At 62.7% G+C, this 56,558-nt stretch carries 52 protein-coding genes and 6 tRNA genes (1 of these 58 only partly in view); 34 read left to right on the top strand and 24 right to left on the bottom strand.

All coding sequences use genetic code 11. The features are described 5' to 3' along the window. Positions 1-318 carry the 3' end of an exopolysaccharide production regulator ExoR gene (gene exoR / locus WA950_RS13380; RefSeq protein ID WP_424552400.1) on the top strand. The gene continues 486 nt to the left of window position 1, outside the view, so 318 of the gene's 804 nt are visible here — the last part of the coding sequence; the start codon falls outside the window, past its left edge; the stop codon is at positions 316-318. A 54-nt stretch (positions 319-372) separates the two neighbouring features. Here exoR and xth read toward each other — a convergent pair whose 3' ends face one another. Both xth and erpA read right to left on the bottom strand, forming a co-directional pair. Beyond that, on the bottom strand, positions 373-1,164 hold the full coding sequence (xth, locus tag WA950_RS13375; RefSeq protein ID WP_424552399.1) for an exodeoxyribonuclease III: 792 nt from the start codon (positions 1,162-1,164) through the stop codon (positions 373-375). 84 nt (positions 1,165-1,248) lie between these two features. Continuing rightward, positions 1,249-1,581: an iron-sulfur cluster insertion protein ErpA gene (gene erpA, locus WA950_RS13370; RefSeq protein ID WP_424552190.1), complete on the bottom strand. Its 333-nt coding sequence runs from the start codon at positions 1,579-1,581 to the stop codon at positions 1,249-1,251. Between the two features lie 218 nt (positions 1,582-1,799). Between erpA and WA950_RS13365 the strand changes: the two genes are divergently transcribed. The 15 genes from WA950_RS13365 (at position 1,800) to WA950_RS13295 (ending at position 19,026) form a co-directional block, all read left to right on the top strand. Next, complete coding sequence (locus tag WA950_RS13365; protein WP_424552189.1) at positions 1,800-3,020, top strand: deoxyguanosinetriphosphate triphosphohydrolase; 1,221 nt, start codon at positions 1,800-1,802, stop codon at positions 3,018-3,020. A 76-nt stretch (positions 3,021-3,096) separates the two neighbouring features. Next, a complete protein-coding gene (argS, locus tag WA950_RS13360) occupies positions 3,097-4,857 on the top strand; it encodes an arginine--tRNA ligase (RefSeq protein WP_424552188.1) in 1,761 nt (586 codons plus the stop codon). A gap of 112 nt (positions 4,858-4,969) precedes the next feature. Next, positions 4,970-7,969 (top strand): SPOR domain-containing protein, encoded by a 3,000-nt coding sequence (locus WA950_RS13355; protein WP_424552187.1) that lies wholly within the window; start codon positions 4,970-4,972, stop codon positions 7,967-7,969. A gap of 125 nt (positions 7,970-8,094) precedes the next feature. Next, positions 8,095-9,114 carry a beta-N-acetylhexosaminidase gene (gene nagZ, locus WA950_RS13350; RefSeq protein ID WP_424552186.1) on the top strand — a complete coding sequence of 340 codons (1,020 nt, stop codon included), beginning with the start codon at positions 8,095-8,097 and terminating at the stop codon, positions 9,112-9,114. Between the two features lie 92 nt (positions 9,115-9,206). After that, on the top strand, positions 9,207-10,019 hold the full coding sequence (locus WA950_RS13345; protein ID WP_424552185.1) for a segregation and condensation protein A: 813 nt from the start codon (positions 9,207-9,209) through the stop codon (positions 10,017-10,019). Positions 10,020-10,074: 55 nt separating this feature from the next. Then, positions 10,075-10,722, top strand: coding sequence for an SMC-Scp complex subunit ScpB (gene scpB / locus WA950_RS13340; RefSeq protein ID WP_424552398.1), 648 nt, complete (start codon positions 10,075-10,077; stop codon positions 10,720-10,722). A 66-nt stretch (positions 10,723-10,788) separates the two neighbouring features. Beyond that, positions 10,789-11,892 (top strand): ABC transporter ATP-binding protein, encoded by a 1,104-nt coding sequence (locus tag WA950_RS13335; RefSeq protein WP_424552184.1) that lies wholly within the window; start codon positions 10,789-10,791, stop codon positions 11,890-11,892. Positions 11,893-11,934: 42 nt separating this feature from the next. Beyond that, positions 11,935-12,132 (top strand): twin-arginine translocase TatA/TatE family subunit, encoded by a 198-nt coding sequence (locus tag WA950_RS13330; RefSeq protein WP_424552183.1) that lies wholly within the window; start codon positions 11,935-11,937, stop codon positions 12,130-12,132. Positions 12,133-12,183: 51 nt separating this feature from the next. Further along, on the top strand, positions 12,184-12,795 hold the full coding sequence (tatB, locus tag WA950_RS13325; RefSeq protein ID WP_424552182.1) for a Sec-independent protein translocase protein TatB: 612 nt from the start codon (positions 12,184-12,186) through the stop codon (positions 12,793-12,795). Further along, complete coding sequence (tatC, locus tag WA950_RS13320; RefSeq protein ID WP_424552181.1) at positions 12,792-13,622, top strand: twin-arginine translocase subunit TatC; 831 nt, start codon at positions 12,792-12,794, stop codon at positions 13,620-13,622. The genes tatB and tatC overlap by 4 nt, the downstream gene beginning before the upstream one ends. 75 nt (positions 13,623-13,697) lie before the next feature. Further along, entirely contained in the window at positions 13,698-14,981 is a 1,284-nt protein-coding gene (gene serS, locus WA950_RS13315) for a serine--tRNA ligase (protein WP_424552180.1), read from the top strand. A 13-nt stretch (positions 14,982-14,994) separates the two neighbouring features. Then, the gene (surE, locus tag WA950_RS13310) at positions 14,995-15,765 is read left to right on the top strand and encodes a 5'/3'-nucleotidase SurE (RefSeq protein WP_424552179.1); all 771 of its coding nucleotides are present in this window, start codon (positions 14,995-14,997) and stop codon (positions 15,763-15,765) included. After that, on the top strand, positions 15,762-16,418 hold the full coding sequence (locus WA950_RS13305) for a protein-L-isoaspartate(D-aspartate) O-methyltransferase (RefSeq protein WP_424552178.1): 657 nt from the start codon (positions 15,762-15,764) through the stop codon (positions 16,416-16,418). The genes surE and WA950_RS13305 overlap by 4 nt, the downstream gene beginning before the upstream one ends. Positions 16,419-16,677: 259 nt before the next feature. Continuing rightward, positions 16,678-17,304, top strand: coding sequence for a hypothetical protein (locus tag WA950_RS13300; protein ID WP_424552177.1), 627 nt, complete (start codon positions 16,678-16,680; stop codon positions 17,302-17,304). 150 nt (positions 17,305-17,454) lie between these two features. Then, positions 17,455-19,026, top strand: coding sequence for a peptidoglycan DD-metalloendopeptidase family protein (locus WA950_RS13295; protein ID WP_424552176.1), 1,572 nt, complete (start codon positions 17,455-17,457; stop codon positions 19,024-19,026). Between the two features lie 103 nt (positions 19,027-19,129). Here WA950_RS13295 and WA950_RS13290 read toward each other — a convergent pair whose 3' ends face one another. Continuing rightward, a complete protein-coding gene (locus WA950_RS13290) occupies positions 19,130-19,999 on the bottom strand; it encodes an ATP-binding protein (protein WP_424552175.1) in 870 nt (289 codons plus the stop codon). A gap of 182 nt (positions 20,000-20,181) precedes the next feature. On the opposite strand from WA950_RS13290, the gene yajC reads away from it, so the two are divergent. The 5 genes from yajC (at position 20,182) to WA950_RS13265 (ending at position 24,967) form a co-directional block, all read left to right on the top strand. Further along, entirely contained in the window at positions 20,182-20,520 is a 339-nt protein-coding gene (gene yajC / locus WA950_RS13285; protein ID WP_424552174.1) for a preprotein translocase subunit YajC, read from the top strand. 92 nt (positions 20,521-20,612) lie between these two features. Beyond that, on the top strand, positions 20,613-23,120 hold the full coding sequence (gene secD, locus WA950_RS13280) for a protein translocase subunit SecD (protein WP_424552173.1): 2,508 nt from the start codon (positions 20,613-20,615) through the stop codon (positions 23,118-23,120). Then, entirely contained in the window at positions 23,113-23,499 is a 387-nt protein-coding gene (locus tag WA950_RS13275) for an Mth938-like domain-containing protein (RefSeq protein WP_424552172.1), read from the top strand. Before secD ends, WA950_RS13275 begins: the two co-directional genes overlap by 8 nt. A gap of 34 nt (positions 23,500-23,533) precedes the next feature. Continuing rightward, entirely contained in the window at positions 23,534-24,376 is an 843-nt protein-coding gene (locus WA950_RS13270) for a phytoene/squalene synthase family protein (RefSeq protein WP_424552397.1), read from the top strand. Positions 24,377-24,511: 135 nt separating this feature from the next. Beyond that, entirely contained in the window at positions 24,512-24,967 is a 456-nt protein-coding gene (locus WA950_RS13265) for a hypothetical protein (RefSeq protein ID WP_424552171.1), read from the top strand. Between the two features lie 52 nt (positions 24,968-25,019). On the opposite strand, the gene trmFO is transcribed toward WA950_RS13265, so the two are convergent. The 3 genes from trmFO to WA950_RS13250 form a co-directional block, all read right to left on the bottom strand. Further along, positions 25,020-26,429, bottom strand: coding sequence for a methylenetetrahydrofolate--tRNA-(uracil(54)-C(5))-methyltransferase (FADH(2)-oxidizing) TrmFO (gene trmFO / locus WA950_RS13260; RefSeq protein ID WP_424552170.1), 1,410 nt, complete (start codon positions 26,427-26,429; stop codon positions 25,020-25,022). 154 nt (positions 26,430-26,583) lie between these two features. Further along, positions 26,584-26,727: a DUF1127 domain-containing protein gene (locus WA950_RS13255; RefSeq protein ID WP_023511883.1), complete on the bottom strand. Its 144-nt coding sequence runs from the start codon at positions 26,725-26,727 to the stop codon at positions 26,584-26,586. 346 nt (positions 26,728-27,073) lie between these two features. After that, positions 27,074-27,217 (bottom strand): DUF1127 domain-containing protein, encoded by a 144-nt coding sequence (locus tag WA950_RS13250; RefSeq protein ID WP_424552396.1) that lies wholly within the window; start codon positions 27,215-27,217, stop codon positions 27,074-27,076. Between the two features lie 1,098 nt (positions 27,218-28,315). Between WA950_RS13250 and WA950_RS13245 the strand changes: the two genes are divergently transcribed. The 4 genes from WA950_RS13245 (at position 28,316) to tig (ending at position 31,986) form a co-directional block, all read left to right on the top strand. Then, positions 28,316-29,419: a DUF2157 domain-containing protein gene (locus tag WA950_RS13245; RefSeq protein WP_424552169.1), complete on the top strand. Its 1,104-nt coding sequence runs from the start codon at positions 28,316-28,318 to the stop codon at positions 29,417-29,419. Between the two features lie 3 nt (positions 29,420-29,422). Then, positions 29,423-30,013, top strand: coding sequence for a GDYXXLXY domain-containing protein (locus WA950_RS13240; protein ID WP_424552168.1), 591 nt, complete (start codon positions 29,423-29,425; stop codon positions 30,011-30,013). Between the two features lie 137 nt (positions 30,014-30,150). Continuing rightward, positions 30,151-30,235 (top strand) — tRNA-Leu (locus WA950_RS13235). A 275-nt stretch (positions 30,236-30,510) separates the two neighbouring features. Next, on the top strand, positions 30,511-31,986 hold the full coding sequence (tig, locus tag WA950_RS13230; RefSeq protein WP_424552167.1) for a trigger factor: 1,476 nt from the start codon (positions 30,511-30,513) through the stop codon (positions 31,984-31,986). Positions 31,987-32,074: 88 nt separating this feature from the next. Here tig and WA950_RS13225 read toward each other — a convergent pair whose 3' ends face one another. The 6 genes from WA950_RS13225 to WA950_RS13200 form a co-directional block, all read right to left on the bottom strand. Further along, on the bottom strand, positions 32,075-32,878 hold the full coding sequence (locus WA950_RS13225) for an endonuclease/exonuclease/phosphatase family protein (RefSeq protein ID WP_424552166.1): 804 nt from the start codon (positions 32,876-32,878) through the stop codon (positions 32,075-32,077). A gap of 21 nt (positions 32,879-32,899) precedes the next feature. Then, positions 32,900-34,306, bottom strand: a complete 1,407-nt coding sequence (gene sthA, locus WA950_RS13220; RefSeq protein ID WP_424552165.1) for a Si-specific NAD(P)(+) transhydrogenase — start codon at positions 34,304-34,306, stop codon at positions 32,900-32,902. Positions 34,307-34,499: 193 nt separating this feature from the next. After that, positions 34,500-35,330, bottom strand: a complete 831-nt coding sequence (gene radC / locus WA950_RS13215; protein WP_424552164.1) for a RadC family protein — start codon at positions 35,328-35,330, stop codon at positions 34,500-34,502. A 7-nt stretch (positions 35,331-35,337) separates the two neighbouring features. Continuing rightward, positions 35,338-36,165, bottom strand: a complete 828-nt coding sequence (gene map, locus WA950_RS13210; RefSeq protein WP_424552163.1) for a type I methionyl aminopeptidase — start codon at positions 36,163-36,165, stop codon at positions 35,338-35,340. A 30-nt stretch (positions 36,166-36,195) separates the two neighbouring features. After that, positions 36,196-36,915: a DNA/RNA nuclease SfsA gene (gene sfsA / locus WA950_RS13205; RefSeq protein WP_424552162.1), complete on the bottom strand. Its 720-nt coding sequence runs from the start codon at positions 36,913-36,915 to the stop codon at positions 36,196-36,198. 15 nt (positions 36,916-36,930) lie between these two features. After that, positions 36,931-38,787: a PHA/PHB synthase family protein gene (locus WA950_RS13200; protein ID WP_424552161.1), complete on the bottom strand. Its 1,857-nt coding sequence runs from the start codon at positions 38,785-38,787 to the stop codon at positions 36,931-36,933. A 125-nt stretch (positions 38,788-38,912) separates the two neighbouring features. On the opposite strand from WA950_RS13200, the gene WA950_RS13195 reads away from it, so the two are divergent. The 4 genes from WA950_RS13195 to recJ all read left to right on the top strand — a co-directional run bounded on the left by WA950_RS13195 (position 38,913) and on the right by recJ (position 43,925). Beyond that, on the top strand, positions 38,913-39,251 hold the full coding sequence (locus WA950_RS13195) for an SHOCT domain-containing protein (RefSeq protein ID WP_424552160.1): 339 nt from the start codon (positions 38,913-38,915) through the stop codon (positions 39,249-39,251). Between the two features lie 176 nt (positions 39,252-39,427). Further along, positions 39,428-40,648, top strand: coding sequence for an LL-diaminopimelate aminotransferase (locus tag WA950_RS13190; RefSeq protein WP_424552159.1), 1,221 nt, complete (start codon positions 39,428-39,430; stop codon positions 40,646-40,648). A gap of 54 nt (positions 40,649-40,702) precedes the next feature. Beyond that, on the top strand, positions 40,703-42,025 hold the full coding sequence (locus WA950_RS13185) for a homoserine dehydrogenase (protein WP_424552158.1): 1,323 nt from the start codon (positions 40,703-40,705) through the stop codon (positions 42,023-42,025). A 97-nt stretch (positions 42,026-42,122) separates the two neighbouring features. Continuing rightward, entirely contained in the window at positions 42,123-43,925 is a 1,803-nt protein-coding gene (gene recJ / locus WA950_RS13180) for a single-stranded-DNA-specific exonuclease RecJ (RefSeq protein WP_424552395.1), read from the top strand. A 35-nt stretch (positions 43,926-43,960) separates the two neighbouring features. On the opposite strand, the gene WA950_RS13175 is transcribed toward recJ, so the two are convergent. The 6 genes from WA950_RS13175 to WA950_RS13150 all read right to left on the bottom strand — a co-directional run bounded on the left by WA950_RS13175 (position 43,961) and on the right by WA950_RS13150 (position 47,460). After that, positions 43,961-44,035, bottom strand: a tRNA-Glu gene (locus tag WA950_RS13175). Positions 44,036-44,173: 138 nt separating this feature from the next. Then, positions 44,174-44,248 (bottom strand) — tRNA-Glu (locus tag WA950_RS13170). Between the two features lie 123 nt (positions 44,249-44,371). Then, on the bottom strand, positions 44,372-44,962 hold the full coding sequence (locus WA950_RS13165) for a methyltransferase domain-containing protein (RefSeq protein ID WP_424552157.1): 591 nt from the start codon (positions 44,960-44,962) through the stop codon (positions 44,372-44,374). Between the two features lie 214 nt (positions 44,963-45,176). After that, positions 45,177-45,251: transfer RNA gene (locus WA950_RS13160), tRNA-Glu, on the bottom strand. Positions 45,252-45,390: 139 nt separating this feature from the next. Further along, positions 45,391-46,680 (bottom strand): YcbK family protein, encoded by a 1,290-nt coding sequence (locus tag WA950_RS13155; protein WP_424552156.1) that lies wholly within the window; start codon positions 46,678-46,680, stop codon positions 45,391-45,393. A 339-nt stretch (positions 46,681-47,019) separates the two neighbouring features. Further along, on the bottom strand, positions 47,020-47,460 hold the full coding sequence (locus WA950_RS13150) for a VOC family protein (RefSeq protein WP_424552155.1): 441 nt from the start codon (positions 47,458-47,460) through the stop codon (positions 47,020-47,022). A gap of 196 nt (positions 47,461-47,656) precedes the next feature. On the opposite strand from WA950_RS13150, the gene WA950_RS13145 reads away from it, so the two are divergent. The 5 genes from WA950_RS13145 to WA950_RS13125 all read left to right on the top strand — a co-directional run bounded on the left by WA950_RS13145 (position 47,657) and on the right by WA950_RS13125 (position 49,447). Continuing rightward, complete coding sequence (locus WA950_RS13145; RefSeq protein WP_424552154.1) at positions 47,657-48,235, top strand: cold-shock protein; 579 nt, start codon at positions 47,657-47,659, stop codon at positions 48,233-48,235. After that, entirely contained in the window at positions 48,235-48,732 is a 498-nt protein-coding gene (locus WA950_RS13140) for a DUF192 domain-containing protein (RefSeq protein WP_424552153.1), read from the top strand. Before WA950_RS13145 ends, WA950_RS13140 begins: the two co-directional genes overlap by 1 nt. A gap of 118 nt (positions 48,733-48,850) precedes the next feature. Next, a tRNA-Pro gene (locus WA950_RS13135) sits at positions 48,851-48,927 on the top strand. Between the two features lie 129 nt (positions 48,928-49,056). After that, on the top strand, positions 49,057-49,362 hold the full coding sequence (locus tag WA950_RS13130) for an ETC complex I subunit (protein ID WP_424552152.1): 306 nt from the start codon (positions 49,057-49,059) through the stop codon (positions 49,360-49,362). Between the two features lie 8 nt (positions 49,363-49,370). Continuing rightward, positions 49,371-49,447: transfer RNA gene (locus WA950_RS13125), tRNA-Arg, on the top strand. Positions 49,448-49,518: 71 nt separating this feature from the next. On the opposite strand, the gene WA950_RS13120 is transcribed toward WA950_RS13125, so the two are convergent. The 6 genes from WA950_RS13120 to WA950_RS13095 all read right to left on the bottom strand — a co-directional run bounded on the left by WA950_RS13120 (position 49,519) and on the right by WA950_RS13095 (position 56,552). Next, the gene (locus tag WA950_RS13120) at positions 49,519-51,276 is read right to left on the bottom strand and encodes a sensor domain-containing diguanylate cyclase (RefSeq protein WP_424552151.1); all 1,758 of its coding nucleotides are present in this window, start codon (positions 51,274-51,276) and stop codon (positions 49,519-49,521) included. 194 nt (positions 51,277-51,470) lie between these two features. Continuing rightward, a complete protein-coding gene (locus tag WA950_RS13115) occupies positions 51,471-52,157 on the bottom strand; it encodes a YoaK family protein (RefSeq protein WP_424552150.1) in 687 nt (228 codons plus the stop codon). Between the two features lie 284 nt (positions 52,158-52,441). Then, the gene (locus WA950_RS13110; protein WP_424552149.1) at positions 52,442-53,593 is read right to left on the bottom strand and encodes a ceramide glucosyltransferase; all 1,152 of its coding nucleotides are present in this window, start codon (positions 53,591-53,593) and stop codon (positions 52,442-52,444) included. 167 nt (positions 53,594-53,760) lie between these two features. Then, positions 53,761-54,306: a cysteine hydrolase family protein gene (locus WA950_RS13105; protein WP_424552148.1), complete on the bottom strand. Its 546-nt coding sequence runs from the start codon at positions 54,304-54,306 to the stop codon at positions 53,761-53,763. Positions 54,307-54,407: 101 nt separating this feature from the next. Next, positions 54,408-55,811, bottom strand: a complete 1,404-nt coding sequence (locus WA950_RS13100) for a protein kinase domain-containing protein (RefSeq protein WP_424552147.1) — start codon at positions 55,809-55,811, stop codon at positions 54,408-54,410. Further along, on the bottom strand, positions 55,812-56,552 hold the full coding sequence (locus WA950_RS13095; protein ID WP_424552146.1) for a metallophosphoesterase family protein: 741 nt from the start codon (positions 56,550-56,552) through the stop codon (positions 55,812-55,814). Positions 56,553-56,558: the final 6 nt, after the last annotated feature.

Below are 56,558 nucleotides of genomic sequence, written 5' to 3'. Positions count from 1 at the left end.
GCGCAGTTTCAGCTCGGCCGCATGATGCTGACGGGCGAGGGCGGCGGCGCCAGCGTGCACCAGGCCAAGAAGTGGCTGAACCGCGCCCGCAACAACGGCCATGCCGGCGCCATGGGCCTGTTCGGCAACATTCTCTTCCAAGAAGGAGATGCGGCCCGTGGTCTCGCCTTCATGACGGCGGCCCTAGATCATTGCCCGCCGAAGGACTGCGGCTGGCTTCAGGCCACGCAGGAAGAAGCTTTCTCGGTTGCAAGCGAGGAAGAGCGCCGCAGGGGTGTCGCCCTGGCGCAGAGCATCCGCTTCAATCCCAACGAATAAAGAACGAGCAAAACCGCTGACGACGTAGCGCCAGCCGGCTGTCGCGCGAGTGCTTCAGGCTGCGTAGTCGAGCACAGCGACCACCGGAACGTGATCGGACGGCTTTTCCCAGTTGCGCACATGCTTTTCGACGGCCGTCGAGATGAGTCGGTCCGACGCTTCGGCCGACAGCATGAGATGGTCGATGCGGATGCCGTTGTTCTTCGGCCAGCATCCTGCCTGATAGTCCCAGAACGTATAGAGCGGCACCGCGTCGCTCGTCGCGCGCACGGCATCGGTCAGCCCGAGATTTTCGAGCCGTCGGAAGGTCTGGCGGGTCGCCGGCAGGTAGAGCGCATCCTTTTCCCAGACTTTGACGTCCCAGCAGTCGTGCGGCTCGGGAATGACGTTGTAGTCGCCGGCGAGGATCAGCGGCTCCTCGAGCGCCAGCCGGTTCTCGGCAAAGGCGATGAGCCGTTCCATCCAGGACAGCTTGTAGGGATATTTGACCGGATCGTCGGCAGGATTGCCGTTCGGCAGGTAGAGGCAGCAGAAACGGATCACGCCGCCCTCGACGGAGAACACGCCCTCGATGAAGCGCGACTGCTCGTCGGCGTCGTCACCGGGAAGGCCGCGGTTTACTTCGTCGGGCCTGATTTTCGAGAGGAGGGCGACGCCGTTGAAGCCCTTCTGGCCATGCGTCTCGATATGGTAGCCGAGCGCCTCGATCTCGGCGCGCGGAAACCCCTCGTCGATCGTCTTGATTTCCTGCAGCCCGACGATATCGGGGTTGGATTCCTTCAGCCATGCGACCAGACTGTCGATGCGCGCCCGCACGCCGTTGATGTTCCAGGTGGCAATCTTGATCGGCATGCAGGTTTCCGTTTTGTCAGAGCAATTCCAGCAAAAGTGTGTAGCGGCTTTGCGTCCGGAATTGCGGAAAATATTGAATCAGATCGAGAAGCTGGTGCCGCAGCCGCAATTGGCGATGGCGTTCGGGTTGCGTATCTGGAAGGACTGGCCAAGCAGGTTGTCGACGAAGTCGATCTCCGAGCCTTCCATATAGACGAGGGAAAGCTGGTCGATCAGCACCCTGGCATGGTCCTTTTCAAGCACGAGATCGTCGTCCTGCTGGTCCTCGACGAGATCGAACTTGTAGGAAAAACCGGAACAGCCGCCGCCTTCCACGGAAACGCGCAGCGCCTGTTTTTCAGGCGAGGAGCCGAGGATCGAGGCGATGCGCCGTGCGGCTGCGTCGGAAATGGTAACGGACTTGTCAGTCATGTCTGCCTCCTGCCGGGGTCAAGTTCCGGAGAGAATCGCTTTTCTGTGCGGCCGGCGAATGGGCTGCCGAAGGTCCGGGCCGCTGCATGCCCCTTGAGACAAGGTTCTGAAAATGCTTGTCTTTCAGGCGCAGCTTGCGGTCGGACTTGCCGCTATGCACACTATAGGTATGAAGGCATTGAGGCCGCGTCAATGGGCGTGGCGAATGCAGGTGACGAATGACACTGGATAGACATGCGCTGGGTTTCGGCGCGGGACAACGAGCCATCTATGCTTCCGACCCCTGGGCGACGCGCGGGCGGCTCTTTGTGGAGGCGGAGAGCCCGACGCGCTCGGATTTTCAGCGCGACCGCGACCGTATCGTCCACACGACGGCCTTCCGTCGCCTGAAGCACAAGACGCAGGTCTTCATCGCCGCCGACGGCGACCATTATCGCACGCGCCTGACCCATACGATCGAGGTGGCGCAGATCGCCCGTGCACTCGCCCGCGCCCTGAAGCTCGACGAGGATCTCGCCGAGGGCGTCGCTCTGGTGCACGATTTCGGCCATACGCCCTTCGGCCATACGGGCGAGGATGCCTTGCAGGAGGCGCTGGAGCCCTTTGGCGGCTTCGACCACAATGCCCAGTCGCTGCGCATCGTCACCAAGCTGGAGCGGCGCTATGCCGAGTTCGACGGCCTGAACCTGACCTGGGAAAGCCTGGAAGGCCTCGTCAAGCACAACGGCCCCTTGATCGGCCCGACCGGCGAATGCACGCATGGAAGCGAAGTGCCCCGGCCGATCCTCGAATATTGCGCCGTGCATGACCTCGAAATCGGCAGCTTCGCGAGCCTGGAGGCGCAGGTGGCGGCGATTGCCGATGACATCGCCTACAATACTCATGACATCGATGACGGTCTGCGCTCCGGCTACCTGACCTTCGACATGCTGGAGGAGGTGCCGTTTCTTGCGCGGCTCATGCGCGAGGTGCGCGATCGCTATCCGGGCCTCGAGGACACGCGCTTCACCCACGAGATAATGCGCCGCCAGATCACGGCCATGGTCGAGGACGTGATCGGCTATGCCCAGCAGGCGATCCGCGATGAGCGGCCGGAAAGCGCCGACGACGTGCGCAAGGCCCACCGCTGCCTTGCGACCTTTTCCGAGCAGATGTCGGTGACGGACAAGGAGATCAAGAAACTGCTGTTCTCCCGCATCTACCGGCACCCGGAGGTCATGCGGGTGCGCACCAACGCCGCGTCCATCCTGACGGACCTCTATCACGCCTATATGGACGACCCGCAGCTGATGCGGGGGCACTATTGGGTCGACCGCATCGCGACCATGCCGGAATCGGCTCGCGCCCGCCATGTCGGCGACTATCTGGCGGGAATGACCGACAACTACGCGATCGACACGCATCGCCGGCTGTTTGACCATACCCCTGAATTGCGATAGTCAGCCGCCGACCCGAACTTCTTCGCAAGAATTGCGTATAACGTCTAGGACGGGCAGCCGCACGCGGATGGAACAGATGAACCTTTTTACAGATTTCGACAGCAGAATCAAAAACGTACTCGAAGGACTTGAGATTGTTCGTGAGAAGCGCGACGAACTCGATTTCGCCCGCGTCAGCGTCGAGCCGCCGCGTGATGCGAGCCATGGCGACGTTGCGACCAATGCGGCGATGGTTCTCGCCAAGCCGCTTGGCCTCAATCCGCGTGCGCTTGCCGATCTCATTGTCGCCGAGCTGAAGAACGACCCGGAAGTCGCGGATGTCAGCGTCGCCGGTCCCGGTTTCATCAATGTGCGCCTCTCCGTCGCCTACTGGCAGAAGCTGCTTGCCGCCGTCGTGACGGCAGGGACGGATTATGGCCGCGGCTCGCTCGGCGTCGGCCGCAAGGTCAACGTGGAGTATGTTTCCGCCAACCCGACAGGCCCGATGCATGTCGGGCATTGCCGTGGCGCGGTGGTGGGCGATGCGCTCGCAAACCTGCTCGCCTTCGCCGGCTATGCGGTGACCAAGGAATATTACATCAACGACGCCGGCTCGCAGATCGACGTCCTGGCCCGGTCCGCGTTCCTGCGCTACCGCGAGGCGCTGGGCGAGACGATCGGCGAAATCCCGTCGGGCCTCTATCCGGGCGACTATCTGGTCCCGGTCGGCGAGGCGCTGGCTGCCGAGCACGGCACGACGCTGCGCGCCATGCCGGAGCACCAGTGGATGCCGATCGTCAAGGAGACGACGATCGCCGCGATGATGGCGATGATCCGCGAGGATCTTGCCGCGCTCAACGTCAGGCACGACGTGTTCTTCTCCGAGCGCTCGCTGCATGCCAATAGCGGCGCGCCGATCCGCACCGCGATCAACGACCTGACCTTCAAGGGACATGTATACAAGGGCGTGCTGCCGCCGCCGAAGGGCCAGTTGCCGGAAGACTGGGAAGACCGCGAGCAGACGCTGTTCCGTTCGACGGAAGTCGGCGACGACATCGACCGCCCGCTGATCAAGTCGGATGGCTCCTATACCTATTTTGCGGCTGACGTTGCCTACTTCAAGGACAAGTTCGACCGCGGCTTCGAAGAAATGATCTATGTGCTCGGCGCCGACCATGGCGGTTACGTCAAGCGCCTGGAGGCCGTCGCCCGTGCCGTTTCGGAGGGTAAGGCGAAGCTGACCGTTCTGCTGTGCCAGATGGTCAAGCTGTACCGCCACGGCGAGCCCGTGAAGATGTCGAAGCGCTCCGGCGATTTCGTCACGCTGCGCGACGTCGTCGATGAGGTCGGCCGTGATCCGGTCCGCTTCATGATGCTCTACCGTAAGAATAGCGAGCCGCTCGATTTCGACTTCGCCAAGGTGACGGAGCAGTCCAAGGACAATCCGGTCTTCTACGTGCAATATGCCCATGCACGCTGCATGTCGGTGTTCCGTCAGGCCGGCGAGGCCTTCCCGGACCTCGACATCCAGGCGCAGGATTTTGCGGGCGCTATTGCCGGCAACATCACCGATCCGAGCGAGTTGCAGCTGCTGGCGAAGCTTGCAGAATATCCGCGCGTGATCGAAGGCGCCGCACTGGCGCAGGAGCCTCACCGGATCGCGTTTTACCTCTACGATCTTGCCAGCGCATTCCACGCTCACTGGAATAAAGGTAAAGAGCAGCCGGAATTACGATTTGTTAACGATAAAAATAGAGAATTGACCATCGCCAGACTTGGGCTGGTGCACGCTGTCGCTTCTGTTCTTAAGTCGGGCCTGTCCATTACAGGCACGGCTGCACCGGACGAAATGCGGTAAACGTCACCATTTGCCCACAATAAGCTGGCAAATGCGTTTTTGTAGCTTGTGAGTGGGAAGCAGTATGGCAGACAATAACTTCGCGCGAAGCGGAACCGCTAACACGGGCCCCTTGGCGGATGATGATCCGCTAAGCGAACTTGCTCATCTTGTCAGCTTCGAGCCACGCCCCGTTCAGGGCGTGGACAAGTCCTTTTCCGAGGCCGGCCAGTCGACGCCGCGACACGAAAATCCCGTTCTTGCCCTTGAAGACGAGCTGATGCGCGCCTTCGAGCAGTACGATGCGCCAAGCCGCGCCGCGCCGGTCGTCGCCGACCCGGTGCAGGTGCGCCACGTCGAGCCGGTTTTTGACGAGCCGGCGCCGGTCGTGGAGGACCGCACGTCGTTCATCGACGAGGTGCCGACGCGGAGTGTCTACGCCAGCGAGCCGAGCTACCGCGAGCCGTCTTTCCCGGAAGAGCTGCCCACCGACATTCAGCCCGCTGAAGTCGATCCGGCGTTGCTTCTTGCGGATGAGCTGGAAACGGCCGTCCATGACGTCCCCTCGATCGATGCCGAGCCGACGGTGCATGCAGGCCACCAGTTTGCTGACCGGTTCGAGCCCCGCTTCGAGGAGCCGGTGCGCCATGAACCGGTTGCCGAGCCCCGTTACGTAGAGCCTGTTCAGGCGCAATCCCATCAGCCGGCCTTCCTCGGTCTCCAGCCGCTCGCCGCGGATGACGGCGCGGTCGACGATATCGCTCTCGATCTTGAGCGCGAGCTGGAGCTTTCGATCGGCGATACCTTCGCCGATGATCTCGCCGTCAACGATCCTGCACCCGATGCCGCTTTTGCAGCGCCGCAGCAGGTTGCCGCCGAGCCGGTCTTCGATGGCTGGATGCCCGTTGATTCAGGCGTCGAGCATGCCGAGCCGTTCCGCGCCGAGCGTGCCTATGCCGGCGAAGAGCCGCATTTCGTTGCACAGATGCCGGCCGAGACGCGGGAAGACCGCGCCCGCGCCACGGCGGAAGCCGGAATGCAGTGGCAGGCAGAAGCGGCCGAACCCGTTTTTGAGGCGGAGCCGGTTTATCAGCTCCAGTCCGTCGAACAGGGCCATAGCGACAACGACTCGCTGCTTGCCGAAATCGAGCGTTTCCCCATGCCGGAAAGCCGCTCGCCACTATCCGGCGAGGCCGCAGCAGCGGCAGTGTCGCGCAGCAATACGCCGGCCAATATCGCATCGATTTTCGGTCGCGCGACGCCGACTGTCCATCGCGGACCGGTGGTCGAGAGAACTCTGTCTGCGCCGGTCGATCCGGTGCCCGTCTTCGAAGCCCGCCGCGAGCCGTCTGTCATGCCGACGCCGGTCGCAGCGGCGCCTGAACCCGATCTGGAGAGCCTGGAATTCGACCTGTCCGATATCGGGCTAGACCTTTCCGACTTCTCGCTGAACGAGGAGCCTGTGAAGCAGGAGGTCAGGCCGGCCGAGGTGAAGGTCGAGGCTGCAAGGCCGATCGTGGCGGAGATGCCCGTTCGACGCGAGCCGGCCGTTGCCGTTCCGGTTTCGACCTATACGACGCCGCAGGCCGCCGCCGAGACCAACGACGGCGCGCTGCCCTTCGATCCGTCGCTGATCGCCGAGACCGATGTCGGCGTTTCTGCGGTCACCGAACTCGATGTGCCGCAGCTTCCCGTTATCGAAAAGGAGAAGCCTCCGGTCTACCAGCCCGACTACGATTTCGACCTCGATGCGGAAATGGCGCAGCTCTTCGAGCCGGCTGCCAAGCCACGCGCCGAGGAAGTGCCGGCGAGTGTGGTTGCTGTTGCGGCAGCCGCTGCCGTCGCCCAGCCTGTCGCGCAGATCCACGACGTCGACGACTTCGAGCGGGCGCTTGAAGAAGACTTCCGCCGCTCGCTGAGCCAGCCGGAGCGCACGGCGATCCCGGTCGATCCGGGCCAGGCGAATGCGCTCTATTCCGGCGACGGTTATGACGACGAGACGTCCCGTCCGCGCCGCGGCATGCTGATCGCCGCCTCCATCGCCGGCCTGCTTCTGATCGGCGGCGGCGGTGTCTACGCCTGGTCGTCCTTCACCGGCGGCTCTGCGGGTTCTGATGAGCCGCGCGTCATTCTCGCCGACAAGGAACCGGTCAAGATCGTGCCCGAGGAAAAGGGCGGCAAGACCGTGCCGAACCAGGACAAGGCGGTCTATGACCGCGTGGCTGGTGACACCGGCAACAGGCCGCAGCAAGAACAGCTCGTCACCTCGACGGAAGAGCCGGTCGACGTCGTGCAGCGCACGCTGACGCCGGAAACCCTGCCGTTCGACGGTCCGGAAGACGATACCGCGAGTGCGGCCGATGATGAAAATCGCCTGCTGCCGGGCGTCGACGATCCGCAGGTCGCCGAAGCCGATGGCGGCGGCAAGCCGCTTGTCTCGCCGCGCAAGGTCAAGACCATGATCGTGAAGCCGGACGGCACGCTCGTCGCTCGCGAAGAAACGGTCGTCGAGCCCGCGACGCAAACCGCCGAACTCGACGCCAAGGCGACGGCGACGACGGGGCGCGCCTCCGGCGAAGCGACCGCGAACGCGGCGCTCGACGCGAATGCCTCGCTGCGCGCCGAACAGGCCGCGGCGGAAGGCCAGCCGCGCTCGGCGCTTGCCGAAGTGGCCGATACCCAGGTCGATGATACCGCGCCGGTGCGCACCGTGAAGACGACGACGTTCGGCGCCACGGGCACGGCTTCCGGCGGCGACAATGCGCCGGTTCCGGGTGCTCGCCCGGTAGACCAGCCGGTCAACGTCGTGGGAACCGTCACCGAGAACGGCAATGTCTCGGGTACGCAAACCGCAGCCGCCACCCAGACGGAGGTTGCCGCCGTCGCACCGGGCAGCTACGTCATCCAGATCGCTTCCCTGCCGTCCGAGGCCGAGGCGCAGAAGAGCTACAATTCGCTGTCCTCGAAGTTTTCGAGCGTCATCGGTGGCCGTGGCGTGGATATCAAGAAGGCGGAAATCCCGAACAAGGGTACCTATTTCCGCGTTCGTATCCCGGCCGGCTCGCGCGAAGAGGCGAACTCGCTGTGCACGCGCTACAAGAGCGCCGGCGGCAGCTGCCTCGTCACCCGCTAGGCCGGAGCTGATTTTCCGAAGAGGCGCGGATAGCATCCGCGCCTCTTCGATTCCCGCGGGCGCGCGGCGTAGCACCGGCAACGCGCCCCTTCGTCTTTCCCCACCAAACCACTAAGATTGCGGATATGAGCGAATCGAAATCCTTCATTTCGGGCTGCAAGGGCCTGAGCCTCACCGACGATGAAAAGGCCTTCTTCCGCAACGAGCGGCCGTGGGGCTTCATTCTCTTTGGCCGCAATATCGGCGAGCCGGCGCAGGTCGCCGATCTGACGGCGCAGATGCGCGATTGCATCGGCGGCGGAAGCGACATTCCGGTGTTGATCGACCAGGAGGGCGGGCGCGTCCAGCGCATCAAGCCGCCACATGTCCAGCAATATCCGAACGCCGCCGCGCTTGGCGCCATCTACCGTGCGGATGCGCAGAAGGGGCTGCGCGCCGCCTGGCTGATGTCGCGGCTGCACGCCTTCGATCTCCTGCGCCTCGGCGTCAATGTCGATTGCCTGCCGGTGCTCGACGTCGCCGTGCCCGGCGTCCATGACGTCATCGGCAACCGCGCCTACGGTCAGGAGCCGGAAATCGTTTCCGTCATGGGCAAGGCGGCATCCGATGGCCTGAAGGCTGGCGGCCTGCTGCCGATCATGAAGCATATTCCGGGCCACGGCCGCACCATGGTCGATTCCCACCACGACCTTCCCGTCGTGCATGCGAGCCGGCAAGAGCTGGAAGCCTGCGACTTCGTGCCGTTCAAGCGTATGAAGGACGAACTGATGGCGATGTCCGCGCATATCGTCTTCACCGCGATTGACGGCGACAATCCGGCAACCACGTCGGCCAGGGTGGTGGAGGAGATCATTCGCGGCCATATCGGTTTCGACGGCCTGCTGATGTCCGACGACGTCTCCATGAACGCGCTTGCCGGCGATATCGCGGCAAGAAGCCGGGGAATCATTGCTGCCGGCCTCGACATGGTGTTGCATTGCCATGGCATCATGGACGAAATGATTGCCGTGACGGAAAACACGCCCGTGCTTGGCGGTGACAGTCTGCGGCGGGCCAATGCGGTGCGCGCGGGCTTCCCGACGCCGGACGGGGCGGACGAGCAGGCGCTGTGCGAAGAATTCAACGCGATGATCGCCGTAGCATAACGGTTGCCGCCGGCGTGGCGGCATACAGAGGGGGCGACGTGCAGGCAACGGGGCCGAAGCCACCGAAGAAGGGTCGCGGCGCGGATGCGCCGATGGATGACCTGTGGCAGGAGGGCACCGAGGGGCGGGGGCTTTCCGAGGAAAGCCTCGTCGTCGATCTCGCCGGCTTCGAAGGCCCGCTCGACCTTCTGCTGCATCTTGCCCGCACGCAGAAGGTCGACCTGACCCGCATCTCGGTGCTGGCGCTCGCGGAGCAATATCTCGTCTTCATCGACCGGGCGCGAAAAATCCGCATCGAGCTTGCCGCCGACTATCTCGTCATGGCGGCCTGGCTTGCCTACCTCAAGTCCCGCCTGCTGATCCCCAGGCAGGCCAAGGACGACGGCCCCACGGGCGAGGAAATGGCGGCGAGCCTTGCCTTCCGTCTGAAGCGGCTGGAAGCGATGCGCGATGCAGCCACAAGGCTGGTCAATCGCAACCGGCTCGGTCGTGACGTCTTCGCCCGCGGCATGCCCGAGCATATACCGACCGAGCGGCGCTCGACCTTCGAAGCCTCGCTCTACGACCTGCTCAGCGCCTACAGTTCCCTGCGCCAGCGCCATGCGGTCACCCAGGTTACCATCGAGAGGCGCACCGTCTGGTCGCTGTCCGATGCGCGAGAAATCCTGCAACTGCTTGTCGGCGGGTTTGATGATGACTGGACGGCGCTCGACCATTTCATGCTGCGCTATCTGAGCAATCCGACCGAGCGCACGACGGCGATCGCCAGCGCCTTTGCGGCGACGCTGGAACTCGTCAGGGAAGGGCGGCTGGAGCTTCGGCAGGACGGGGCCTTCCAGCCGATATATCTTCGTCGCGGTCCCAAGCCGGAGGGCGATGATGACGGGAGCACCGAGCGTGGCTGATGGCAATGGGAATGTACCGCGCGAGCCTGACGGCACGCTCGTCGATCCGCGCCGCATGCACGAGGCGGCGCGCATCGCCGAGGCGCTGATCTTCGCCTCCGCAGGGCCTGTGTCGGAAGCCTATATTGCCGAGCGCCTGCCGCGCGGTGTGGACGTGCAGCATGTGATGCGCGAGTTGAAGGGATTGTATGCCGGGCGTGGCGTCCATCTCGTGCAGATGGGCGATAGCTGGGCCTTCCGCACCGCACCGGATTTGTCTTTCGTCATCCGCACGGACGAGACGGAGGTGCGCAAATTGTCGCGTGCCGCGCTCGAAGTCCTGTCGATCATCGCCTATCACCAGCCGGTGACTCGCGCCGAGATCGAGGATATTCGCGGCGTGCAGACCTCCAAGGGAACGCTCGACGTGCTGATGGAGGCAGGGTGGGTGCGTTTTCGCGGCCGCCGGCGTTCGCCGGGCCGCCCGGTAACCTTCGGCACCACGCGGGATTTTCTCGATCATTTCGGCCTGGAGGAGCTGCGCGACCTGCCGGGCCTCGAGGAATTGAAGGGCGCTGGACTGCTCTCCGGGCGCATTCCCTCCAATTTCCAGGTTCCGTTGCCGCTCGGCGAGGATGAGCTTGCGGAGGACGAGGATCCGATCACACAGCTCGATCTCGAGGAACTCGGTCTCTTGACACCGGGCGGAAAAGAAGACGAATAGACGAAGCTTTACGACAGGACTGTACCGTTGGCAGAACAGGCCGACTGCAGGGAAAGACTTCGGCAAATGACTTCGGACCCGTCAGGTTCCAACGGCATCGAGACAAGACGGGCTTCGGCTGTGACCTTTGCGGCGCGCCTGTCCTTCGAGGATATCCACCACAGCTACCACAACAAGGAAACGATACGCGGCATTTCGCTGACTGCGGAGCCCGGCGAGGTTCTTTGCCTGCTCGGCCCTTCCGGTTCCGGCAAGACGACGCTTCTGCGCATTGCGGCCGGTGTGGAGGCGCAGACCGGCGGTCGCGTGCTGCTGAATGACCGTGAGATTGCCGGCCCGACCGTCTTCCTGCCGCCGGAGCGGCGCGGCGTCGGGCTGATGTTTCAGGATTTTGCGCTCTTTCCGCATATGTCGGTGCTCGACAATGTGCGTTTCGGCCTGACGGCGCTGCCGCGCGCAGCTGCCGAGGCGGAGGCCCTTGTGGCGCTCGAACGGGTCGGTCTGTCGCACTACGCCCAGAAATTTCCGCACATGCTGTCTGGTGGCGAGCAGCAGCGCGTGGCGTTGGCGCGGGCGCTTGCACCGCGACCGTCCGTTCTCCTGATGGACGAACCATTCTCCGGTCTCGATTCGCGCCTCAAGGATTCGATTCGCGCCGATACGCTGGCGATCCTGCGGCAATCGCGCGCAAGCGCCATTGTCGTCACCCATGACGCCGAGGAGGCGATGCGCATGGGCGACCGGATCGCGCTTCTGAAGGACGGCAAGCTCGTGCAGGTCGGGACGGCAGAGGAACTCTATCTCCACCCGCAGACCCTTTTTGCAGCGGCGTTCTTTTCAGAAATCAACGAGTTTTCCGGCCGTGCCCGCGGCGGCGTGGTGGAAACGCCCCTCGGCAACGTCGATGGCAAGCGTTTTGCCGACGGGCAGAAGGTTCGCGTCGCCGTGCGTCTTTCGGGACTGCGGGTGCTGGAGACTGGCGGCGAGATACCGGCGCGTATATTGTCGCGGCGCTTTCTGGGTGTGGTAGAACTTCTTGATCTCGCCATACCCGGCATGGATCGGCCGATCCGCGCGCGTGTGCGTGCAGATCAACTGGCCAGCGGATTGCGCGACGTCACGCTTTCGGCTAACCACCGCGACATACTGGTATTTGAAAAAGACGGCTGAACGTCTTAAATCGGGGTTCAGGTTTTAAAGGGAGTTACGGGAATGGGTTCTTTCAGCATCTGGCATTGGCTGATCGTTCTGGTGGTTGTGCTGCTGCTGTTCGGCCGCGGCAAGATTCCGGAACTGATGGGTGATGTCGCCAAGGGCATCAAGAGCTTCAAGAAGGGCATGTCCGACGAGGATGCGGCGGCCGCCGACAAGGCGAAGACCGTCGATCACAAGGCCGACGAGGTCAAGTGACCAGGCATCCGGCCGCGGACGGTGGTTCGCGGCCTATGAGGACAATACCCTATGCTTGATGTCGGCTGGACCGAAATACTCGTCATTGCCATCGTTCTCATCATTGTGGTCGGTCCCAAGGACCTGCCGCAGATGCTGCGCACGTTCGGCCGCATGATGTCCAAAATGCGTGGGATGGCGGGCGATTTCCGCCAGCAGTTCGACGAGGCCCTGCGCGAGGCCGATCTCGAAGACGTCAAGAAGACGATCGGCGAGGCACAGAAACTCAATCCGCTGAATACGATCCGCGAGGCGGTCAATCCGCTGCGCCAGATGGGCGACGAGATCAAGGCGGATCTCCAGAAGGCGACCAGCTCGATCTCGACGCCCACGTCGGCGGCAAATCCTGCCGAGAGTGTTTCGGGTGCGCCGGCGGAAGCGCAGAAGCCGGCTTCGGCCGATACCGTCGCCGCTGCGCCGCTCAAGGCCGCCGCGACGGAAAAGCCGGTTTCCAGGAAAAAGACCGCCGACAGTGCCGCGAAAACGGCAAAGCCGCGCAAGGCGGGAGCAAAGGTCGAGGCTGCGGTCAAGGCTGACGCCAAGCCGGCCGCAAAGGCTGCGGCAGGCAAGAAAGCCGCCGCCGCCAAGCCCAAGACTGCAAAGACCAAGAAGGACGAGGCATGAGCGGCGATATCGAAGACAAGCCCCAGCCGCTCATCGAACACCTGATCGAGCTTCGCAAGCGGCTGATGTGGGCCGTCGGCGCGTTTTTCATTGCGTTTCTCGTCTGCTTCTATTTCGCCAAGCAGCTTTTCAACCTGCTTGTCCTGCCTTTCAAATGGGCAGTGAGCTGGGCCGGGCTTTCCCATCGCAATGTCGAGCTGATCTACACGGCGCCGCAGGAATTCTTCTTCACGCAGATCAAGGTCGCCATGTTCGGTGCGCTGGTCATCGCCTTTCCGGTGATTGCCCAGCAGGTCTACAAATTCGTGGCGCCCGGTCTCTACAAGAACGAGCGCGCGGCCTTCCTGCCGTTCCTGGTCGCGTCCCCGATCCTCTTCCTGATCGGTGCGGCCCTCGTCTATTTCTTCTTCACGCCGATGGTCATGTGGTTCTTCCTGGCGATGGAGCAGGGCGGCGGCGAGGGCCAGGTCTCCATCCAGCTGCTGCCGAAGGTTTCCGAATATCTCAGCCTGATCATGTCGCTGATCTTCGCCTTCGGTCTGGTCTTTCAGCTTCCCGTTATCTCGTCCCTGCTGGTGCGCACCGGTTTCATCGATTCCAAGGCGCTTGCGGACAAGCGCAAATACGCGATCGTCATCGCCTTCGTCGTGGCCGCTGTGCTGACGCCGCCGGATCCGGTTTCCCAGATCGGTCTTGCACTGCCGGCCATCCTTCTCTACGAGATTTCAATCTATACGGCCCGACTCATCGAACGGCAGCGGGCGAGCGCCTCGAACGCGAAGGATGCGGAAAACGAGGTCGCTGCAACACCGGATGAGGCTGACTAAGCCTCTCTTCCGGGGTTGCCGCAGGTCGCTGCCGGGCGCGAGTGGGTCTCAATCCACGGAACGCCTGGAACGACAATGCTTGATATTAAATGGATCCGCGACAACGCCGACGCTCTTGATGCCGCCCTTGCAAAGCGCGGCGCAAGTCCTCTTGCCAAGGCGCTGATCGATCTCGACGAGAAACGCCGCAGCGTCATCCAGACGGCACAGGACATGCAGTCGCGCCGCAACGCCGCCTCCAAGGAGATCGGCGCGGCGATGGCGGCCAAGAATGCCGAGCTTGCCGACAAGCTGAAGGCCGAAGTGGCCGACATCAAGAACCTGCTTCCGGCTGCCGAAGAGGAAGAGCGCCAGGTCACGGCCGAGCTTAACGACGCCCTTTCGCGCATCCCCAACATTCCGCTCGACGACGTGCCGGTCGGCTCGGACGAGGCGGGAAATGTGGAGAAGTCCAAGTGGGGCCAGAAGCCCGGCTGGAACCACAAGGCGCTGGAACACTACGAAATCGGCGAAGCGCTCGGCTGGATGGATTTCGAGGCCGCCTCGAAGATCGCCGGTTCGCGCTTCACGGTGCTGAAGGGCCAGCTCGCCCGCCTCGAGCGTGCGCTTGGACAGTTCATGATCGACATGCACACGCAGGAACACGGTTATACGGAAACCCATGTGCCGCTGCTGGTGCGCGACGACGCCATGTACGGCACCGGCCAGCTGCCGAAGTTTTCCGAGGATCTGTTCCGCACCACCGATGGCCGCTGGCTGATTCCGACTGCGGAAGTCTCGCTCACCAATCTCGTTCGCGAGCAGATCCTGGAACAGGAGAAGCTGCCGTTGCGCTTTACCGCTCTGACGCCGTGCTTCCGTTCGGAAGCCGGTTCGGCAGGTCGCGATACGCGCGGCATGCTGCGCCAGCACCAGTTCATGAAGTGCGAGATGGTCTCCATCACCGATGCGGACAGCTCGCTCGACGAACTGGAGCGCATGACTGCCTGTGCGGAAGAGGTGTTGAAGCGCCTCGACCTGCATTACCGCGTCCTGACGCTCTGCACGGGCGATATGGGCTTCGGCGCGCGCAAGACCTATGACCTGGAAGTGTGGCTGCCGGGACAGGACACCTACCGCGAAATCTCGTCCTGCTCGGTCTGCGGCGATTTCCAGGCGCGCCGGATGAATGCGCGCTATCGCGGTAAGGACGACAAGTCCACGAAGTTCGTGCACACGCTGAACGGTTCGGGCACGGCCGTCGGCCGCGCATTGATCGCCGTCATGGAAAACTACCTCAATGCCGACGGTTCGATCACCGTGCCGGACGCGTTGCTGCCCTATATGGGCGGCCTGAAGAAAATCGAGAAGGCCGCCTGAGGCGGAAGACGAGATGCGCATCCTTCTGACCAATGACGATGGTATCCACGCCGAGGGCCTTGCAGCCCTCGAGCGTATCGCCCGTGAATTGACGGACGACGTCTGGATCGTCGCGCCGGAGACGGACCAGAGCGGCCTTGCGCATTCGTTGACGCTTTCCGAGCCGCTGCGCCTGCGCAAGATCGACGACAAGCGGTTCGCGCTGCGAGGCACGCCGACGGACTGTATCATCATGGGCGTGCGCGAGGTTTTGGACGAAAAGCCGGACCTCGTTCTGTCCGGCGTCAATGCCGGCGCCAACATGGCCGATGACGTCACCTATTCCGGTACTATCGCCGGCGCCATCGAGGGAACGCTGCAGGGCATCAAGTCCATGGCGCTGAGCCAGGCGTACAACTATGCCGGCGGCCGCGTCGTGCCGTGGGAAGTGGCCGAGACCTTCGCGCCGAAACTGATCCGCCAGCTGATGGACGTCGATCTGCCGGACTGGACCTTCTTCAACCTGAATTTCCCGAATTGCGCACCGAAGGATCTTCAGGGCGTCGAGGTGACGAGCCAGGGCAAGCTCGATTTCGGCCTGACGATCGATGAGCGGGCCGATGGTCGTGGCCTGCCGTATTACTGGCTGCGCTTTGGCGAGCGGAAGGGCGATTTCCGCGCCGGAACGGACATCCACGCGGTAAAGAACCACAAGATTTCGGTGACCCCGCTCAAGCTCGACCTGACGGATTACACCGTGCTCGACCGCGTGCAGCGCGCACTCATTGGCGAGGACAGGGATTGAACACGGGACGGGTGATCGAGAAGGAGGGGTTTGCCGCGCTGGCGCTGCGCCTGCGCGGTCAGGGCATCAACAATCTCGACCTCCTGACGGCCGTGGAGCAGACGCCGCGCACGCTCTTCGTACCGCCGCAATTTGCCGGCGAGGCCTATTCTCGCCGCGTCCTGCCGCTTGATTGCGGGTCCTTCATGGAAGGCATCGATCTTGCGGTGCGCATTCTGCATCTTCTCAACCTGAAGGCCGGGCAGCGCATCCTCGAAGTCGGCACCGGCAGCGGCTTTACCGCCGCCGTCATGGGGCGCCTGACGGAACGCGTCCTGACGATCGACCGGTATCGCACGCTTGTCACCAATGCGCAGCAATCGATCGAGAAGGCCGGCATCCGCAATGTCGTCGTGCGTCAGGCGGACGGCAGCAACGGCATGCCGGGCGAGGGAACGTTCGATCGCATCCTTGTCACCGTCGCCTTTCCGGCCTTGCCGCGATTCTTCGCCGAGCAGCTCGTTTCGGGCGGAATGCTGATTGCACCCGTCATGGTGAGCGACACCGAGTGCCGCATGCTGAAGCTGGTGAAGACCGGCAGCCGGTTCGACCGGGAAGACCTGTTTTCGGTGCCTTACCTGCCGATCGTTCCCCAGATGGCGCAGGCCCTCTAACCACAATTTCCCACCGCATTTTCCGGCTCGGCAGGCATTCCCTCGCTGAGTCCCTGCTGTTTTTGCCGAAATTTCCGTCGCCCAGCCGCTGTCGCATGCACGCGGCGCGCGAATTTCCTTCGCAAATACAGCGCGTTAATCTTTTGTTAACTTGCACAAGCTTCGCGCAAGCTTCGGGGCGTAGCCGGGAAGGGAAGCAAAAGGTTCCACGCAGAACGCCGGTTTTCCAGATGGTTCGGTCGTTCGGATGGAGAGGAAAATGTACGTCTCGAACAGGATCGCCAGCGGATCGACCAGCGACGGCCTCGCATATCTTGCGACGAAGGCCGCCGGCAAGGTTGTCGAGGAGAATACCGAGGCCGGATCGACCGCGCATCTTGCCGGCGGCAGTTTCGACCCGTCCGCCCATGTCGGCCTTTCGGTCGAGGCGCTTCTGGTGCTGAGCGTTGCGAAGGAAGAGCTGACCTACAGTCGGCCCGCGCTTACCGAGGCGGAACGCAACAATCTCGATACATATGAGCTCGAGAAGCGCGAATACATCGCCTACGGCCATTTCCTCGACGAAGGCGACCGCAAATCCTATTACCGCGCCTATATCGAATATCTCGACAGCATGCCGCCGCAGGACCAGCGCAGCGCGCGCTATGCCGGAACGCGTGAACCTGCCATCGCCGCCTTGCGCGCCATTGCCTACAATGAAAGCGCGCTTGACATGTCGGCGCCCGATGCCGCCCTCGAAAACGCCACCGAGGCTGGTGAGAGTTTCGCCCGGCGCGCAACGCCGATCTCGTCGATCTTCCGGCCAGGCCCCGGGGAGCTTGAGAACATCGCCCGCGTCAGCGGACGCATCTCGCGCGCTGACAGCATGTACACGACGGGTTTCTGAGCCGTTTCGATCGCTGTTTTGCCATGATGCGGCGACGCCATGGTTATCAAATCATCAAAATGCGAAGTGAATGGCCGGACTTTAACCAGCCAGTAACTCTAACGCGCTTTAATCGGGCTATATCAAGTAGCGTACCGATTGGGTAGTTTCATGCGTAAGAGTGTATCGCCGAGTTTTGCTAGGACTGCGACCCGCCTTATGGCGGCCGCGCTGCTGGCCAGCGTCGCGACCGGGTGCAGCTCGGACGTTTCCCGGTTTGGTGGCCTCTTCTCCAGTTCCGACCAGGACAATATCACCACCAGTTCGGTTCCGCGCCGCACGCTTTTTGGCGGCGGAAACAGCGAGCCGGTTCCGCGCGGCAATATCGGCAACGGCGGTCAGCAATACGCTTCCGGCGGCCAGATGGGTTCGCAGAACGCCGCGCTCAACCAGCCTTTCCCGGATCAGGGCGTCGTTTCCTACGACCCGATCAATACCGCGACGACCAATGGTTCCGGCACGCGATTCGCCACGACGCCGATGAACGTCCAGCGCGGCGAGCTTGCGGATCCGACTGCGGGCGGCCAGCGTCAGGCCTCGCTCGGCGAGTTGCCGCAGCGCAAGGCGAAGGCCATCGTCGAGGGTGCGGATAATCTCACGACCGCCACCGTCAAGAGCAAGGCGGGCTGGTCGACGAACAATGCTCCGGTCGTCATGCTGCGCCAGGGCGAGAGTGTGAAGACGCTTGCCAACCGCTACGGCGTGCCGGAGAAGGAAATCCTTGCGGCCAACGGCCTGAACCGCGCTTCGGATGCCGAGCCCGGTCAGCGGATCGTCATCCCGACCTTCAGCACGACGTCGAGCATCGCGAAGGCTTCGACGGATTCCACCCTCAAGGTCGACAACAGGCTGCCGACGCCGGATGGCAAGAGCGAGCAGAAGGTCGCCATCCTGCCGGGCACCTCCACGCGGGACAAGGTGAAGTCGGAAAGCGGCCAGACGAATTCCAACGTTGCCGATGCCGGCGAAGGCAAGGGCAAGGGTGGCTATGAAGTGAAGCCGGGCGATTCGCTCGCCAAGATCGCGCGCAGCAACGGCGTATCCGTCGATGCGCTGAAAAAGGCCAATGGTCTTGAGACCGCCTCGATCCGTATCGGACAGAACCTGGTCATTCCGGCTGGCGGCGGCGCTGCGGCGGAAACAGCGACCGACAAGACCATGACCGCCTCGGTTCCTGTGACCAAGGAAAAGAAGGTGGAGACGAGCGAGAAGAAGCCGGAAAGCTACAAGGCGCCGGTGAAGACCGTTTCCATCACGGAAGCCACGGAAAAGTCGGGCGTGACGGACGATGCGCCGGAATCGACCGGTATCGGCAAGTATCGCTGGCCGGTACGCGGCGCGGTCATCGCGGCCTATGGTGCCAATGTCGAAGGCAGCCGCAATGACGGCATCGACATCTCGGTCCCGGAAGGCACGCCGATCAAGGCCGCCGAGAACGGCGTCGTCATCTATTCCGGCAGCAGCCTGAAGGAGCTTGGCAACGCGGTTCTCGTCCGGCACGACGACGGCACCGTCACGGTCTATGGTCATGCAGGCGAACTGAACGTGCAGCGCGGCCAGAAAATCCAGCGCGGCCAGACCGTCGCCACCTCCGGCATGAGCGGAAATGCGAAGCGCCCGAAGGTGCATTTCGAGGTGCGCAAGAACGCGACGCCGGTCAACCCGATGACCTTCCTGGAATAGCGGAAGCGTAATTTTCCAGCACTCTGCGCGGACGGCTCCCTCGGGGCCGTCCGTTTTCGTTTCTGCAGCTGATGGACCGTGCCGTCACGAGGCAGGCTTGCGACTACCTGTTCAGCGTTTTGCCGAGGCGGCCGGCGAGGTCCTGCACATATTGCCAGGCGACGCGACCGGAGCGCGAGCCGCGTGTGGTGGCCCATTCGAGCGCCTCGGCGTGCAGTTTCTCGCGCGGCAGATCAAGATCGAAATGGCCGGCATAGCCGTCGATCATCTCGAGATATTCGTCCTGGCTGCACTTGTAGAACCCGAGCCAGAGGCCGAAGCGGTCGGACAGGGAGACCTTTTCTTCCACGGCTTCGGACGGGTTGATTGCCGTCGACTGCTCGTTCTCGATCATGTTGCGCGGCAGGAGGTGCCGGCGGTTCGATGTTGCGTAGAGCAGCACATTGTCCGGCCGTCCCTCAACGCCGCCATCAAGCGCCGCCTTCAGCGACTTGTAGGAGGTGTCGTCATGGTCGAAGGACAGGTCGTCGCAGAACAGGATGACCGGGAAGGGCAGGTCCTTCAGGATATCCAGAAGCGTCGGCAGCGTCGCGATATCCTCGCGATGCACCTCGATCAGCTTCAGCCCGCTTGCAGTTTCCTTCGCCGCAAGCGCATGCACGGATTTTACCAGCGACGACTTGCCCATCCCGCGCGCGCCCCAGAGCAGCACATTGTTGGCCGGCAGGCCGCGGGCGAAGCGCACCGTATTGTCGACGAGGATGTCGCGGACATGGTCCACGCCGCGAATGAGATCGATGTCGATACGGTTCGGGCGTTTCACCGCCTGCACATGCTGGCGCGCGGGCGCCCAGACGAAGACGTCGGCGGCGTTCCAGTCGTTGACGGCGGGGGCGGGGCCGGCGAGGCGTTCCAGCGCGGCGCTGACGCGGCCGATTTCTGCCAGCAGCAGCTTGACGTGATCTTCCTGCAATGTCTCTCTCCTCATGCTCCCTGCCGGGTAGCATGCGACGGCCGGGGACGAAAAGAGGGAAAGCGCTTGAAAAACGAGAGCCTCGCTGTCTCGTGTGTTGCATTCAATGCCTGCTTGCCTATATTCCGGCAACCGAAATGGCCCCTCTGGCCGCGCAAATTCAATATTTCAAGGAGTAGCTGATGTTCATTACCGAGGCCTTCGCCCAGACGGCGGCACCCGGCGGCGCAACGGGCGGTGCAGACATCCTCATGTCGGTCCTGCCGTTCCTGCTTATCTTCGTGGTGATGTATTTCCTCATCATCCGTCCGCAGCGTGCCGCCATGAAGCGCCGCGAAGAGCTTCTGAAGAACATCCGCCGCGGCGACCAGATCGTCACGGGCGGCGGCATCGTCGGCAAGGTCACCAAGGTCGTCGACGACAGCGAGCTTGAAGTCGAAATCGCCGAGGGCGTCAAGGTGCGCGTCGCGCGCAGCGGCGTCAGCGAAGTCCGCGTCAAGGGCGAACCCGTCAAGGAATAAGCTTGGCCTGCCGCCCGGCCGGGGATACCCTCGGCCCGGCGGCCCGACTGGTTTTCAGCCGGCCCTGGCGCCGGACCTAAGTCGAGACCCCGATGCAGCAATCCGCCCGCTGGAAGACACTTTCGCTCTGGCTCGCCCTCGTGGCGAGCTTTCTTGTCATCCTGCCGAGCCTTTTGCCGGCGCGCATGGCAAACGAGCTTCCCGGCTGGCTCGCCGCGCATCGCCTCGTTCCGGGCCTTGATCTGACCGGCGGATCGCGTCTCGTTCTGGAAGTTTCCCGCGCGGACATTGCCGCCGAACGGCTTCGGGCCGGGGTGGAGACGATCGGCAACGCCCTGCGCGCCGCCCGCGTTCCCCATAGCGATCTCAATGGCGCCGATGACGCGATCGACGTGACCGTGACGGCGCCGGACCGCGTCGATACTGCACGCGAGGCCCTCACGGGCCTTGGTCTCGGCACGCTCAGCGAGCCGGAAAACGGGCAGTTCCGGATCGTGTTGTCCGCTTCGGCCGTCGATGAAGCAATCAGCGCTGCATCGCTGGGCGCCGTCGATGCCGTGCGTCGCCGGGTGGAGAGCCTCGGCATTCCCTCCCTCCTCGTTGCGCGCGGCGACCGCGACCGCATCACCGTCTCCATGCCGGGCCTCACCGATCCGCAGCGTGTGAAAGACATGCTCGCGCAGGTCGGCGGTCTTTCCGCCCGGCTGGTCGATGACAGCATGCCGGTCAACACGGCAATCGAGGATGGTGCACCGGCAGGCTCTGAAGTCCTCTATTCCATAGGTGAGCCGCCGGTCGGCTATCTGGTGAAGCAGGACGACCTCTTCACCACGGTCGACGTCGCCTCGGCGCAGCCCGCCGCCAATGGCGAGCCCTTCATCGAATTCGTGCTGAAGGCCGAGGCTGCCGAACGGCTTGCCGCCTTCACCAAGGAAAACAGCGGTCGCATCATCGCCATCCTGCTCGACGGGCAGGTCATCTCGACCTCGCAGATCCAGGGCGCGATCGTCGACGGCGTTGGCCGGCTTTCCGGCGATTTCGATGCGGAAGGTGCGGCCAACATTGCCCGCGTCGTCGCCAGCGGCCCGCTGCCAGCCCCGCTCACCATCATCGAGGAGCGCTCGATCGAGCCGGCGCTCGGCACGACAGCCGTCAGCACGGTGGTGATTGCGCTGGTCGCCGCTGTTGCCGCGGTCGTTGCATTCATGACCTTCTTCTACGGCGTGCTCGGCGTCATCGCCTCGCTGTCGCTGTTCTTCAACGTGCTTTTGACCTTTGCAATCCTTGCGCTCGTCGGCATGCCAATCTCGCTGTCGATGATTGCGGGTGTGGTTCTGACCGTCGGTCTTGCGGTCGATGCCAGCGTGCTGATCTTCGAGCGTATCCGCGAGGAAACGAAAAACGGCCGCTCGCTGCGCGATGCCATCGATATCGGCTTCGGCCGTGCCCGAACCACGGTGCTGGACGCATCCGCGACGATGCTGATCGCCGTCGCGCTGCTCTTCCTGCTCTCGGCCGCGCCCGTTCGTGCCTTTGCGCTTACCGTTGGCATCGGGCTTCTGGCAACGCTCTTCACCACCTTCACTCTGACGCAGCGCCTCGTGCGGGCCTGGCTTGGCCGCAGCCATGCGACGCATCTGCCGAAGAGCGTGCGCACCGGCCTGTTCGACCGGCTCAACCTGCGCTTCATGGCGGTTCGCAACGTCGTGTTCCTCGCAACAGCTGCGCTCTCGCTGGTCATTGCCGGTCTTCTCATGCTCGGCGAATTGCGGCTCGGCATCGATTTCACCGGCGGTGCGGCGATGGAGATCCAGGCCAAGTCTGGCGATGCCGATCTGTTCGATATATCCGCGCGTCTTGCCGATGCCGGCATCGATGTCCTGAGCATCGACACCCATGGCGACGCGCGCCGGTCGCTCGTGCGCCTGACCTCGCAGGGCGAGGGGGAAAATGCCGAGCAGACATCGGTGCTCGTGGCACGCGGCGAGCTGGAGGATGCCTATGATTTCCGCCGGGTCGAGGTGGTTGGCCCGGCCATTTCCGGTGAGCTAATCGATACGGCGACACTCGGCTTCGTTGCCGGCCTTCTGGCGCTGGTCGCCTATATCTGGATCCGCTTCGAGTGGCACTTCGCCATCGGCGCGGTGATCGCGCTGGCGCATGACGTCTTCTTCACGCTCGGGTTCCTTGCTATCGCCGATATCGAGTTCAATGTCAGCGCTGTCGCTGCGCTGCTCACGGTCGCCGGCTATTCGCTGAACGACACGATGGTCGTCTATGATCGCATTCGAGAAAATCTCCGGCATTTCAAGCGGATGCCGTTGCCGATCCTGATCGATGACGCCATCAATCGCACGCTCTCGCGCACCGTGCTGACCTCGGCCACGACGCTGATCGCGCTTGCCGCGCTGGCATTCTTCGGCGGCGAGGCGATCCGTACCTTCGCGCTGACGCTGCTCTTCGGGGTGGCGATCGGCACCATTTCCTCTATCTACATTGCCGGACCGATTCTCATTCTGTTCCGCCTCAGGCCGGAGAGCTACCGCCCGGACAAGGGCGGTGCAGGGACGGGCACGGAGGCGACAGGAACCAATGGCTAAAGGCATCGAAATCCGGGAGGCGCATTTCCCCGGGCGTGCGCCGATCGACGCATATGGCAATGGCGGCTTCCGCTTTGCCGACATGTCGCATCGCGGCTCCATCCTCTGCCTGCCGTCCGGCATTTACGGCTGGAACAAGACGGAGGATACACCGCTTGTTGTCTCCGACCTGCAGCGCGTGCTGGACGAGGCGGGCGACATCGAGGTTCTGCTCGTCGGTACCGGAACGGAAATCCGCCCGCTGTCGCCGGAAATCAAGGCTGCGCTGAGGGAGCGGAATATCAGGTCCGATCCGATGAGCACGGGCGCGGCCGTGCGCACGTTCAACGTCATGCTGGCGGAGAGCCGGGCGGTTGCCGTCGCACTCATCGCCGTTTGATCCGGAAGGCCAATTTGCGGACGTGACCAGTACAATACAAGACAACTATGCGCACTGCCTGACGGTGCTCCGCGACACCGATCGCGATCGATACCTCGCCTGCCTGCTGGCGCCGGCGGAAAAGCGCGGAGCGCTTGCCGCTCTCTATGCGTTCCATGCCGAGATCGCGCGGGTGCGCGACGTGGTGCGCGAGGCGCTTCCCGGCGAAATCCGCCTGCAATGGTGGCGCGAACTTCTGGAAGGCGAGGCGGACGGCGAAGCGATGGCCAATCCGCTCGCCGCCGGCCTCATGGCCTGCGTCAAGGAACACCGCCTGCCGGTCGCCGTGCTGACGGACATGATCGAGGCGCGAATCTTCGACGTCTACAACGATCCGATGGAAAACCGCGCCGCGCTGGAGGGCTATGCCGGTGAGACGGCCTGCGCGCTGATCCAGCTTGCAAGCCTGATTCTCGATCCGCAGGAAGCGCCGAAATCGGCGGAAGCGGCTGGCCATGCCGGCGTCGCGCAGACCGTTGCCGGCATCCTCCTGATGCTGCCGATCCATCGTCGGCGCGGACAGGTCTATCTGCCGACCGACCTGCTTGCCGCAACGGGCCTGACGCCGGAAGCCCTGCTCGACGGCAGCGACAGGATAGCGGCCGCCCGTGCGATAGAAGCTTTCGCAGGACTCGGCCGCGAGCATCTTGCCAAGGCGCGCGCCGCCGGCGGCATCTCGGCCTCGAATCGCTCCGCGTTTTCGCCGGTTGCGATTGTCCCGCATGTCCTCGATGCTGCGGGAAAGGCAGGAGCGGCGGCCCTCGATCGTACCCTTCAGCCGGCCCAGTGGCGTCGGCAATGGTGGATGTGGCGTTCCATGCGGCGGGGCGCGTTCTGAAGGCTTCAGCCACCTGAAAGGCCGAAAAAGTCAGCAATCATTGTGCAGGCTTGTCCGCCGTGCTTGACGGGACGCAAAACTGGCGCAAGCCTTGTCGACTTATAGTGACGTGATCATTCGTGGAGGAGTGGATCGATGCTCTGGACCATCACCATCGTCTGCCTGTTTCTCGCCGGCCTGATCTTCCGTCAGAGCTTCCGCAAGCGGAACGAGGAGCGGGAAACGATGGGCGAGGATGCCGGGCTTGCCATTCTGGAATTCGGCCGGGCCTTTCCGGGAGAGGCGATCCGTGAGGTGATCAGCACGGCGAACGGCCGGACCGTGTTCCTGCGACTGCACGATGGCAAGGCCGGTTGCATGCACGCGCATGGACACCACTATACCTGCCATCTGATCGAGCCCGGCACGGTGCGCGTTTCCAGCGTCGGCCCCCGCCGCCTCGAGGTTCAATTCGCCAACGCGTCCTTCGAGGGCGGCACTTTCGAGTTTCGCGACGAAAAACAGGCTGCGGAAGTCTCGCTCTGGCTTCTTGGCAGTTTCAGGCCGGTCATTGCCGGCCCAGACCCCGAGATTGCCGGCCGGCCGAGCTAGAGAGTTTCCGGTGAACCGAAATTCACCGGATTCACCTGAAACGCCTTGAAAATCAGCGCTCGAGCCAGCCGGCGCAGTCTTCCAGCGCCCGGGCCGCGGTCGCCTGCTTCTTGGCGATCGCCTTGTCCTTGCCACGGAAGCGCTTCATGCCTTCCGGCTTGGTCACCGTACCGGGCTCCAGCGGCGGAAACAGGCCGAAATTGATGTTCATCGGCTGGAAGGAACGCTTGCCCGGCTCGTCGTCGGAGACGATGTGGCCACCGGTAATATGGTTGAGCAATGCGCCGAAGGCCGTCGTTTCAGGCGGCAGCGATGGCGTCCCGCCCAGGCGTTCGGCGGAAGCGAAGCGACCGGCGAGCAGGCCAATGCTGGCGCTCTCCACATAGCCCTCGCAGCCGGTGATCTGCCCGGCAAACCGAAGGCCCGGCCGGCCCTTCAGCGTCAGAGAACGGTCGAGCAGCGTCGGCGAATTGATGTAGGTGTTGCGGTGGAGACCGCCGAGACGCGCGAATTCTGCATTTTCCAGCCCGGGAATGAGGCGGAAGATCTCCGCCTGCGCGCCGTATTTCAGCTTCGTCTGGAAACCGACCATGTTGTAGAGCGTGCCGAGGGCATTGTCCTGCCGCAGCTGCACGACCGCATAGGGCTTGACCGTCGGGTTGTGCGCGTTGGTGAGGCCCATCGGCTTCATCGGGCCGTGACGCAGCGTCTCGCGGCCGCGTTCCGCCATCACTTCGATCGGCAGGCAGCCGTCGAAATAGGGTGTGCCTTCCCATTCCTTGAAGCCGGTCGTGTCGCCGGCGATCAATGCGTCGATGAAGGCATTGTACTGCGCTTCATCCATCGGGCAGTTGATATAGTCCTTGCCCGTGCCGCCGGGGCCGACCTTGTCGTAGCGCGACTGGAACCAGCAGGTATCCATGTCGATGCTCGGCGTGTGCACGATCGGCGCGATGGCGTCGAAGAAGGCCAGCGAATCGGCGCCGGTGCGCGCCTGGATCGCGGCGGCAAGCGAGGGAGCGGTCAGCGGGCCGGTGGCGATGATCGCCTGGTCCCAGTCCTCCGGGGGGAGCCCCGTCACTTCCTCGCGCGTGATGGTGATCAGCGGATGGCTTTCGAGCGCGGCCGTGACGCTTTCGGAAAAACCGTCGCGGTCGACCGCAAGCGCGCCGCCGGCCGGAACCTGGTTGGCATCGGCCGAGCGCATGATCAGCGAGCCGGCCAGCCGCATTTCGGCATGCAGCACACCGACCGCATTGCTCGTCGCATCGTCGGAGCGGAAGGAGTTGGAGCAGACGAGTTCGGCAAGACCGTCCGTCTTGTGGGCATCCGTGCCGCGCACGCCGCGCATTTCATGCAGGATGACGGGAACGCCGCTTTCGGCGATCTGCCAGGCGGCTTCGGAGCCGGCAAGGCCGCCGCCGATGACGTGAATGGGAGCAGGAGAAGAGGTCTTTGTCATGGGCGGTTCGTTACCATGGAGACCGGCGCAATCCAAGGAAAGAGTGGTGCGCTCTGCAATGCCCGGAATCAAAAACGGCACCAGATGGTGCCGTTTGAAACGTTCCTCGCGCGTCGCCGTTTCCGGCCGCAGCGTCGGAAATCCGGCTGGTGTCTTAGCGGAAGGAACGGGCTGCAATGTCGCGGATGTCGTAACGGGTCAGGCCGATGTCGGACAGCGTGTGGTTCGACAGGTTGCCGAGTTCGTTCATCGTGCGGCGGTAGGAAATCCAGTTCTTTGCGATGCGGATCGGGTTCATGTTCTTCTCCTCGAGATGTTGGCCGGCAGGTCTGTCTTACCGGTTTGTGACGCCTGTATACGCGACACTTCTGTTAATGTGCAGTGCAAAGAAAATGCAGCTGCTATGCATTTGTGCAATAAGACGGTCACCAAAAGCGCAGATGGAGCGTCTCGTTGCAGCAGGGTCGCAAAACGCCGGAATTGCAGGCAACTGGACAAGCTGGTTGCCCGGATTTCGGCGTTGTTTGCCTGGTCGCAGATGGAAACCGCGACATTGTGCGTCGCAATATATCCGCAAATGAAAGCGCCCTTCCACTTTCGCGGAAGGACGCTTGAAATCAATGGATCCGGATGGATCGGTCGGCTTAGATCGTAGCCTTGCGAGCGATGTACGGAATATCGCTGCGGCCGATGCCGAGGTCACGAAGTTCGCGGTCGCTCATGCGGCCGAGTTCGTTGACGGTCTGACGGTACTTGCGCCAGTTGTTGAAAGAGCGTGCCAGGTTCATGTTCATTACCCCTTTCTTGGGCTTCCTACTGAGCGGCCGCTCGTCGTTGGCGCCGCTCTGATCTGTTGATTTGGAATATACGTTGCGCCGCAAAAAAGACCAGCGCTGGAACAGCACGGCACCTATGCGCTAAATGCATGTCAAGCAAAAATTTTGGCAAAATTCTGGCTGAATTCCGGGCTTTTGGCCACAATGGTTAAGACTGCGAGGCTTCCACTGTATGGGTGCAGTGCAAAAAGCAACGCCCGCCGGGGGAGGAGGTCCGGCGGGCGTTGCTGATCTCGATTGGCAGCTTGGGAGGAGGAGGGGCTGCCAATCCTGTCGGGGGCGTAGGGAGGAGGAGATCGCCGTCCGACTGATGGGCTTCATATAGTGCGCCGACCTGCCTGGCGGTAGCGCTTGATTGGAATGGCACCCATGCATCTCGCGCATGCATGCTGCGCTGCGTGACCAAGCCTGCGCAGGGATTGCGCGAAAGACGGGTCGGCATGGGAGTTTTCCGGGGAACGGGGTGGTTGCGTGCAATGAGCGCAAACAATAACGCCCGCTGGGGGAGGAGGTCCAGCGGGCGTCTATTGGTGATTGGCAACTGGGAGGAGGAGTGTTGCCAATCGTATCGGAGTGACGCTGGGAGGAGGAGTGCGTCGCTCCGAATTCCTATCGATCCCCGTTTCCGGAGCGTCGGGTCTTGCGGCGTCATGCCGGGCGTTCGACCAATTCGCCCTCCCGTTCCTCTGTCGACTTGCTGTGCGCGGCGCCGTGATTTGCGGGCTGGATCAGCTCTGATCCGATGACTGGACTATAGACTCGCCCGTCGAATTTGTGCAGTGCAATATGGGAATGGATGATATGCATCCGCTGCATGCCCCGAAATCGAGAATCTGACCTGCCTCGCATGGTTAGATTTGCCATGGATTTCTTAGTTTCTCGTTAATCCTGGCTGCCCGGCTGGCCAATTTTAGGGGTTTCGAACGGGAAATTGCCCGTATTTCGATTTTTTGCTCCGATTGCGAATTTTCCCGGGCTCTATATCGTCCGTGTTGACAGGGTCGGAATCAGCCGGCCCTGATTGCATTTTGCCGAATGGAGCGGGAACGGATGTACAGGGGCAGGTTGGAGCGCGATCTCAAACTCTGGGAGACGCAGGGCCTCATCGATGCGCAGACCGCCGGGAGCCTGCTCAAGGAATACGATTCCCGCGAAAATTCCTTCAGCCTCGGCCGCGTGCTGATGATCATTGCGGCGCTGCTCGTCGCTGCGGCCGTTCTGCTGCTCGTTGCCTCTAACTGGGAAGCCATCCCGCGCCTTGCCCGGCTTGTCGGTATTCTCGGCGTCATCTGGGGTGCCTATCTTGCCGGCGGCGTGCTCGTCATGCGCGGGGCGGAGCGGCTTGCCGCCGCCTTCCTCGTGCTCGGCACGCTGGCCTTCGGCGGGGCGATCGCACTGGTCGGGCAGATGTATCATCTGTCGGGCGATACGTTCCAGGCGATGCTCGTCTGGTTTGCCGGCGCGGTCGCAGCGGCCGCGCTGTTCCGCTCCGGCGCCGTCACGGCAATTGCTGGCTTCCTCGCCTTCGTCGTGGCGGGAGCGGACTGGACCCAATCCTACAGTTCCGACGAGACGGTGCTGCTGTGGCTGATGCCGCTGATGGCGGGCATCATCATCCTGCTCGTGCGCTATACGGGTGCAGACCGGGTCAGGCACCTGGCCTATCTGCTGCTCGTGTCGTGGCTTGCCTATATATATAGCGAGAACGAGACGCCGACGGTCGCAATCGCCATCGCCTCGGGCGGCGCGGTCGCCTATCTGCTTGCCGCCGTGCCGCAATCGCCGCTTCATGCGATCGCCCGCAGCGCGGGGGCCGCACCCGCCTTCTATTCCTATCTCGTGCTGCTGCTCGGTCTTCTCGTGCTGCATGCCGAATTCGACGACGTCTCGGACCGGCTGGTCCTCGGCGTCATCACGCTGGGCGCGGCCATTGCCGGCATTGCGTTGTCCGGCAAGGAGAACGGTGCGGTGCGCTATCTCGGTTACGCCGCCTTCGCCGCCGAGACACTCTATCTTGCGTCGGAAACGATCGGCTCGATCATCGGCACATCCGGCTTCTTCCTCGTTTCCGGTGTCGTCGTGGCGCTGATCGCCTGGGCGGTGATCGCGTTGGAGCGCCGCTTTTCCACGGCTGACACCAAGGCGGAGGCTTGAGCCATGACCGTATCGCGTTTCCTTCGCATCCCGCCGCTGGTTGCGGCCATCGCCGCCGCGGCGCTCCAGACGGCCGTCATCGGCTACATGGTCGAAAGCCGCGCCGCCATCCTGCGCAACGGCGCGGACATCAAGCTGAAGACGCAACCCGTCGACCCGCGCGACCTTTTGCGCGGCGACTATGTGATCCTGTCCTATCCCATCTCGACGATCCCGAAGTCCATCGTCACCGGCGAGGTGCCCACGGGCGGAACGCGCTCGCGCCTCAACGTTCGCCTGAAGCCGGGCGCGGACGGGCTCTGGAGCGCGACGGAGGCAAGTTTCGGCATCCTTGCGCCCGAGGACGGCAGTGTCTTGCTGCGTACCATGCCGTTCGATTTCTATTCGACCGGGGCCGGCGACATTCCCGATACGCTCTTTGTCAGCTACGGCATCGAGCGCTATTATGTGCCGGAAGGCGAAGGCAAGGTGCTGGAGGATGCTCGCAACCAGGAGGAACTGGAAGTGGAGGCCCGCGTCTCGGCCGATGGCACGCCGCAGATCGCCCGGCTGATCCTGCGCGGCGAGCCGGTCTACGACGAACCGCTCTATTGAAAGCCGTTGCCTGGAAGAACGCCAGCCTGCCGCATTTTTCCTTTGATCCGCCGGAAACGGGTGATATAGAGACGCCGCGCTCGGAAGGCGCCATGAGCAGCGGCATATGCCGCCCGTGGCAAAGCGGTTTCTGAGACGCGGGTATGGTGAAATTGGTAGACACGCCAGATTTAGGTTCTGGTGCCGCAAGGCGTGGGAGTTCAAGTCTCTCTACCCGCACCAGAGCCACGAAGTGCGGGGCAAGGTTCCGTGCGGCGTGGAGCAGCGCTGCATAGTCCCTCAAATCACATGCGATTTGAGGGACTATGCAGCGGATTCATGATTTGCAGCGTCCTTTGCGCACCGTGAATGGCGTGCGGTGCTGCGGAGAGCGCCATTTTGCTTGCCAAAAGGCCACCGAATTCAGTAAAGCCACTGCCGGCAAATGGACCGGCGGGGTGCTCGCCTTAAACCGGAAGACCGGTTGAGCATCGCCAACTCGAAATGAAGGTTTGAACATGCAGGTTATCGAAACGCTCGCTGAAGGGCTGAAGCGCGAAATCAAGGTCGTCATCCCGGCCAAGGACATGGAAGCTCAGATGATCGAGCGTCTTGAAGACGTGAAGGGCCGTGTCCGCATCAACGGCTTCCGTCCGGGCAAGGTGCCGTTCGCGCACGTCAAGAAGATGTACGGCAAGTCCGTCATGGCCGAACTCGTCAACGAGATCGTCCGCGACCGTCCGTCCTCGATTCTCTCCGAGCGTGGCGAAAAGTCCGCAACGCAGCCGGAAGTCGCGATGACCGAAGACCAGGCCGAAGCGGAAAAGATCCTCGCCGGTGAAGCCGATTTCGAATTCACGCTGTCCTATGAAATCATTCCGACCATCGAGCTGAAGGACAATTCCGGTATCGCCGTCACGCGCGAAGTCGTTGAAGTCGACGCCAAGGAAGTTGACGATCAGATCCTGAAGATCGCCGAAAGCGCCCGTTCCTACGAGACGAAGAAGGGCAAGGCCGCCGATGGCGACCGCGTCACCATCGACTATCTCGGCAAGGTTGACGGCGTTGCCTTCGACGGCGGCAAGGACGAGGACGCAGAACTCGTTCTGGGTTCCAACCGTTTCATCCCGGGCTTCGAAGAGCAGCTCGTCGGCCTGAAGGCTGGCGACGAGAAGGTCATCACCGTGAACTTCCCGGCTGACTACCCGGCTGCAAACCTCGCCGGCAAGGAAGCCACCTTCGACATCAACGTCAAGGACGTCGCCGCTCCTGCCGAAGTCGAGATCAACGACGACCTCGCCAAGAAGCTCGGCCTCGAATCGGCCGACAAGCTGCGCGAAATCGTCCGCGGCCAGATTGAAAGCCAGTACGGCTCGGTCACCCGCCAGAAGGTCAAGCGTCAGATCCTCGACCAGCTCGATGAGATGTACAAGTTCGACACGCCGGAGCGCCTGGTCGACGCCGAGTTTGAAAACATCTGGCGCCAGATCAACACGGACCTCCAGCAGTCCGGCAAGACCTTTGCCGACGAAGACACGACGGAAGAAGCCGCTCGCGAAGAATATCGCAAGCTCGCCGAACGCCGCGTCCGTCTCGGCCTCGTTCTCTCGGAAATCGGCGAAAAGGCCGGCGTCCAGGTGAGCGACGACGAAATGCAGCGCTCGCTTTACGACCAGCTCCGCCAGTTCCCGGGCCAGGAAAAGCAGATCCTCGAATACTTCCAGAAGACCCCGGGTGCAGCAGCCTCCCTGCGCGCGCCGATCTTTGAAGAAAAGGTCGTCGATCACCTGCTCAGCGAGATCAAGGTAACGGACAAGACCGTTTCCAAGGACGAGCTGATGGCTGACGACGAGGAAGGCTCCGACAAGGACGCCAAGAAGGCTGCGCCGAAGAAGAAGGCTGCTGCCAAGGCTGAAGCTGCGGAAGGCGAAGAAGCCGCTCCGAAGAAGAAGGCCCCGGCCAAGAAGAAGGCCGCTGAAGGCGACGCCGAGTAATCGGATCGATACCCAAATGTGAAAAGGCCGCCTCCAGGCGGCCTTTTTGTTGGCAGCCAGGAAGAGGCGCCACGCGTATCGACGGATTTCACCCCAGGGTCAGCAGCAGCGCCCGGTGATCCGAAACCTCCGGCGACTCGACAACCGAAAACGCAGCAACCTGCGCTTGCCGGTTCACCAGCATGTAGTCCGCGTAACGTTCCGGCTTTGTATAGAGCGACGTGCGCGTATCGGTGAAGCCGTTGCCGGTGACGAGGTCGGCAAGTTCGAGGCGTGCGAGGATATTGAAGGTGCTGCTTTGCGGCAGGATATTCAGGTCGCCGCAGAGGACAAGCGCTTCGTCGCTGTGATGCAGGCGCTCGATCAGGGCGACGAGCGCTTCCGCCTGCGCCTCCCGGCAAGGCGTGTCGCCTTTGCCGTTCTCCGTTCGCAGGCCATGGCATTGCACGATGCAGATCGGCCGGTCTGCCTCGTAGTCGTACAGGCGGAAGGCATGTGCATTGCGCGAGCGGGGATGGGCGCCGAAGCCGTGCGGGGAGAATGCCTGGTGCACGAAGTCGAGCGCCTGGCCGATGACGGCAAAATCCTGCCGGATGAAGGTGGCGAGCCCGAATTCCTGCCAGCAGGCCTGCTCGCCATCCACCAATTCGCCGCGCATGGAGGGCGCGAAGAAGCCGTCATGCGCGGGCAGGGCGGCGGTGATGTCCTTGTAGAGATTGGCGCGCTGCTGCAGCTCGACCGCGCCATCGCGATAGGTCAGCCAATCAGACCGCGCGCGAATGGCGCGCGGCACTTCCTGCAGGCAATAGACGTCGGCGTCGACCTGGGCGAGGTAATCGATGAGCGGGGTGTGCAGCATGCCGCCCCAGACGTTCAGCGACAGGATTTTCATGCGTCGCTCCCTTGGCGGGGGTCAGCCCTTCTGCGACAGGTCGCCCATGCGGTTCCAGGCGTCGAGGCCGGCGATCTTGTAGGCTTCGGCGAGCGTCGGATAGTTGAAGGTGTTCTCGACGAAATATTCGACGGTGCCCTTCAGGTTGAGGACGGCCTGGCCGATATGGACGAGTTCCGTCGCGCCTTCGCCGACGATGTGCACGCCGAGCAGGCGGCGGGTCTTCAACGAGAAGATCATCTTCAACAGGCCGGAATCGAGGCCCATGATATGGCCGCGCGAGGTTTCGCGGAAACGCGCCATGCCGCACTCATAGGGAATGCCGCGCTCCTTGACCTCTTCCTCCGTCAGGCCGCAGGTCGAGATTTCCGGCACGGCATAGATGCCGTAGGGGAAATATTTCGGCGGCTCCTTGGCGATGGCGCCGACGGCGACACGGGCCGCGATACGGCCCTGTTCCATCGAGGTGGAGGCAAGGCTCGGGAAACCGACGACGTCGCCGGCGGCATAGATATGCGGCACGTCCGTCTGGAAGGTTTCCGGGTTCACGCTGAGGCGGCCGCGCGAATCGGCCGAAAGGCCGGCGGCGGCAAGGTTCAGGCTGTCCGTCGCGCCGACGCGGCCGGCGGCGTAGAGCACCATGTCGCAGGTGACGCGGCGGCCATTGTCCAGCATGATCTCGCACTTGCCATTGTCGCGCTTTTCCACCGCCTCTGCCTTCTGGCCGAGGATCAGCTTCATGTTGCGGTCGCGCAGCTGGTAGACGAAGTCTTCGACGATTTCCCTGTCGATGAAATCGAGGATGGTCGATTTCGGGTCGATGACCGTGACCTGCGTGTCCAGCGCTGAGAAGATCGTGGCATATTCGATGCCGATGACGCCCGCGCCGATGACGGCCATGGAGCGCGGCAGTTCCTTGATGTCGAGCAACTCGTCGCTGTCGAGTACGCTGACGCCGTCGAACGGGATGTTGTCCGGGCGATAGGGCTTGGTGCCGACGGCGAGCATAATGCTTTTGCCGCCTACCTGGATCGTCTCGCCGTCGTCCTTGACGATCTCCATCGTCTCGGGTGTCAGGAACCTTGCCTTGCCGCGGATATGCTGCACGCGGTTGCGGGCGAACTGGTGTTCCAGCACGTCGACTTCATGGTCGAGCGTGATGAGGAGGCGGCGGCGCAGGTCGTCGGCGCTGATCTCCTCCTTTACCCGGTACGAGCGGCCATAGAAACCGCGCTCACGCCAGCCGGAAAGGTTCAGCGCCGTCTCGCGCAGCGTCTTCGAGGGGATGGTGCCGGTATGCACCGAGACGCCGCCGACGCGCTTGCCCTGTTCGATGACCAGAACCTTGCGCCCGAGCTTGGCGGCCTGAATGGCGCCGCGGCGGCCTGCGGGGCCGCTGCCCACGACGACGAGATCGTATTCCTGCATGTGAGATAGCCCCAGTCTTTTGCGGGATGAATAGTATTGCGTCGCAGCAATTGTCTTCACCGCATAAATTTCGTCAACCGAATGTGACAGAAAACCATTTCAATCGGATGAAAGTGCGATCACCCGATTTCGTTTCATTGCAAGGCGATTGCGGTCGAAGCGCTTCATGCTTTGGCGGCAATTGCTGCCGGTTTCACATAAGTTTCAACCCCTTGAGGCTGACATGCCCATCCTTGCCGATGATGATGTGGTCATGCACGGTGATACCAAGCGGGCGGGCCGTTTCCACGATCGTCTTCGTCATGTCGATGTCGGCGCGCGACGGGGTCGGGTCGCCGGACGGGTGGTTGTGAACGAGAATGATGGCCGTCGAGGATAGTTCCAGCGCCCGGCGCACCACCTCGCGCGGATAGACCGGCGTATGGTCGACCGTGCCGTGGCCCTGTATTTCGTCTGCAATCAGCGCGTTGCGCTTGTCGAGGAAGAGGATGCGGAACTGCTCGCGCGGTTCGTGCGCCATGGCGGCGTGGCAATATTGGATGACCGAGGACCAGGAGGCGAGCACGGTCTTGTTGCGGATCTCGCTTTTCAGCGTGCGTTGCGCGACGGCCGAGATGAGCTTCAGGTCGAGCGCTACCGCCTCGCCGATGCCCTTCACCTCCTGCAGCAGGGCAGGCGTTGCGCCGAAGACGCTGGAAAGCGTGCCGAAGCGGTCCAGCAGGGCCTTAGCCACCGGCTTGGTGTCGCGGCGGGGAATCAGCCGGAAGAGCAGCAGCTCCAGGATTTCGTAGTCGGCGAGCGCGGTGTCGCCGCTGTCGCGAAAGCGGGTGCGCAGGCGCTCGCGGTGACCGTGATAGTGTTTTTCCTCGCTGAGGGGGACGGCTTTCGCCGCAGTGGGCCGGGCCGGGCGCTCGAAGAAATGGCCCCGCTCGTCGGCATCGTTGAAAAGATCGTCAGCGCCCGCAGGTTTCCCCGCCGTTTCGGCGGCGGGTTTCGTGCCCCTGCGTCCGCGCGATCCTGTCATGGGCGACCTATCCGGGAAGGCCGGGGCGGTCGAGGCCGCCGGGCGAAAGCGTGAAGATCTCGCAGCCCTCTGCCGTCACGCCCACCGTGTGTTCATACTGTGCGGAGAGCGAGCGGTCGCGGGTCACCGCCGTCCAGCCGTCGGACAGCACCTTCACATGGGGCCGGCCGAGATTGATCATCGGCTCGATGGTGAAGATCATGCCTTCCTTCATTTCCGGTCCTTCGTTGGTCCGGCCATAATGAAGGATGTTCGGCGCGTCGTGGAACAGCCGGCCGACGCCATGGCCGCAGAAATCGCGCACGACCGAGCAGCGTTCGGCTTCCGCATAGGTCTGGATTGCCTCGCCGATCGCGCCGGTGCGTGCGCCCGGCCTTACGGCGGCGATGCCGCGCATCAGGCATTCGTGGGTGACTTCCAGCAGGCGCTCGGCGGCGCGCTTGATCTCGCCGACCGGGTACATGCGGCTCGAATCGCCGTGCCAGCCGTCGAGAATGTAGGTGACGTCGATATTGACGACATCGCCCTCGCGCAGCGGCTTGTCGTTCGGGATGCCGTGGCAAACGACGTGGTTGATCGAGGTGCAGCTCGATTTCGTATAGCCGCGATAGTTCAGCGTCGCGGGCAGGGCGCCGTGATCCATGCCGAATTCGAAGACGAAGCGGTCGATCACGTCTGTGGCGACGCCCGGCTTCACGAGCGGATACAGTTCATCAAGGCAGCGGGCCGTGAGCTGGCAGGCCTTGCGCATGCCGGCAAAGGCGTCGGCGTCGTAGAGGCGGATGACGCCCGTGTTCTTCAGCGGCGCGGCAGTCGCGTCGATATAGGTTACCATGGTCGAACTTTCGCTAGTCTTTGAAGACCGTCATAAAACAGCGGCACCGGGTTCGTCCATGGTGATCAATGCCACAGGCCGGATTTGCCGGGATGTAACCTCACATTTGACCGCATAGGCCTCCACTCCGCGCGCCTGCGCCCGGCGAAAGCCGCTGGCATAGGTCGGATCGAGGTCGGCGCAGATGCGGAAGCGCTCGCAATCCTCGCGCTGGATGAGATAGAGCATGACGGCGCGAAAGCCGGCCTCCGCCATGTCGCCCAGCTCCTCCAGATGCTTTGCGCCCCGCGCCGTTACCGTGTCAGGAAATTCCGCCAGACCGGGGGTGCGGCGGAAATGCACGTTCTTCACCTCGACATAGGCCGGTGGACGGCCCTCGCCGGAGAGCAGGATGTCGATGCGCGAGTTGCGGCCGTACTTTCTTTCGCGCTCCAGTAGTGAGTAGGTGGCGAGATCGGCGACGAGGCCGGCCTCAATGGCTTCTTCGGCAAGTCTGTTCGGCAGCCCGGTATTGATGCCGACGACGGTGTCGTCCGCCTCCACGAGTTCGAGGCGGTGGCGGTGTTTTCGCGTCGGGCTGTCGCTTGTCGACATCCAGATGCGCGAACCCGGCGCGGTCAGGCCGCGCATCGAGCCGGTGTTGGGGCAGGAGCCGGTGATCGCCGATCCGTCATCGAGGATGGCGTCAAACAGGAAGCGCTTGTAGCGCTGCACGAGGGTGCCGGAGACGAGCGCCGGATCGAATTTCATGAGATCGTCGATCCGTCAGGCACGCACGCGCACATAGGAGCCGGGGGCTTCCTCTATGGAGTTCATCGTGCCGCCGGTCTTGCGGGCGGGCACCATGCGGGGGGCCTCGGCCTTGATCCATTCGTGCCAGTGCGGCCACCAGGAGCCGGGTGTTTCCGTGGTCTTCTGCACCCAGTCTTCGAACTCGCCCTTCACCGGACCGCCGGTCCAGAACTGGTACTTCATCTTGTCGGGCGGATTGACGACGCCGGCAATGTGGCCGGAGCCCGCCATGACATAGGTTACCTTGCCGCCGAAGAGCTTGCTGCCGACGAAGACCGATTTTGCCGGCGCGATATGGTCTTCCTTGGTGGCGAGATTGTAGACCGGGATCTTCACGTCCTTCAGCGAAAGCTTCTTGCCGGCCAATACCATCTCGCCCTTTGAGAGCGTGTTGTTAAGATAGCAATTCCTGAGATAAAACGAATGGTTGGCGGCCGGCATTCGCGTGGAATCTGAATTCCAGTAGAGGAGATCGAAGGGCATCGGATCCTGGCCCTTCAGGTAGTTGTTGACGAAATAGGGCCAGATCAGCTCCGAGGCGCGCAGCATGTTGAAAGCCGTCGCCATCTTCGAGCCGTCGAGATAGCCCGTCGCCTTCATGCCGCGCTCGATGAGGTCGATCTGCTCCTCGTCGGCAAAGACCTTCAGGTCGCCCGCATAGGTGAAATCGACCTGGGTGGTGAAGAGCGTCGCCGAGCGGATGCGCTTGTCGCCCTCCCTGGCGTGGAGCGCGAGCGTTGCGGCAAGCAGCGTGCCGCCGACGCAATAGCCGATTGCATTGACCTCTTCCTCGCCCGTTGCCTGCTTGATCGTGTCGAGGGCAAAGCCGACGCCCTCGCGGGCATAGGAACCCCAGTCTTTTTCCGCGTGCCGCTCGTCCGGGTTCACCCAGGAGATGACGAAGACCGTGTGGCCCTGGTCTACCGCCCATTTGATGAAGGATTTCGCCGGGTTGAGGTCGAGGATATAGAACTTGTTGATCCATGGCGGGCAGATGAGGAGAGGGCGCTTCAGCACCGTTTCCGTCGTCGCATCATACTGGATCACCTGGCAGACGTCGCTCTGCGCCAGCACCTTGCCCGAAGTCAGCGCCATGTTTTCGCCGATGGCGAACTTGCTGGTGTCGGTCTGGCGCATCTTCAGGTCGCCCCGGCCGGCGGCGATGTCTTCGGCCAGCATCTTCATGCCGCGCACGAGGTTCGCACCATTCGAGGCGACGGTCTCGCGGTAGAGCTGCGGATTGGTGGTGACGAAATTGGTGGGCGAAATTGCGCTGGCGATCTGCTTCACGTAGAAACCGGCCTTGTGGCGGGTGTGCTCATCGAGCCCCTGCGCATCCGCTACCAGCTTTTCCGCCCAGTCGGATGTCACGAAATAGACCTGCCGCAGGAAATCGAAGAACGGGTTCTTCACCCAGTCCTCGTCGGAAAAACGCTTGTCCTTGTCGTGTGGATCCGGCGCCTGTTCGTCCTCCTGTCCGCCGAGGCGGTTCAGCGTGCGCGACCAGATCTCGAAATAGCTGCCGAGCAGCATGGTCTGCGCCTCGAGCGTGCGGCGCGGGTCCGCCAGCCAGTATTCCGAGACCCTGGAGAGCGTCTTGACCATATCGACCATCGGCTCGGAGACGGTGTCGACCTTTTCGCCGCTTTCGCGCGGGGCGAGCCAGGCGGAGGCCGCTTTGCCCAGTTGCTCGACGGTGCGGGCGAGATTGACCGTCAGCGCCTCGGGATCCTTGACGATATAGGGTTCGATCACGGCCGGGTCGAATGCCTGAAAACCGGGCTTGTCTGCGGCAGCATTGCGTTCGTTCGCCTTGCTTTCTTCGGCCATCGTTCCCTCCCGATTTTATTGTTACTTTTGCATTTTTACATTCTGCACGAAACAGATTACAAGGGCCACTCAGCCTTTCGCCGCACGATCGAAAAACGATTGTTTCGTCAGGAGCATACAGCCACATGGCGTTCGAATTCAGGCGCTTGAGCGCCGCCCTACTCATGGCCGCCATGCCGGTGGTTGTCGCTTCCTGCGCCTCGTCGCAGGCGCCCGCCACGGTTAACCCCGGCGCCAACCGGTCCGGGATCTATCCGGACATCACCGCCGTCGTCAGCGCCGAAACGCAGCAGATGAGCGACGAGGAGGCGGCCACCTACAGCGCAAACCTGACGGCTCTGGCGCATCGCCGCAATTCCGGTGCGATCTCGGAAGCGGAATACCGTCGCCAGCTTGCCGAATTGCAGGCATTGCGCGACAACCACGGCAAGGCCACGCTTTCTGAAATAGAAGGCGCGAAATAGCGCTTGCCTTTCTTGCCGTTTGGCAGCAAAGCGGAGGACGGTCATTTGGCTGTCCGGCGCAGGCGGAGCGCCTTCATTTTGAACGCTTTCGCCAGTATCCGGTTACTTGATTCGCGCGGAGTTATGCGTCGTCCGGCAGGGCCGCCGGAGGGGCTTCGCGCCCAACGGGGTTGAAGATGGAAGAGTTTCACAAGGTCCGGCGTCTGCCGCCGTATGTTTTCGAACAGGTCAACCGTTTGAAAGCAAGCGCGCGAGCGGGTGGTGCCGATATCATCGACCTTGGCATGGGCAACCCCGATCTGCCGACCCCCAAGGCAATTGTCGACAAGCTTTGCGAAGTGGTTCAGGACCCGCGCACGCACCGTTATTCCTCCTCGAAGGGAATTCCGGGCCTGCGCCGCGCCCAGGCCGCCTACTACGCCCGCCGTTTCGGCGTGAAGCTGAACCCGGAGACGCAGGTCGTCGCGACCCTCGGCTCCAAGGAAGGCTTTGCCAACATGGCGCAGGCGATCACCGCGCCCGGCGACGTCATCCTCTGCCCGAACCCGACCTACCCGATCCATGCCTTCGGCTTCCTGATGGCCGGAGGCGTGATCCGCTCCATGTCGGTCGAGCCGGACGAAAGCTTCTTCCCGCCGCTCGAGCGCGCCGTGCGCCACTCGATCCCCAAGCCGTTGGCGCTGATCATCAACTATCCGTCGAACCCGACGGCGCATGTCGCGACGCTTGATTTCTACAAGGACGTCATCGCCTTCGCGAAGAAGCACGACATCATCGTGCTGTCCGACCTTGCATATTCGGAAATCTATTTCGACGACAACGCGCCGCCGCCGTCCGTGCTGGAAGTGCCGGGCGCCATCGACGTCACCGTCGAATTCACCTCCATGTCGAAGACCTTCTCCATGCCCGGCTGGCGCATGGGCTTTGCCGTGGGCAACGAGCGCCTGATCGCCGCCCTGACGCGCGTGAAATCCTACCTCGACTACGGCGCCTTCACGCCGATCCAGGTGGCGGCGACCCACGCGCTCAATGGCGACGGTTCGGACATCGCGGAAGTGCGCAATGTCTACAAGCGCCGTCGCGACGTGATGGTCGACACGTTCGGCAAGGCCGGTTTCGAGGTTCCGCCGCCGGCCGCCACCATGTTCGCCTGGGCGAAGATCCCGGAAAAGTTCCGTCACCTCGGCTCGCTGGAATTCTCCAAGCTGCTCGTCGAAAAAGCGGATGTCGCCGTCGCACCGGGCATCGGTTTCGGCGAGATGGGCGACGATTATGTCCGCCTCGCGTTGGTCGAGAACGAGCACCGCATCCGCCAGGCGGCGCGCAACATCAAGAAGTTCCTTTCCACGGCGGACGAGACGATGCACAACGTCATCTCGCTGAACGCCCATCGCTGAAATCCGCCCTCCGCGTCCAGCGGAGGGTTTCTTCCAAACCAATAGGAAATGAAAATGGCTGATGCCCTGAAGATCGGCATTGCGGGCTTGGGCACCGTTGGTGCCTCGCTCGCGAAGATTCTCGTCGAACGCAGGGACATGCTCACGACTACATGCGGCCGGCCGATCGAGATCGCTGCCGTGACGGCGCGCACCAGGGGCCGCGATCGCGGCATCGACCTGTCAGCCGCCGAATGGTTCGACGATCCGGTCGCGCTCGCCCGCGACGCGAAGATCGACGTCTTCGTGGAACTGATGGGCGGGGCGGGCGATCCGGCCCTTGCAGCCGTCAAGGCGGCGCTGTCGCGCGGCGTGCATGTCGTGACGGCCAACAAGGCGCTGCTTGCCGCCCACGGCGTCGAGCTTGCCGGCATTGCGGAAAAGCACGGCGCGCTCCTCAACTACGAGGCGGCCGTTGCCGGCGGCATCCCGGTCATCAAGGCGCTACGCGAATCCCTGACGGGCAACACGATTTCGCGCGTCTATGGCATCATGAACGGCACCTGCAACTACATCCTGACCAAGATGGAGAAGGAGGGCCTGTCCTTCGAGGCGTGCCTGAAGGAGGCCCAGCGCCTTGGCTATGCCGAAGCCGATCCGGCCTTCGACATCGAGGGCAACGATACGGCGCACAAGCTGTCGATCCTGACGACGCTTGCCTTCGGCACGAAGATCGCGGCCGACGACATCTATCTCGAAGGCATCACCAACATCTCCATCGACGATATCCGCGCCGCCGCCGATCTCGGCTACCGCATCAAGCTGCTTGGCGTGGCGCTGAAGACCGATTCCGGCGTCGAGCAGCGCGTGCATCCGACCATGGTGCCGCTCGATTCCGTCATCGCGCAGGTCGACGGCGTGACGAACGCCGTGGCGATCGAATCGGACATCCTTGGTGAACTCCTGATGGTCGGCCCCGGCGCCGGCGGCAATGCCACGGCCTCGGCCGTTCTCGGCGACATTGCCGATATCGCGAAAAGCCGTCCCGGCGCGCAGACCGTCCCGGCGCTCGGCCGCCCGGCCGCAGCGCTCGCGCCCTACAAGCGCGCGCAGATCCGCAAGCATCATGGCGGTTACTTCATCCGCCTGTCGGTCGAGGATCGCACGGGCGTCTTCGCCAGCATTGCCAAGCACATGGCGGAAAACGAGATCTCGCTCGAATCGATCGTGCAGCGGGCGCAATCGACCACGGAAACGACCGATCCCAAGACGATCATCCTCGTCACCCATGCCACGATGGAGGATTCCGTCCGCAAGGCGGTCGCCTCCATCAAAAGCGAGGGCTACCTTGTCGGCGAACCGCAGGTAATCCGTATCGAGCGTCCGAAGACGGCTTGATCGTCGTTTCGCATCGCGAACGATCCCGTGCCCGCCTCCGCCCTTGCGCCGGAGCGCGGGCACTGGTCTTTTAGGCCCTACAGGAGTGGCCATGAGCATGTTGGAAAATGCAGATCCCGTCAGCCGCGCCTTTCTTGGCGTCGAACGCTCGGCGACCGGCCAGCGCTGGGTCGCAAGGCTCGACCAGGCCGGGGAGAACCGTGCGCTGGCGATGAGCCAGACCCATGGCCTGCCGGACCTGATCTCGCGCGTTCTGGCGGGGCGGGGCGTGCCGTTCGAGACGGCGCTGGAGTTTCTCGACCCGACGCTGCGCCGCCTGATGCCCGAACCCTACAGTATGATGGATTGCGAGGCCGCGGCGGATCGGCTGGCGCGCGCCATCGAGCGGAACGAGCGCGTGGCGATCTTCGGCGACTATGACGTGGACGGGGCGTCGTCCTCGGCGCTGCTCTATCGTTTCCTGACGCATTTCGGCGTAGAGGCGGAAATCTACATTCCCGACCGCATTTTCGAGGGCTACGGGCCAAATCCCAACGCCATAGGCCAGCTCATCGAGCGCGGCGCGCAACTCATCGTTACGGTCGATTGCGGCTCGACCAGCCACGAATCGCTCGCGGTCGCAAAAGAGCGGGGCATCGACGTCGTCGTCATCGACCATCATCAGGTCGGCGAGGACCTGCCGCCGGCCCATGCGCTGGTCAATCCCAACCGTGAGGACGATCTGTCCGGGCAGGGGCATCTTTCCGCCGGCGGTGTCGTCTTCCTCGTGCTGGTAGCCCTCCAGCGCCTGCTCAGGGCGAGGGGCGATGGGCGGGCGGCGAGCATCGATCTTCTCTCGATGCTCGATCTTGTGGCGCTCTCAACGGTCTGTGACGTCGTCCCGCTGAAGGGGCTCAACCGCGCCTATGTGGTGAAGGGCCTCGTCGCCGCGCGCCATCTCGGCAATGCCGGCCTGACGGCGCTTTTGAAGCAGGCGGGCATCGGCGGGCCGGTGACGCCCTATCATCTCGGCTTTCTCGTCGGTCCACGCATCAATGCGGGCGGGCGCATCGGCGATGCGGCGCTCGGCAGCCGCCTCCTGACCATTGACGATCCCGGCGAGGCGGAGGGCATCGCCAAGCAGCTCGACGAGCTCAACCGCGAGCGCCAGGCCATGGAGGCCGCCATGCTGGCCGAGGCGGAAGCCGAAGCGCAGGCCGAGTATGGCACCGGCGAAAGCGCCTCGGTGATCCTGACCGCCCGCGAGGGCTGGCATCCGGGCGTCGTCGGCCTGCTCGCCTCGCGCCTCAAGGACCGGTTCCGCCGCCCTGCCTTCGCGATTGCCTTCGATCCCTCGGGAAAAGGCACCGGTTCCGGCCGGTCGATCAGCGGCTTCGATCTCGGGCGCGTGGTGCGTGCCGCGGTGGACGAGGGCATTCTCGTCAAGGGCGGCGGCCATGCCATGGCGGCGGGCCTGACGGTGGAGCGCAGCAATCTCGGCCGGCTGCGCAGTTTCTTCGAGGAACGTGCCGAGCGCACGGTGCGGGAGCTTGTGGCCGTCGAAACCCTGAAGATCGATGGGGCCCTCAGCGCCAGCGGCGCCACCCTGGCGCTTGCCGACCAGCTTGAACAGGCAGGCCCCTACGGTTCGGGCCATCCGCAGCCGATCTTCACGCTGCCGGCGCACCGCATCCGGGAGGTTCGCCCGGTCGGCGTCAACCACCTGCGCGTCGGTCTCGAGGGCCCGGACGGCGGCCGGCTCGACGCCATGGCCTTCCGGGCCGCTGAAGCCGATCTGGGGATTTTCCTGATGAAGGAGCGCGGGCAGGCGGTGCACCTTGCAGGCACGCTTTCCGCCGATAGCTGGCAGGGCAGCCGACGCATACAGTTTCGCGTTCTGGATGCCGCAAAGGCATTCTGAACGACGTGAATTCGATGGCATTTATGGGGAGAGGGTGGCACGCCCTAGGGGAGTCGAACCCCTCTTTTCAGAATGAAAATCTGACGTCCTAACCGATAGACGAAGGGCGCGTGCGATGGCTGTCTTCTAATCGGCCCGGCTGATTTGCGCAAGCCCTAAATGCAGGAATTTCCAGTTTTTTTCGCTTGCGCAAGCGCGTAGCCCCGCGCGCTGCGGCGGCGGTATTCATCGATGCTGCGAGGGGAAAGTGGCACGCCCTAGGGGAGTCGAACCCCTCTTTTCAGAATGAAAATCTGACGTCCTAACCGATAGACGAAGGGCGCGTGCGGTGGGCGTCTTCTAATCAGGACCGGACGGATTCGCAAGACGAAAAATGGCGTTCGACGCAACTTTTTCAAGCGACAGAAAATGTTCGGTCCGGCCGATGAAGCGGCTGCGTCGACGGGCTAGGGCTTGCGGCCCGTCACCCTCACCATGACGTAGGACGGGTAGGTGCGGTTCCAGTCTTCCAGCATCTCGTAAGGCACGATGTGCTCCGGGGGAACAATCATGCACTGGTCGCCATATTCGGCCGCATCCACCACCAGTCCCGCATCCTCGAAGATAAGCCGAAGGGCCTCCTTGCTGAACCTGAAGAAATCATTGGGATGGCCGTGAATGGGGAAGCACTGATGCGTCACGACGAGAAAGGGCGCGCCGGGCTTCAGGACGCGCGCCACTTCCCTTGCCGCGATCCAGGGGCGCTCCAGATGCTCGAAAACCGCGTCGGCAATAAAGCAGCCGAACCGGTCGTTCCATTCCGGCGGCAGGGCATGGAGGTCGCCCAGCATATCGACATCCAGGCCATCGCGGACGTCGAGCCGGACATAGTCCTCGTGAGGAACCCAGGGAAAGGCGTCCCGGCTGTGCGTGCTGCGGGTGGGGTCCGATCTGCGCGTGCCAACCTCCAGAACGCTCGCCGGCATGCTGGCGCGGATGTTCCTGTGGAAAATTCCATAGATGTCGGCCTCTGGTGCATAGGCCTGCGGCGACAGCATTGGCTTTACCGGTTGCGGCGCAGGAGCCCGCCGGCTAGAGAAAAATCTCAAGATTCGCCTCGCACTCTTAGAGTTTTGAACCACACGTTGAATGTCCCTAGCAGAAACACTCAGGCGTGCCCATGGCGTGCGGAAGACCAAGCCGCAGGAAATAGCGTTTTTCGGCGGAAAACTGCTTCCGTCGTCGCTAAACATTTCAATGGGGAGGGGACCGTGGCACGCCCTAGGGGAGTCGAACCCCTCTTTTCAGAATGAAAATCTGACGTCCTAACCGATAGACGAAGGGCGCGTGCGGTGGGCGTCTTATAGAAGGCCGTTTTGCCTTCTGCAAGCGTGAAAAGGCAGTTGTGACAAAAAAATAAAAAGCCGCCTGGAGGCGGCTTTCGATTTGGAAAATACACAGATCCCAGCGGCTTAACCGTGCTTTCTCATTTGCGGCCGCGGCAGCGCCAGTTCCAGTCGCGCTCCGGTCCGACATCGATATGCACGGATTCGGTGTGGCAATAGGTGCCGACGCCGCCACGGCCCGGCATGGTGCGCAGATATTCCGCAAGCTCCCACTTGGTGACGCCCGATATCTGGATATCGGCCGCCTCGCAGCGTGTATGCAACGATTGCTTCGCGCGGTTGACCTTGATGTCGCGCCGGCCGGAGGTCACGATGATCGGCTTGTCATAGTGCTTCTCGATCGTTTTCAGCACCTGCAGCAGTTCCGGCTTGAAGCAACCCGTCTTTACCTTTTCGGTCTGAAGCCACAGGCCGTTCGGGGCGAGGCGGGCAAGACCGGCGAGCGAGGCGACTTCCTTGAACTGCGGTGCATCGTCCTCGACTTCCTCGGCCTCGGAATGATCCGTCGTATCGGTCGGCAGAAGCGCATTGCCGTTCTTCACGCCGGGCAGGGTGCCAAGCGAGGCCTTCTGGGTGGAGTTCGCGCTGTCGCGGTTCAGAACGCGGCGCGGCTGCTCGGCAAAGCGGTCGCCGTCAAACTGCTCCTTCGCGTCCCGCTTGTTGGCAAAGAGCGAGGCGAGCGTAAGCGTCTTGCGTGTCTGATCTTTCGTGTGTGCACCGGCGGTGGCTGCGCCGTCTTCTGCGGGTACGGCAAGCGCCATGTCGGCGGCATTGCTGGTTGCCGCTTCCGCGACGAGCGCCGTGCGCGCCGACTTGGGGATCGGGACATTTTCCGGCAGGAGGACCGCCTGTTCGCCGCCCGGCGTCAGGAGCGGCTGCTGAGCGGACGAATCGACCGGCGGCATGTCCTCGACGGGCAGGCGGCCCGTCTGGCCCTCACCCTGCGCCGTGCCGGAATTGCCGTAGAGATTGGACGCATTCGCGCCGGCTGTCTGGGTCGCATAGGCCGTGCCGGTCGGCGTGACCTGGCCGCCATTGGAATAGATGCTCGCCCGGCCGGCATTGAGCGCGGTCTGCTGCATGACCATGCCCGCCATGTCGCGCCCGGCTTCACCGGTCGCCTGCTGGCCGTCCATGCCCTCGGCGCTGGCGGTCGCGTAGGCTCCCTGAGCCGTCGCGTCCGCGTTCACCACGGGCGTGGTTGTTTCGCCCGTGGCGCCTTCGGCGACGGTTTCTTCTTTTTCCTGCGCGGTATTGTCCGCGCGCATATCCGTGGAGACTGCGGAAACGCAGCCCGAGAGCGTGGCAACCGAGACGGCTAGCAGCAATCCATACCGCAGCGTCTTCAGGCGCGGCCACTTTCCTTGCATGTCCTGCAAAGGCTTTCCCCCGCTTTCGACGTTCGGGCCACCGGTCTTGCCGCCGATAGGCCATTTCTTCAAACAGTCGCAACCGCGATAGAGTAGAGCCAAAATGGGCCAAGCTGCGGTTGCTGCGATGTTACCGTTTCGGCCAATTGTGTAAAGGCCGAGGCGGTGAAGCCGTGGAACGCGGAACGGAAGAATCCGGCTCAAAAACGGCCGGAAACGCTCCATTGCGCTGGCGATCGACCGGAATGGCAGGAATTTTCCGGTCAAATACGGCGAAACGATGGTTTTCCATCGGCGGTATAGGACACAAGCTTTGCCCGGAGCTTGCGTCGCAGACGGCTACCAGGCGCCGGTATTGCCCATCGAGGCCCAGGGCTCGGACGGGGCGAGGCGCTCGCCCTTCTGCAGGATCTCGATGGAAATGCCGTCCGGCGAGCGGACAAACGCCATGTGGCCATCGCGCGGCGGGCGATTGATGGTCACGCCGTTGTCCATCAGCTTCTGGCAGAGCGCATAGATATCGTCGACCTCGTAGGCGAGGTGGCCGAAGTTTCGTCCGCCCGCGTAGTCCTCGCTGTCCCAATTATAGGTCAGTTCAAGGCAGGGCGCTGCGTTTTCGCGCGCTGCCGCGATATCCTGCGGTGCGGCGAGAAAGATCAGCGTGAAGCGGCCCTTTTCGTTCTCATGGCGTCGCACTTCCTCAAGACCGAACAGCGTGCAGTAGAAATTGAGGGACGCTTCGACGTCTTTGACGCGGACCATCGTGTGAAGATAACGCATGGAAAAATCCTCTAAACGGGGAATCGCCCCGAAGGTTAGGTTTTTGTCAGCCTCAGGCAAGCCTTGCAGCTTACCAATGGGACGAGCAAATCTTTCAAAGGGGCTTGCGCATTCGCATCGGGACAATGTTATTCTGGTTATCAAGAATCAGTTAACCGTAACTCAATGTGACGCGTAAACGAGGGGCTGGCAGATCATGACGGACAGGGTGTCTTCAAAGGGAATCACAGAGCGTGATGACCAGAGCAATGACGCCGTCGATCTGATCGAGATCACCGGTGTCATAAAGTGGTTCGACGTGGCCAAGGGATTTGGCTTCATCGTCCCGGACAATGGCATGCAGGACGTGCTGCTACACGTCACATGCCTGCGCCGGGACGGCTACCAGACGGTTCTGGAAGGCACGCGCGTCGTCGCGCTGATTCACAAGCGCGACCGCGGTTACCAGACCTTCCGCATTCTCTCCATGGACCAGTCGACGGCCGTGCATCCCTCGCAGATGCCGCCGGTCAAGACCCATGTGCAGGTCACGCCGTCGAGCGGGCTGGAGCGCGTGCTGGTCAAGTGGTTCAACCGTACCAAGGGGTTCGGCTTCCTGACGCGCGGCGAGGGAACCGAGGATATCTTCATTCACATGGAGACGCTTCGCCGCTTCGGCTTGACGGAACTGCGTCCAGGACAGGTCGTGCTGGTCCGCTTCGGCGATGGTGAAAAGGGCCTGATGGCCGCGGAAATCCATCCTGATATGCCGGTTCCGGGCGGCAGGGCGCATTAATGGCGCGCCATGCGCGCAGGTTGGGCGTCGCACATCTGGCAAGCGCCGTCATGGCGCTTTTTCTCTGCCTTGCCTCCACCGCCGCCGCGGATGAAAAATTCGACACGCAGCCGCTGACGATCGTGACAAAGGACGGCAAGAGCCATGCCTTCACGGTGGAGCTTGCCGTGACGCCCCGCCAGCGCGAGCAGGGGCTGATGAACCGTACCGAGATGGCGGCAAACCGCGGCATGCTCTTTGCTTTCGGCGAAACGCGGCAAGTCTTCATGTGGATGAAGAACACCTATGTCTCGCTCGACATGCTCTTCATCGGCAAGGACGGCAATATCCGCACGATCAAGGAAAATGCCGAGCCACTCTCCGAGGCGATCATCGATTCGAAAGGGCCGATCGATTATGTGCTGGAATTGAACGGCGGCACCGTGAAGCGCCTTGGCATCCGCACCGGCAACCGCGTCGAGAACGAGTTGATGCAATCGCTGCGCAAGGCGCAGTAGAACAGAACCGGCCGCCTTCCGCCTGAAAGGCAGTTTCCCTGTAACAAGCTGAAGAATGCCGTTATTTGCTGTTGCGAGCGCGGGCGGATGCGTGTATCTCCCCAATCGCCGGGACGGACGGAGTGTAGCGCAGTCTGGTAGCGCATCTGGTTTGGGACCAGAGGGTCGGGAGTTCGAATCTCTCCACTCCGACCACGTCCGGCGGGCGTTTCGATGCCAAATGCTCTTCCGGTCATTTCCCCTTTGCGGAATCCGGGTTATGCATTCTCGGACGCGCGCCGGCGGAACGGCGCGCCTTTATGCGAGAATTCTGGAGCTGCTTCGATGACCGCGAAGATCTATCGTCCCGCCAAGACCGCCATGCAGTCCGGCACTGCCAAGACCCAGCTCTGGGTTCTGGAGTTCGATGCCGAAAAGCCGCGGACGATCGATCCGATCATGGGCTATACGAGCTCCGGTGACATGTACCAGCAGGTTCGGCTGACTTTCGATACCAGCGAAGAGGCGATCGCCTATGCGACGCGCAAGGGCATCGAATACCGCCTGATCGAGCCTAAGGAAGCGACCCGCAAGCGCGTCGCCTATCCGGACAATTTCCGTTTCAACCGCATGCAGCCCTGGACCCACTGAGGTCCTCCGGCCCCTTAGCTCAGCTGGATAGAGCATCTGCCTTCTAAGCAGAATGTCGCAGGTTCGAGCCCTGCAGGGGTCGCCATCTATTCATCTGATATCGCTTACGTTTCTCAACGAAGCTGCCGTGTAGCGGTCTGTCGGGGTCCATGCCACTCAATTGCGGGCTGCTACTTGAGGCATCGGAAACTGAGCCGCAATGTCCCGGGATGGATAGACGTCATTCTCGAATGCTTGAGCCGGTGCTGTTGTCGTCCGATTCCGGCCGGCCTGTTTGGCATTGTAAAGTAGCTTGTCGGCTTGATCGTAGAGTTCTGTGAACTCCAGGACACTATCAGGTCGTGCTCGAACCATGCCCATGCTCGCGGTTACCGGGCTCCCGAGGCCAGGAACCTGATTGGCGACAATGGCGGAAATTGCCTGGCGCCGACGTTCTGCTCGGGCTTGTGCATCCTTGCCGCGCATGAGCAAAACGAATTCTTCGCCGCCAAGGCGGAATGCCTGGACCTGCTGGTCGGCCTGAAGCGCCTGGCCCACTGCTTTCAACACTGCGTCGCCGACTACATGACCGTGAACATCATTGATCGATTTGAAGTGGTCCAGGTCGAGCACGGCGAGTGTATGGTAACCCTCGGCACGGAACCTCTCGAAGTTCTTCTCGATTGCACGCCGATTCAGCAATCCCGTCAGCGTGTCGCGTTCGGCCAGGCGCTCAAGCATGTCAGCCTCGAACCGCGCGTGATCTCGCTGGCGTTTGATCGCCATGAAGCGGTCCGCCACGCCCAGTGTGGTGAACAGGACCTCGCATGCGCAACCGACATAGAACAGGAGCATGGCATCGTTGCTGTGCAATCCGGGGACGATGCCAGATATCAAGCGCACCAACCCGGCCATTATTATCGGCATGTAGCCGATTGCCTGGAATTTTGCGGCTCGGCTGCCGCGTCGCAGCGCGTCCGATACGGACAGTAGAAAAACGACGATCACCGGAGCAAATGCTGCCGTGTAGATTGTGGACTGAAATGAGCGCCCAACGAAGGGAAATGCCGCGTGAAACGCGCTTAAGAACAGTGCCCACACCGCACAATAGGGGAGCGCCCGCCTCAGGAGCGGATGCATGAGACCGGGTTCGATGAAACTGTGCGTAAACATCGCTCCGGAAGCGACCGTAAGGCCGAAGATCACCGTGGTCATCCAACTCAACGTCATGGCCGGCGGATCGAAAAGAACGACCGCTAGTCCGGAAGATACCAGGATGGTCAACAGCAGAGCGATCGTCAGGAGGGAATGCCACAGAACGAATGGCTCGCGCAGAATCCGGTAGAATGCCACGTTGAAAATGAGCGGCATGGAGAGCATTCCGGCAAGGGTGGCCAAGAGCAGCAGTGACCTGAGAAGGTCTGGCCCAGGAGGTATGTCCGACGGCGCCAGGTAGGCTCGCTCCAGTGTCATCTTGTGGCTTGGCAAATCGAACGCGACAACCACTTGTTGCGTGTCGCGAGTAACGTCCGGCAGCGGGGCCTTGAAGTATCCGCCAGACAGAGCGCTCGGAAGGTCACCAGCAGACAAGGACTGCTGGTGTATTGCTCCATCCCGGTCTACCGCCAACAGATGCACGGCTGCAAGCGCGCTACGTCTTGAGAAGAGATATCGCGGAAGGGTGTCGTCTGGGCCGATTTCGAAGCGCAGCAACGCACGCTCGCCTTCGAGCGAGTAAATCGGGTTGCCGCAGGTCCAGCGCCCGGAGGAGCGGATTGCAGTAGCCATGTCGTCCGACAGGCTGATGGGCATCCAGCAGGAGCTGCGAATGCTCGTGGGTTCAGTGGCGTCCAGCGGAGCGGCGTACGCAGATGCAAGCGTCCAGAAAAACAGGACGGCAGAAACAAAAAATTTTTGAGCGAAATTCCAGATCATTGGCTGAAGCTATGCTTCAAACCTTGAAACGCAGTTACGGCGCGCGCCCCCGGGCCGGAATGCGAATCTTATGTCAATGCTCGATTAATGTCTCGAATATCAGTGTGGCGCGGCGCTGGCCTGATGCTAGGCGCCTTGCCTGAAATCGAGGGCCGGGCTCAACGGTCCGGCTTGTCAGCCAACTGGCCGGAACACTACCTGAGATATCGAACGCTCAGGACGATCAGGGGCATTGCGAAAACGCAGAAGGTCATGCCCCCTAGAAGTTGGAATCCCAGTACACCGAGCACGCCGCCCATTGCGAAGAAGGCAATCGTAGCCAGGTTGAGCTTCAACCGCAGCACGGTTACAGCCTTCTCAACGCTGGAGCTGCGCGACAAGAGCATGGCGAAGCCGACACCCAGGTCGGTGGCCACACCAGAGACGTGTGTGGTTCGAACGCGGCTACCTGAAATGCGGGTCGACGCAGCGTTCTGTATGCCCATCGTTACGGCCAGTAGGCCGACCATCAGGATGCCGTTCGGTGGGTGTGCGCTAAGGGCGAAGGCAAGGCCGACCAGAAGCAAAAGACCGGCTTCGACAATCAATGTGAGGGCATAGATGTTGTCGCGTTTGTGCCGTTTGCCGATCTCGATGAGAATGGATGCCAGGAAGGCACCCAGAATGAACGCCATGACGATGGCCAGAAAGCCAAGTGCCGCGTCGAGTTGAGATATTGCTATGAGCTCCGAAGCCATCGAGACGTTTCCGGTCATGTTGGCCGAGAAGTAGCGATAGGCCATATAGCCCGCGCTGTTCACACCTCCTGCGACAAACGCCAGAATCGACGCCAGCATCAAGTCTGTCGCTGGTGTTCTCTTATCGCCTTCTTGGATGAGCATATTGATTCTACATTGCTAAAGGTGCCGAGACTATACGATCCCACGAGGTCTCGAGAGTCGACAGGTTTCAGACGCCTTCCTCTGTATCCTCGATGCAGGGTGAAGGAAGGCGCATTGCTGGTTGCATCATGTACCATGAAAAGGTTCGGGAGCGGGCAACCGTCGAGCAGGTTGAGCGCAGATGATCTTGCGGTTCTCGAAGCAGCCTATCCGCTCTTGCCTTTCGCAGCCGCTCCGCTGCTGGATCGTCGCCAGCTAGTGCATTCTGGCATCCACCGATTTCGTCACGGTCCGGCTGGTGATTCCTTCAACTCGCACGCTGTCGTGCCGATGGTCATCGTGTTGCCGCGCCAGTCGATGGTGCCGCCGAGCCAGGCGCGCAGCCAGATGGCGGGCATCATGAGGTCGCGGACGATCATGGCAGGCACCGACCAAAGGGAGAGGCGCCAGCCCTTGGCGAAGGCGAGGGCGATTTCCGGCAGGTAGACGCCGGCAAGAACCATGACCACGGCGGGGGCGAGCGCCATGTCGCCGAGGAGTGCCGCACCAAGGGCGAGGCACAGCGGCGGCAGGATGCCGAGCAGGACTTCCGGGGCGAAGAAACCGGGAAAGGTGACACGGCGCAGGCGCGACCACCGGCACTGGCGCGACCAGATCTCCTGTCCGGTGCGCCGACCCAGCGGCTGCTGGAATGGCGAGGAGACGAGATGGACCTGAAGACCGAGCCGGTTCACCAGCTTGGTGGAGGCCGCATCTTCGGCGATTTCCGCGCTCAGCGCCTGGATACCGCCGTTCGCGTCGAGCATGGGCTTGTGCCAGAGCATGCTCTTGCCCTGGGCGAAACCAAGGCCGAGTGCCTCGCCGGCATATTGCCATCGGGCCTGCTGGGTGTTGAGGAACATGCACTCGACCTCGGCCCAGAACCCCTCCGGGCGCGAGCCCAGCGGCGTGGAGCATACGACGCCGGAATTGCTTCGCCAGCCTGCCATGAGGTGCTGGATATAGTCCGGCGGCATCAGCACGTTGGAATCGGCAAGGATCACCCAGTCATGGCGGGCCGCCTGCCATCCCTTGACGCAATTGTTGAGTTTCGGATTGGCGCTGATGCGGTCGTCGCCGACAAGGATACGTGCCTCGACCTGCGGATGGGCGGCTGCGGTCTTTTCGATTTGCGGGATGATCGGATCGTTGCCGTGGGCGACGCAGAAGAGCAGTTCATAGCTCGGCCAGGTCAGGCGAAAGGCGCGATCCAGCGTCTCGGCAGAAAAATTCTCGATGCCGCGAACGGGAATGACGATAGAGACGGGTGGCTTCTTGCGGATATCCTGCGGCGCGGCATCGGTCGCTTTCAGCCGCTTGCCGGCAATGAGGATGCTGGCGAGGTTGGTTGCGACAAGAGCGCCAGAGGCAAGGGCGAGGGCCTGAGCCATATCCATTCACGCGTACTCCGCTGGGCGCCGCCATGCGTGGCGGCTGCCGGGTGCATTCACGCGGGAAGAGACATCATCGTCGCATGACAGGCGAATGACGGGAGAGGCGGGAAACCGTGGGGCTCCGCGGTGCAGACGCCTCCGCCGATGGCGGAGGCGCGCTTTTCTCGCGGTTACGACAGAAATTCTGCTGTCGTCGTGACCTTGCCGTAGCCGAATTCGAGGGCCGACATGATCGTGGCGTGGACCTGCGCGGCCGGTACTACCGAATCACCGAAGGCCTTGTCGCGCGTTGCGCAGGCGTCGTGCACCACGGTGAGATTGTAGCCGAGGTCGGCGGCGGCGCGGGCGGTCGCATCGATACAGACGTCGCTCATCGCCCCGACCACCACCACATCCTCGATGCCGGACGCCTGCAGGGTCTGCTGCAATGTCGTTTCGCGGAAGGAGTTCGGGTAGTTCTTGATGACGACCGTATCGCCCTCTTGCGGCTCGACCGCCGGGATAGGGTGGATGCCGTCGGTGTCCGGCGCAAAAAGCGGCGAATCGGCTTCCTTCGCAACATGGTGGACATGCACGATCCGGTCGCCTTTGCTGCGTGCAGCCTCGACGACCCGCGCGGCGTTGGCGGCGGCCATGTCGATGCCCGTGAGAGCGAAACTGCCGGAGGCGAGATAGTCCTTCTGGAGGTCGACGATGATGATGGCTCGTTTGCTCATGGCGGGTCCTTTCCGTGAGGAGATAGATGTTGCCGGCATATTGCCCCGGCCTGTTTCGTATCGCCATTGGCAATACCGAAATATTTCAGGGTGGCCGCCCGCTATTGCGGACGCTGGCGATTGCGAACGACGGTAACGGTGCAGGGGGCATGGGCTGCCACTTCGCCGGATACGCTGCCGAGCATAGAGCGCATGGTCGATTCGGCGCGCGCGCCCATGACGATGTGGTCGACAAAGTTGTCCCGGGCATAATCGAGAATGGCGTCTGCAGGCGAGACGGCCTCCAGCACATGGAAGGTGATGCCGCCGCCGGGCGCGGGAAGGCCGGTCGACCAGTTTCGCAGCTCGACGAGGCGCAGCACATGCTTGTTGCGGCCTTGCTCGTCCAGCGAGGTGTCGATGACGATGCGATTGATCTTCAGGACGTTGATACAGGCGATACGCGCGTCCGGCGTGTTCTCGATGATGCGCGCCACGGTCTTGTGGATCGCCTCGGCGCGTTCCGGCGTATTGGCCGCAAGGTCGACCGTGACCATGACGATAGGCGCATTGGCAAGCTGGGCTTCGGCGGCCTGCGGCTTCACGGTCTCGATCGGCACCGGGTCGAAGCGGCGGCGTAGCACCATGGCGAGCGGATCGCGTTTCATCTTTTCCGCCCGGGCGGTCAGCTTGACGGAGGCAAGATCCTGGAGGTCGGCAGCGAGCTGGGCGGCGCTCGGATAGCGCCAGGCGGGGTTGACCTCCAGGCAATACAGGATGATTTCCTGCAAGGCGGGCGGGATGGCGCCGTTGCGGGCGCGCGGCGGAAGCGGATCGCGCCAGAGTCGGCGTTTCAGGCCCTTCAGCCGCTGCGGATCGCCGAAGGGGCGCTCTCCGGTCGCGAAGAAATAGAGCAGGACGCCAAGCGCGAAGAGATCGCTGCGAAAATCGCTGCGCGTGCCGAGAACCTGTTCCGGCGCCATGTAGGGCGCGGTGCCGTAGGGCAGGCGAAACTGTTCGTCCATCAGGTCCGGCAGGTGGACATGGCGGGCAAGCCCGTAGTCGATCAGCACGGCCTCGCCGGTCTCGCGGAACATCACGTTGGACGGCTTCAGGTCGAGGTGCACGACATGCTGGCGGTGCAGCGAATCGAGCGCGACGGCAATTTTCGCGCCGATGGCGGCGACTTCGTCCGGCGGTAGCGGCAGGCGTTCGAGCAGCGGATAGAGCGAGGTGCCGGGCAGGCGTTCCATGACGATATAGGGGAGCGTCGCGAAATCGCCGTTTGCCACGAAGCGCGGCACATGCGGGCCTGAAAGCCGCGGCAGGATCATCTGCTCCATCTCGAAGCCGACGATAGCCGCGGGGTCGTCACCCTCGCCGATGACCGGGACCTTCATCAGGATCGGAAAATCGATGTCCGGCCGGCTGACCTTCCAGATGCGCGCCATGCCGCCATTGTGGGCGATATCTTCGATGGTAAAGCCGTCGATCACGTCGCCGGGGTTCAGCCGCGCCTTCACCATCTAGCGCCCCCGGAACAGTCGGTCGGCGAGGGAGGAAGGCAGGCCGGCGGCGCGGATCTTGTCCGCAGCCTTCTCCACATCATAAACGGTACGTAGGAATCGTAACTCCGCGTCTTGCGTATCGTAGAGCGCGAAGGCGGCGGCCGGGTTGCCGTCACGCGGCTGGCCGACGGCGCCCATGACCGCAAGCCAGCGGCGCTGCGCCAGCAAGGGCACCGGCGTTGCGGCGGCAGGATTGAAATGCGTGACCCTGCCGCCCGGCGCGGTGCAGTAGAGCGCCGGCTTGTGCACATGGCCGCAGAAACTGACGCGGGCCTCGCAGGCGCCAAGATGCCGGTCGGCGTCGCTGGCGTCGAGCACATAGTTCCAGTCGGACGGCGCGCTGGCATCGGCATGGACGAAGAGGCAATCCTCTTTGCGCGCCTTGAAGGGCAGGGCGGCGAGAAAGGCGCGGCTATTGCTGTCAAGCTGACGGCGTGTCCATTCGAGCGCGAGCGTTGCCGTCGCGTTCATCGAGGCGGAAGGATTGCCGACCGCGTCATCGTGGTTGCCGCGCAGCACGATGGCTCCGCCTGCCGCGAGCTGCATTGCCCGTTCCGCGCACCATTGCGGATCCGCGCCATAACCGACGATATCGCCGAGCAGCACGAAGCGTTCCGCCCCGGCCGCCCCGGCGGCGGCGAGCACCGCTTCGAACGCTTCGCGGTTGGCGTGGATGTCGGACAGGATCGCAAGCAGCATGGCATG

It is taken from the genome of Shinella sp. (assembly GCF_049651085.1).
Lineage (GTDB): Bacteria > Pseudomonadota > Alphaproteobacteria > Rhizobiales > Rhizobiaceae > Shinella.
The sequence above is the reverse complement of the archived record's forward strand: the minus strand, read 5'-3'. Positions and strand labels throughout refer to the sequence as shown.

Bases quoted from the DNA above. Each gene is read 5' to 3' on its own strand.
- sthA (WP_424552165.1), bottom strand. From the start codon at position 34,306: ATGCAGGAATACGATCTCGTCGTCGTGGGCAGCGGCCCCGCAGGCCGC.
- trmFO (WP_424552170.1), bottom strand. From the start codon at position 26,429: ATGACAAAGACCTCTTCTCCTGCTCCCATTCACGTCATCGGCGGCGGC.
- WA950_RS13295 (WP_424552176.1), top strand. From the start codon at position 17,455: ATGCGTAAGAGTGTATCGCCGAGTTTTGCTAGGACTGCGACCCGCCTT.
- WA950_RS13155 (WP_424552156.1), bottom strand. From the start codon at position 46,680: ATGCAAGGAAAGTGGCCGCGCCTGAAGACGCTGCGGTATGGATTGCTG.
- WA950_RS13200 (WP_424552161.1), bottom strand. From the start codon at position 38,787: ATGGCCGAAGAAAGCAAGGCGAACGAACGCAATGCTGCCGCAGACAAG.
- WA950_RS13130 (WP_424552152.1), top strand. From the start codon at position 49,057: ATGACCGCGAAGATCTATCGTCCCGCCAAGACCGCCATGCAGTCCGGC.
- scpB (WP_424552398.1), top strand. From the start codon at position 10,075: ATGCACGAGGCGGCGCGCATCGCCGAGGCGCTGATCTTCGCCTCCGCA.
- WA950_RS13190 (WP_424552159.1), top strand. From the start codon at position 39,428: ATGGAAGAGTTTCACAAGGTCCGGCGTCTGCCGCCGTATGTTTTCGAA.
- tatC (WP_424552181.1), top strand. From the start codon at position 12,792: ATGAGCGGCGATATCGAAGACAAGCCCCAGCCGCTCATCGAACACCTG.
- map (WP_424552163.1), bottom strand. From the start codon at position 36,165: ATGGTAACCTATATCGACGCGACTGCCGCGCCGCTGAAGAACACGGGC.
- WA950_RS13275 (WP_424552172.1), top strand. From the start codon at position 23,113: ATGGCTAAAGGCATCGAAATCCGGGAGGCGCATTTCCCCGGGCGTGCG.
- WA950_RS13100 (WP_424552147.1), bottom strand. From the start codon at position 55,811: ATGGTGAAGGCGCGGCTGAACCCCGGCGACGTGATCGACGGCTTTACC.
- WA950_RS13250 (WP_424552396.1), bottom strand. From the start codon at position 27,217: ATGAACCTGGCACGCTCTTTCAACAACTGGCGCAAGTACCGTCAGACC.
- WA950_RS13225 (WP_424552166.1), bottom strand. From the start codon at position 32,878: ATGAAAATCCTGTCGCTGAACGTCTGGGGCGGCATGCTGCACACCCCG.
- WA950_RS13150 (WP_424552155.1), bottom strand. From the start codon at position 47,460: ATGCGTTATCTTCACACGATGGTCCGCGTCAAAGACGTCGAAGCGTCC.
- radC (WP_424552164.1), bottom strand. From the start codon at position 35,330: ATGACAGGATCGCGCGGACGCAGGGGCACGAAACCCGCCGCCGAAACG.
- WA950_RS13255 (WP_023511883.1), bottom strand. From the start codon at position 26,727: ATGAACCCGATCCGCATCGCAAAGAACTGGATTTCCTACCGCCGCACG.
- WA950_RS13120 (WP_424552151.1), bottom strand. From the start codon at position 51,276: ATGATCTGGAATTTCGCTCAAAAATTTTTTGTTTCTGCCGTCCTGTTT.
- WA950_RS13140 (WP_424552153.1), top strand. From the start codon at position 48,235: ATGGCGCGCCATGCGCGCAGGTTGGGCGTCGCACATCTGGCAAGCGCC.
- WA950_RS13345 (WP_424552185.1), top strand. From the start codon at position 9,207: ATGGATGACCTGTGGCAGGAGGGCACCGAGGGGCGGGGGCTTTCCGAG.
- erpA (WP_424552190.1), bottom strand. From the start codon at position 1,581: ATGACTGACAAGTCCGTTACCATTTCCGACGCAGCCGCACGGCGCATC.
- WA950_RS13165 (WP_424552157.1), bottom strand. From the start codon at position 44,962: ATGCTGTCGCCGCAGGCCTATGCACCAGAGGCCGACATCTATGGAATT.
- WA950_RS13330 (WP_424552183.1), top strand. From the start codon at position 11,935: ATGGGTTCTTTCAGCATCTGGCATTGGCTGATCGTTCTGGTGGTTGTG.
- serS (WP_424552180.1), top strand. From the start codon at position 13,698: ATGCTTGATATTAAATGGATCCGCGACAACGCCGACGCTCTTGATGCC.
- WA950_RS13245 (WP_424552169.1), top strand. From the start codon at position 28,316: ATGTACAGGGGCAGGTTGGAGCGCGATCTCAAACTCTGGGAGACGCAG.
- WA950_RS13185 (WP_424552158.1), top strand. From the start codon at position 40,703: ATGGCTGATGCCCTGAAGATCGGCATTGCGGGCTTGGGCACCGTTGGT.
- sfsA (WP_424552162.1), bottom strand. From the start codon at position 36,915: ATGAAATTCGATCCGGCGCTCGTCTCCGGCACCCTCGTGCAGCGCTAC.
- WA950_RS13095 (WP_424552146.1), bottom strand. From the start codon at position 56,552: ATGCTGCTTGCGATCCTGTCCGACATCCACGCCAACCGCGAAGCGTTC.
- WA950_RS13105 (WP_424552148.1), bottom strand. From the start codon at position 54,306: ATGAGCAAACGAGCCATCATCATCGTCGACCTCCAGAAGGACTATCTC.
- WA950_RS13195 (WP_424552160.1), top strand. From the start codon at position 38,913: ATGGCGTTCGAATTCAGGCGCTTGAGCGCCGCCCTACTCATGGCCGCC.
- tig (WP_424552167.1), top strand. From the start codon at position 30,511: ATGCAGGTTATCGAAACGCTCGCTGAAGGGCTGAAGCGCGAAATCAAG.
- WA950_RS13240 (WP_424552168.1), top strand. From the start codon at position 29,423: ATGACCGTATCGCGTTTCCTTCGCATCCCGCCGCTGGTTGCGGCCATC.
- yajC (WP_424552174.1), top strand. From the start codon at position 20,182: ATGTTCATTACCGAGGCCTTCGCCCAGACGGCGGCACCCGGCGGCGCA.
- WA950_RS13365 (WP_424552189.1), top strand. From the start codon at position 1,800: ATGACACTGGATAGACATGCGCTGGGTTTCGGCGCGGGACAACGAGCC.
- nagZ (WP_424552186.1), top strand. From the start codon at position 8,095: ATGAGCGAATCGAAATCCTTCATTTCGGGCTGCAAGGGCCTGAGCCTC.
- WA950_RS13300 (WP_424552177.1), top strand. From the start codon at position 16,678: ATGTACGTCTCGAACAGGATCGCCAGCGGATCGACCAGCGACGGCCTC.
- WA950_RS13115 (WP_424552150.1), bottom strand. From the start codon at position 52,157: ATGCTCATCCAAGAAGGCGATAAGAGAACACCAGCGACAGACTTGATG.
- recJ (WP_424552395.1), top strand. From the start codon at position 42,123: ATGTTGGAAAATGCAGATCCCGTCAGCCGCGCCTTTCTTGGCGTCGAA.
- WA950_RS13265 (WP_424552171.1), top strand. From the start codon at position 24,512: ATGCTCTGGACCATCACCATCGTCTGCCTGTTTCTCGCCGGCCTGATC.
- argS (WP_424552188.1), top strand. From the start codon at position 3,097: ATGAACCTTTTTACAGATTTCGACAGCAGAATCAAAAACGTACTCGAA.
- tatB (WP_424552182.1), top strand. From the start codon at position 12,184: ATGCTTGATGTCGGCTGGACCGAAATACTCGTCATTGCCATCGTTCTC.
- WA950_RS13110 (WP_424552149.1), bottom strand. From the start codon at position 53,593: ATGGATATGGCTCAGGCCCTCGCCCTTGCCTCTGGCGCTCTTGTCGCA.
- WA950_RS13335 (WP_424552184.1), top strand. From the start codon at position 10,789: ATGACTTCGGACCCGTCAGGTTCCAACGGCATCGAGACAAGACGGGCT.
- surE (WP_424552179.1), top strand. From the start codon at position 14,995: ATGCGCATCCTTCTGACCAATGACGATGGTATCCACGCCGAGGGCCTT.
- secD (WP_424552173.1), top strand. From the start codon at position 20,613: ATGCAGCAATCCGCCCGCTGGAAGACACTTTCGCTCTGGCTCGCCCTC.
- WA950_RS13145 (WP_424552154.1), top strand. From the start codon at position 47,657: ATGACGGACAGGGTGTCTTCAAAGGGAATCACAGAGCGTGATGACCAG.